56 protein-coding genes (1 of these 56 running past the window's edge) are annotated in these 57,671 nt (G+C 42.3%); 29 read left to right on the forward strand and 27 right to left on the reverse strand.

Translation table 11 applies throughout. The features are described 5' to 3' along the window. The 3 genes from NT178_03870 to NT178_03880 form a co-directional block, all read right to left on the reverse strand. A partial coding sequence (locus tag NT178_03870) for an ATP-binding protein (protein MCX5811665.1) occupies positions 1-1,711 on the reverse strand: 1,711 nt, incomplete at its 3' end. Between the two features lie 188 nt (positions 1,712-1,899). Next, positions 1,900-2,685, reverse strand: a complete 786-nt coding sequence (locus tag NT178_03875; GenBank protein MCX5811666.1) for a hypothetical protein — start codon at positions 2,683-2,685, stop codon at positions 1,900-1,902. 323 nt (positions 2,686-3,008) lie between these two features. Then, positions 3,009-4,379 (reverse strand): sigma-54 dependent transcriptional regulator, encoded by a 1,371-nt coding sequence (locus tag NT178_03880; GenBank protein MCX5811667.1) that lies wholly within the window; start codon positions 4,377-4,379, stop codon positions 3,009-3,011. 381 nt (positions 4,380-4,760) lie between these two features. Between NT178_03880 and NT178_03885 the strand changes: the two genes are divergently transcribed. From NT178_03885 to NT178_03945, 13 genes are all read left to right on the forward strand, one after another. Next, positions 4,761-5,621, forward strand: coding sequence for a ParB/RepB/Spo0J family partition protein (locus NT178_03885; protein ID MCX5811668.1), 861 nt, complete (start codon positions 4,761-4,763; stop codon positions 5,619-5,621). Between the two features lie 165 nt (positions 5,622-5,786). Further along, entirely contained in the window at positions 5,787-5,936 is a 150-nt protein-coding gene (locus NT178_03890) for a hypothetical protein (protein MCX5811669.1), read from the forward strand. Between the two features lie 95 nt (positions 5,937-6,031). Next, the gene (locus NT178_03895) at positions 6,032-7,396 is read left to right on the forward strand and encodes a sensor domain-containing diguanylate cyclase (protein MCX5811670.1); all 1,365 of its coding nucleotides are present in this window, start codon (positions 6,032-6,034) and stop codon (positions 7,394-7,396) included. Positions 7,397-7,640: 244 nt separating this feature from the next. Beyond that, positions 7,641-8,015, forward strand: a complete 375-nt coding sequence (locus tag NT178_03900; GenBank protein ID MCX5811671.1) for a desulfoferrodoxin — start codon at positions 7,641-7,643, stop codon at positions 8,013-8,015. 19 nt (positions 8,016-8,034) lie between these two features. Then, positions 8,035-8,610, forward strand: a complete 576-nt coding sequence (locus NT178_03905; GenBank protein MCX5811672.1) for a rubrerythrin family protein — start codon at positions 8,035-8,037, stop codon at positions 8,608-8,610. 268 nt (positions 8,611-8,878) lie between these two features. Next, positions 8,879-9,349: a hypothetical protein gene (locus NT178_03910; GenBank protein MCX5811673.1), complete on the forward strand. Its 471-nt coding sequence runs from the start codon at positions 8,879-8,881 to the stop codon at positions 9,347-9,349. Positions 9,350-9,651: 302 nt separating this feature from the next. Beyond that, complete coding sequence (locus tag NT178_03915) at positions 9,652-10,467, forward strand: hypothetical protein (protein MCX5811674.1); 816 nt, start codon at positions 9,652-9,654, stop codon at positions 10,465-10,467. Further along, positions 10,464-10,640 (forward strand): hypothetical protein, encoded by a 177-nt coding sequence (locus NT178_03920; GenBank protein ID MCX5811675.1) that lies wholly within the window; start codon positions 10,464-10,466, stop codon positions 10,638-10,640. Before NT178_03915 ends, NT178_03920 begins: the two co-directional genes overlap by 4 nt. After that, positions 10,606-12,315: an arginine--tRNA ligase gene (gene argS / locus NT178_03925; protein MCX5811676.1), complete on the forward strand. Its 1,710-nt coding sequence runs from the start codon at positions 10,606-10,608 to the stop codon at positions 12,313-12,315. The genes NT178_03920 and argS overlap by 35 nt, the downstream gene beginning before the upstream one ends. A 96-nt stretch (positions 12,316-12,411) precedes the next feature. Then, positions 12,412-13,032, forward strand: a complete 621-nt coding sequence (lepB, locus tag NT178_03930; GenBank protein MCX5811677.1) for a signal peptidase I — start codon at positions 12,412-12,414, stop codon at positions 13,030-13,032. A gap of 37 nt (positions 13,033-13,069) precedes the next feature. After that, positions 13,070-14,731: a tetratricopeptide repeat protein gene (locus NT178_03935; protein ID MCX5811678.1), complete on the forward strand. Its 1,662-nt coding sequence runs from the start codon at positions 13,070-13,072 to the stop codon at positions 14,729-14,731. Beyond that, a complete protein-coding gene (locus NT178_03940) occupies positions 14,728-15,246 on the forward strand; it encodes a hypothetical protein (GenBank protein ID MCX5811679.1) in 519 nt (172 codons plus the stop codon). The genes NT178_03935 and NT178_03940 overlap by 4 nt, the downstream gene beginning before the upstream one ends. Before the next feature lie 141 nt (positions 15,247-15,387). Then, complete coding sequence (locus NT178_03945) at positions 15,388-16,455, forward strand: DUF362 domain-containing protein (protein MCX5811680.1); 1,068 nt, start codon at positions 15,388-15,390, stop codon at positions 16,453-16,455. 151 nt (positions 16,456-16,606) lie between these two features. Here NT178_03945 and selD read toward each other — a convergent pair whose 3' ends face one another. The 9 genes from selD to NT178_03990 form a co-directional block, all read right to left on the reverse strand. Then, entirely contained in the window at positions 16,607-17,581 is a 975-nt protein-coding gene (gene selD, locus NT178_03950) for a selenide, water dikinase SelD (GenBank protein ID MCX5811681.1), read from the reverse strand. 76 nt (positions 17,582-17,657) lie between these two features. Beyond that, positions 17,658-17,981 (reverse strand): hypothetical protein, encoded by a 324-nt coding sequence (locus tag NT178_03955; protein ID MCX5811682.1) that lies wholly within the window; start codon positions 17,979-17,981, stop codon positions 17,658-17,660. Between the two features lie 100 nt (positions 17,982-18,081). After that, the gene (locus NT178_03960; GenBank protein ID MCX5811683.1) at positions 18,082-19,983 is read right to left on the reverse strand and encodes a hypothetical protein; all 1,902 of its coding nucleotides are present in this window, start codon (positions 19,981-19,983) and stop codon (positions 18,082-18,084) included. Between the two features lie 31 nt (positions 19,984-20,014). Continuing rightward, positions 20,015-20,302, reverse strand: coding sequence for a hypothetical protein (locus NT178_03965; protein ID MCX5811684.1), 288 nt, complete (start codon positions 20,300-20,302; stop codon positions 20,015-20,017). Between the two features lie 58 nt (positions 20,303-20,360). After that, on the reverse strand, positions 20,361-21,371 hold the full coding sequence (locus tag NT178_03970) for a cytochrome bc complex cytochrome b subunit (GenBank protein MCX5811685.1): 1,011 nt from the start codon (positions 21,369-21,371) through the stop codon (positions 20,361-20,363). Next, positions 21,355-21,822 (reverse strand): ubiquinol-cytochrome c reductase iron-sulfur subunit, encoded by a 468-nt coding sequence (locus NT178_03975; GenBank protein ID MCX5811686.1) that lies wholly within the window; start codon positions 21,820-21,822, stop codon positions 21,355-21,357. Before NT178_03975 ends, NT178_03970 begins: the two co-directional genes overlap by 17 nt. Then, on the reverse strand, positions 21,812-22,561 hold the full coding sequence (gene sdhB, locus NT178_03980; GenBank protein MCX5811687.1) for a succinate dehydrogenase iron-sulfur subunit: 750 nt from the start codon (positions 22,559-22,561) through the stop codon (positions 21,812-21,814). The genes NT178_03975 and sdhB overlap by 11 nt, the downstream gene beginning before the upstream one ends. After that, a complete protein-coding gene (locus tag NT178_03985) occupies positions 22,558-24,261 on the reverse strand; it encodes an FAD-binding protein (protein ID MCX5811688.1) in 1,704 nt (567 codons plus the stop codon). The genes sdhB and NT178_03985 overlap by 4 nt, the downstream gene beginning before the upstream one ends. Positions 24,262-24,263: 2 nt before the next feature. Next, the gene (locus NT178_03990) at positions 24,264-24,569 is read right to left on the reverse strand and encodes a hypothetical protein (GenBank protein MCX5811689.1); all 306 of its coding nucleotides are present in this window, start codon (positions 24,567-24,569) and stop codon (positions 24,264-24,266) included. Positions 24,570-24,736: 167 nt separating this feature from the next. On the opposite strand from NT178_03990, the gene NT178_03995 reads away from it, so the two are divergent. The 6 genes from NT178_03995 (at position 24,737) to NT178_04020 (ending at position 32,363) form a co-directional block, all read left to right on the forward strand. Further along, positions 24,737-26,002, forward strand: a complete 1,266-nt coding sequence (locus NT178_03995; protein MCX5811690.1) for a Wzz/FepE/Etk N-terminal domain-containing protein — start codon at positions 24,737-24,739, stop codon at positions 26,000-26,002. Further along, positions 25,999-28,524, forward strand: a complete 2,526-nt coding sequence (locus NT178_04000) for an SLBB domain-containing protein (protein MCX5811691.1) — start codon at positions 25,999-26,001, stop codon at positions 28,522-28,524. Before NT178_03995 ends, NT178_04000 begins: the two co-directional genes overlap by 4 nt. A gap of 183 nt (positions 28,525-28,707) precedes the next feature. After that, positions 28,708-30,702: a YjbH domain-containing protein gene (locus NT178_04005; GenBank protein ID MCX5811692.1), complete on the forward strand. Its 1,995-nt coding sequence runs from the start codon at positions 28,708-28,710 to the stop codon at positions 30,700-30,702. Between the two features lie 112 nt (positions 30,703-30,814). Continuing rightward, positions 30,815-31,099 carry a hypothetical protein gene (locus NT178_04010; GenBank protein ID MCX5811693.1) on the forward strand — a complete coding sequence of 95 codons (285 nt, stop codon included), beginning with the start codon at positions 30,815-30,817 and terminating at the stop codon, positions 31,097-31,099. Between the two features lie 262 nt (positions 31,100-31,361). Then, complete coding sequence (locus NT178_04015) at positions 31,362-31,670, forward strand: hypothetical protein (GenBank protein MCX5811694.1); 309 nt, start codon at positions 31,362-31,364, stop codon at positions 31,668-31,670. 210 nt (positions 31,671-31,880) lie between these two features. Further along, positions 31,881-32,363 carry a hypothetical protein gene (locus NT178_04020; protein ID MCX5811695.1) on the forward strand — a complete coding sequence of 161 codons (483 nt, stop codon included), beginning with the start codon at positions 31,881-31,883 and terminating at the stop codon, positions 32,361-32,363. Between the two features lie 141 nt (positions 32,364-32,504). Here NT178_04020 and NT178_04025 read toward each other — a convergent pair whose 3' ends face one another. Next, positions 32,505-32,720 (reverse strand): transposase, encoded by a 216-nt coding sequence (locus tag NT178_04025; protein MCX5811696.1) that lies wholly within the window; start codon positions 32,718-32,720, stop codon positions 32,505-32,507. A gap of 431 nt (positions 32,721-33,151) precedes the next feature. Between NT178_04025 and NT178_04030 the strand changes: the two genes are divergently transcribed. Next, a complete protein-coding gene (locus NT178_04030; GenBank protein MCX5811697.1) occupies positions 33,152-33,757 on the forward strand; it encodes a DnaJ domain-containing protein in 606 nt (201 codons plus the stop codon). Positions 33,758-33,984: 227 nt separating this feature from the next. Here the strand turns inward: NT178_04030 and NT178_04035 are convergent, their stop codons facing one another. From NT178_04035 to NT178_04045, 3 genes are read right to left on the reverse strand one after another with little or no spacing between them, the layout of a single operon-like run. Beyond that, positions 33,985-35,319 carry a C4-dicarboxylate ABC transporter substrate-binding protein gene (locus NT178_04035; GenBank protein ID MCX5811698.1) on the reverse strand — a complete coding sequence of 445 codons (1,335 nt, stop codon included), beginning with the start codon at positions 35,317-35,319 and terminating at the stop codon, positions 33,985-33,987. Between the two features lie 13 nt (positions 35,320-35,332). After that, positions 35,333-36,223, reverse strand: coding sequence for a DUF362 domain-containing protein (locus tag NT178_04040; GenBank protein ID MCX5811699.1), 891 nt, complete (start codon positions 36,221-36,223; stop codon positions 35,333-35,335). A 2-nt stretch (positions 36,224-36,225) separates the two neighbouring features. After that, complete coding sequence (locus NT178_04045; GenBank protein ID MCX5811700.1) at positions 36,226-37,128, reverse strand: hypothetical protein; 903 nt, start codon at positions 37,126-37,128, stop codon at positions 36,226-36,228. Positions 37,129-37,398: 270 nt separating this feature from the next. Here NT178_04045 and NT178_04050 point away from each other — a divergent pair, with 270 nt between their 5' ends. After that, positions 37,399-38,220, forward strand: coding sequence for an EFR1 family ferrodoxin (locus NT178_04050; protein ID MCX5811701.1), 822 nt, complete (start codon positions 37,399-37,401; stop codon positions 38,218-38,220). A gap of 165 nt (positions 38,221-38,385) precedes the next feature. After that, positions 38,386-39,480, forward strand: a complete 1,095-nt coding sequence (locus NT178_04055) for a hydroxyacid dehydrogenase (protein MCX5811702.1) — start codon at positions 38,386-38,388, stop codon at positions 39,478-39,480. Between the two features lie 93 nt (positions 39,481-39,573). Here the strand turns inward: NT178_04055 and NT178_04060 are convergent, their stop codons facing one another. From NT178_04060 to NT178_04075, 4 genes are all read right to left on the reverse strand, one after another. Continuing rightward, on the reverse strand, positions 39,574-39,786 hold the full coding sequence (locus NT178_04060; protein MCX5811703.1) for a hypothetical protein: 213 nt from the start codon (positions 39,784-39,786) through the stop codon (positions 39,574-39,576). A 59-nt stretch (positions 39,787-39,845) separates the two neighbouring features. Next, on the reverse strand, positions 39,846-40,028 hold the full coding sequence (locus NT178_04065; protein ID MCX5811704.1) for a hypothetical protein: 183 nt from the start codon (positions 40,026-40,028) through the stop codon (positions 39,846-39,848). A gap of 144 nt (positions 40,029-40,172) precedes the next feature. After that, positions 40,173-41,114: a WYL domain-containing protein gene (locus tag NT178_04070; protein ID MCX5811705.1), complete on the reverse strand. Its 942-nt coding sequence runs from the start codon at positions 41,112-41,114 to the stop codon at positions 40,173-40,175. Between the two features lie 123 nt (positions 41,115-41,237). Next, complete coding sequence (locus NT178_04075; GenBank protein ID MCX5811706.1) at positions 41,238-41,735, reverse strand: isoprenylcysteine carboxylmethyltransferase family protein; 498 nt, start codon at positions 41,733-41,735, stop codon at positions 41,238-41,240. Between the two features lie 204 nt (positions 41,736-41,939). Between NT178_04075 and NT178_04080 the strand changes: the two genes are divergently transcribed. The 7 genes from NT178_04080 to NT178_04110 all read left to right on the forward strand — a co-directional run bounded on the left by NT178_04080 (position 41,940) and on the right by NT178_04110 (position 49,975). After that, entirely contained in the window at positions 41,940-42,983 is a 1,044-nt protein-coding gene (locus tag NT178_04080; protein ID MCX5811707.1) for a deoxyguanosinetriphosphate triphosphohydrolase, read from the forward strand. Positions 42,984-43,057: 74 nt separating this feature from the next. Further along, complete coding sequence (locus tag NT178_04085; GenBank protein MCX5811708.1) at positions 43,058-45,739, forward strand: valine--tRNA ligase; 2,682 nt, start codon at positions 43,058-43,060, stop codon at positions 45,737-45,739. After that, the gene (locus NT178_04090; GenBank protein ID MCX5811709.1) at positions 45,740-46,978 is read left to right on the forward strand and encodes a DUF294 nucleotidyltransferase-like domain-containing protein; all 1,239 of its coding nucleotides are present in this window, start codon (positions 45,740-45,742) and stop codon (positions 46,976-46,978) included. 11 nt (positions 46,979-46,989) lie between these two features. Next, positions 46,990-47,367 carry a CBS domain-containing protein gene (locus tag NT178_04095; protein MCX5811710.1) on the forward strand — a complete coding sequence of 126 codons (378 nt, stop codon included), beginning with the start codon at positions 46,990-46,992 and terminating at the stop codon, positions 47,365-47,367. Positions 47,368-47,452: 85 nt separating this feature from the next. Next, positions 47,453-47,746, forward strand: a complete 294-nt coding sequence (gene gatC / locus NT178_04100) for an Asp-tRNA(Asn)/Glu-tRNA(Gln) amidotransferase subunit GatC (protein ID MCX5811711.1) — start codon at positions 47,453-47,455, stop codon at positions 47,744-47,746. A 109-nt stretch (positions 47,747-47,855) separates the two neighbouring features. Beyond that, the gene (gene gatA, locus NT178_04105) at positions 47,856-49,322 is read left to right on the forward strand and encodes an Asp-tRNA(Asn)/Glu-tRNA(Gln) amidotransferase subunit GatA (GenBank protein MCX5811712.1); all 1,467 of its coding nucleotides are present in this window, start codon (positions 47,856-47,858) and stop codon (positions 49,320-49,322) included. A gap of 23 nt (positions 49,323-49,345) precedes the next feature. After that, positions 49,346-49,975 (forward strand): uracil-DNA glycosylase, encoded by a 630-nt coding sequence (locus tag NT178_04110; GenBank protein ID MCX5811713.1) that lies wholly within the window; start codon positions 49,346-49,348, stop codon positions 49,973-49,975. A gap of 131 nt (positions 49,976-50,106) precedes the next feature. Here the strand turns inward: NT178_04110 and NT178_04115 are convergent, their stop codons facing one another. The 7 genes from NT178_04115 to NT178_04145 all read right to left on the reverse strand — a co-directional run. Continuing rightward, complete coding sequence (locus tag NT178_04115; protein MCX5811714.1) at positions 50,107-50,511, reverse strand: hypothetical protein; 405 nt, start codon at positions 50,509-50,511, stop codon at positions 50,107-50,109. A 225-nt stretch (positions 50,512-50,736) separates the two neighbouring features. Continuing rightward, positions 50,737-52,338 carry a molybdopterin-dependent oxidoreductase gene (locus tag NT178_04120; protein MCX5811715.1) on the reverse strand — a complete coding sequence of 534 codons (1,602 nt, stop codon included), beginning with the start codon at positions 52,336-52,338 and terminating at the stop codon, positions 50,737-50,739. Between the two features lie 8 nt (positions 52,339-52,346). Continuing rightward, positions 52,347-52,898, reverse strand: coding sequence for a molybdopterin-dependent oxidoreductase (locus tag NT178_04125; GenBank protein ID MCX5811716.1), 552 nt, complete (start codon positions 52,896-52,898; stop codon positions 52,347-52,349). Then, the gene (locus NT178_04130) at positions 52,895-53,362 is read right to left on the reverse strand and encodes a (2Fe-2S)-binding protein (GenBank protein MCX5811717.1); all 468 of its coding nucleotides are present in this window, start codon (positions 53,360-53,362) and stop codon (positions 52,895-52,897) included. The genes NT178_04125 and NT178_04130 overlap by 4 nt, the downstream gene beginning before the upstream one ends. A gap of 619 nt (positions 53,363-53,981) precedes the next feature. Continuing rightward, positions 53,982-55,001 (reverse strand): thermonuclease family protein, encoded by a 1,020-nt coding sequence (locus tag NT178_04135; protein MCX5811718.1) that lies wholly within the window; start codon positions 54,999-55,001, stop codon positions 53,982-53,984. A gap of 385 nt (positions 55,002-55,386) precedes the next feature. Further along, entirely contained in the window at positions 55,387-56,982 is a 1,596-nt protein-coding gene (locus NT178_04140) for a hypothetical protein (protein ID MCX5811719.1), read from the reverse strand. Positions 56,983-56,995: 13 nt separating this feature from the next. Then, positions 56,996-57,671, reverse strand: the 3' portion of a protein-coding gene (locus NT178_04145) for a hypothetical protein (GenBank protein MCX5811720.1). It continues 32 nt past the right edge of the window; the window shows 676 of its 708 coding nt (coding positions 33-708); its start codon lies off the right edge, out of view; it ends in the stop codon at positions 56,996-56,998.

The raw sequence follows: 57,671 nt of genomic DNA on the forward strand, positions 1-57,671 counted from the left end.
GTCCTGCGCCGGTTTCCTTTTTTTGTTTCGGAACACGGAAGAATTGTTCGAAGAGTCTGTCAAGATATTCTGCAGGAATGCCCCTGCCGGTATCGGAAACTTTGAAAAAGACCCATCGGTTGTCTGCAGAGGCGGAGACAGTAATTGTTCCACCCGGATTAGTATACCGCAGCGCGTTTCCCAGGAGGTTGGAAAAAACCTGGTTTATCTGCATGGGATCTGCCCAGACTTCAGGCAGGTCACGGGAAAGTTCTGTCCGAAGATCTATCCCTCTGTCATGTGCTGACAGCGTATAGATATCGACAGCATCAAGGACAATTGTATTGGGAGAGATTGTCTGAAAATGCATGGTGACCTTTCCCGATTCCATACGGCTGATATCGAGGAGACTGCTGAGTATGTCATGAAGCCTGTCGCTGTCTTCTCTTGCCACGAGTAAGAGTTCAACCTGTTTATCAGTGAGGTGCCCCAGGCTTTCATTCTCTTCGAGCAGCAAATGGATTGCCATGCGAATGGATGTGAGGGGTGTCTTCAACTGATGCGATACCGTCGATATGATTCCTTTTTTCAGTTCGTCCTGTTGCCTCAACTGCGTAACATCTTTGAGCGCCAGCATAACGCCGGTGGGCTGTCCTTTAACATCTTTGATAGGCATTGCTTCAGGCCGAAAGAAATGTTCTTCCCCTTTTACAAATTGCTGGATTATCGTTTTTCCGTTTTCCGGAACTGTAATATGCCCGCTTTTCAGGGCAGCCTTAAAGATATCCGTAATAAGATGAAACTGTATGTCCTGTATCCTGATATCCGGTTTTAATCCGAATATGTCTCTTGCCGATGCTGTTGCCAATTCTACCCGGCCATCGAAATCTATAACGGCAATGGCATCGGGAAGACTGTTGAATGCCTGCTGTGTGGCCTGTTGTATTCTAAGGAGTCTGGCCTGGTCTGAGCGGCGGAATTCACGGAGGTTTGCCGTCATTGCATTAAAAGACTCGGAAAGATAACCTATTTCATCGTGTGAGCTGCTTTGCACAATAAGATCAAGATTCCCCCGTCCGATCTCATTGGTGGATTTTATAAGACGGTTAATGGGACGGAGAATCCATCGGCCAGTGAAATACACGAATCCTGATGCTGTGATAATGCCTACGAAGAGGAGAATATACATTTGCCTTCGGGCATTTGCCGCATTTTTACGGGCATGGTTGTTGGCATCGCTCATGTTCTGCTGATTCATCTGAAGAATTTCATCGGCTTTATCCTTAATCTGCTGGAACGCGGGGAGAAGATCCCTGAAGTAAACATTACGCCTGAAAGCAGGCGGCGTGCTTTTGTCCTCTATGCTCTCAAGGCCTTTTTTATACTGCTTGAAAATCTCCTGAAGAAGAACTGCCTTTTTATCTTCTCCGGGTATGGTAATATTATTTAATTCAGTCTGAAGCGCCTTCTCAAAGACAATCAGGTTTTTATTGATAAGCTCTTTTCCCTTTTCCGCATCTCCCAGCAACGTAAAAAGAATCCCGCTGTCGATCCGTTCCAGAGCTTCTTTCATTTCCTGACATGCAATGACGCTGCGGTAGTTTTCCCGCAATATTACATCAATAGACTCTCCCAATCGGGAAAGGTGCAGGATGCCCTGAATCCCGATCACCATCATGATGAGCAAGAGACCACCGAACCCGAGAGACAGTTTTTGACGAATTCCCAGCATTGTTATACCTCCACTTGTGTATTATTAAAGCAAGGATCGTGCCGGAGGGTTATAAATTATAACTAATTGACATTGATAGTTATTTTAAAGATGAAGCAAGACCGGGCATTGCATTTCTCAATGAACCAGAGAAAAATCTATTGCAAATTGCAAGGCGCATCATGTCTTAACTGTACTGTCCTTACTACCTACTCTATATTGTTGTGCGTGTCCTCTTTTTTCACGTCCAATTTATTTTCAAGTAAGTTTATGGCTTGCAGTATTATATAAGCCTCATCGTTTGTCTTTATGTCAAAAGCAATGCCGCTGTTCTTCAGCAAATTTCCCATTCTTTCCGAGAGATAGCTAAGGGTGGTGGAAATATAGACTGGGAAATACCAAAAATATCCCAATGCCAACAGTATGCAGAATGACCCTATTATAGCCATAGAGGTGAGAAAGTTGGCAGAATCATGCTTTGCCAACTGGTTTTTGCGCACTACCGCCTGCATGTTTACGTCATAAATATTGTTGATGGATTGCTTTATCTTTTCGCAGGCTGGCAGAAAATCGCTAAAATAAACCGAACTTCCGCCCAATCCGCTCTTTATCTGAAGACGAAGCTTCAAAAACATTTCATAATCATGGTTGAGTCTTTCGACATATTCTTTCTCGTGTATTTCTGTTATGTTGTTGTTTTCCGCTTTTAAATTAGTCTCAAATACATTTCTTCCTGATTCGAAAAGCTTTAGGTAATAATTAGAAATTTTTCCAGCATGCTTTGTATTATACATGACGCTGCTTATCGAAGTTTTCATATCGTCAAGAGCAGAAAGCATATTTCTGGAATAAACAATAGAATTGTAGTTATCTTTTAAGATATTGTTAGAATCCAGACCCAATCTGCCAACATAATAGGAACAAAAACCGGCAAGAGTGAAAACAATCAGAAATAAAAAACCTATGCCTAATGAGAGCTTTGTTTTTAAAATCATACTTCCTCCTGTTTGTAAATATTCAGTCTGCTATGCATGTGATCCCCAATTAAATTAAAGCGCAGGACCTGTGTATATTCTTTCATGGCAACAATTCGTATACGACCATCTATTTTTCCATTTCTTTGGTATTATACTCTCGCCTATCAAAAAAGACAATACAGGGGAAATTATCTAAATTATTTTGGAAAGAAGTGTTGTGTTTATAAGCATGGCTTGCACAAACTCTGTTACAGGAAATTTCGGTGCTGCCGGCAAAAACCGCACAGCATGTACTCAGGCAACAACCACGCAGCCTCAACGTACCCAAAGTATGTGGCGGGTCAGATCCCGTACTTCTTGCGTCGTCGCCAGAGTGTTGTCTGATCGACACCGAGAATTCCGGCTGCTTCCTGAAGAGATTTTGCCGTTGTAAGAACCCGGCGGATATGCTGTTCCTCGATTTTATCTAAGGCAATCGGGTCGCCAATACCGGGAGCCGCATTGCCCTGGATGAGATTCGCAGGAAGGGACTTGATGTCGATGCGGTTATTCCGACAAAGGATGGCTGTTCGCTCAATGACATTGTTCAGCTCTCTCACGTTACCCGGCCAGTGATATTGTTTGAGCAGCCGGAGCGCCTCATCTGTGAAACCGAGAAACGACCGATGGTTTGCTCTGCTGTAGAATGTCAACAGTTTTTCTGCCAGGGTGGCAATATCGTCCGGGCGTTCGCGTAGCGGAGGAATTTCTATCTGAATAACATTGAGCCTGTAAAATAGGTCTTCCCGGAATTTACCGTCATTTACTGCCTGTTCCAGATCCATGTTTGTTGCGGCTATGATCCGTACATTTGCCTTACGGGTTATATAATCACCAACGCGTTCATATTCCCTTTCCTGAAGAAAACGCAAGAGCTTCGGCTGAAGAGAGATGGGAAGATCGCCTATTTCGTCAAGAAAAAGCGTACCCTTCTCGCACGATGCAATACGCCCGGGGTTGTCTCTGACAGCGCCTGTAAATGCCCCCTTCACATGTCCGAAAAGCTCGCTTTCCAGAAGCTCCGAGGAGAAGGATGGACAGGAGACAACGCCGAAGGGTTTATCGGCGCGGTCGCTCCAGGAATGAACAGAACGTGCAAGCACAGTTTTGCCTGTTCCGCTTTCTCCACATAGGAGTATGATAGCATTTGATGAAGCTGCCCTGTGTGCCAGATTTATTGCATTTTGCATAACCGTACTCTTACTTGAAAAATCTATTTCGGGACGTGAACGTTCCAGATCTTCCTGAAGCACAGCAACCCGGTGTTCGAGTGTCTGCATTTCAAAGGCCTTACGAACCGCCATTCTGACCTGAGCTGGGGTGAAGGGCTTCGGAATATAATTTGTAGCTCCCCGTCTCATAGCCTCAACCGCCGTATCAATGGAAGCATAGGCGGTAATGACGATGATCTTAATCCATGGCGTTGCAGCTAGTAAGGGAGAGATGAGATCAAGGCCGTCATTAACGCCAAGCCGGAGGTCTATAAATGCAAGATCAAAAGATGTCCTCGAAGTTTCTTGCAGGGCATCCTCAAAACTGCTTACGGTAACAACCCTGTGTCCCTCTGCCTCAAGACAAATGGACAAGGTTTTCCGGATATTAATCTCATCATCCACGACAAGGATATTTAATGATTGACCTGATATTGTTTCACTGTCCGGATAATCTTTCATTGTTTGACTCTATTCAGAGCATATAGAATAAACATCAGAAAATCAATTAGGTTGTATCCGTTCTCTTCTTTTAAAAATATTCAGAAGTGAATCTAAATGTGGTAATTAATGTTTTTCAAACTTTGTAAGGCTGTTTAGGTGGTTGTACTACCTAATTCCAAATAAAACAAATCCCGTTCTGAAATACTCGACGCAAAGAGTTCAGGGTTGCCAGTATTCCCTGCAAGAAGCTCGTAAATGTCTTGACACATTGTTTCTAAATATCTACAATAAATAGCGACATCAAGGAGGATTAAAGGCAGTGAATAGTAGATAGTGAATGGTTACGAAAGCGGTGAATAGGTTACGACTATTCACTGAAATAATAAAGAGGGGGTAATTATGGCAACGAAGAAGACAACTGTAAATCTTGAGTTCTTGTACATTTCCGTAGACAAGATTGTAGTGCTGGAACAGGTGAGATCAAACATTGATATCGAAACAGACTCGTTCAAATCGCTCACGCAGTCGATTAAAGACAAAGGCATCTTAGAACCGCTTATTGTAACCGGACAGGATGATGTGACATATGTCCTCATTTGCGGGGAGAGACGTCTGATGGCCGCCCGGCAATTAGGGTTTGAATCCGTACCAATACGGGTTATAGAAGCAGGTAAGGAATTGGGTGATACCATAGCCCTTCAACTTACAGAACATCCTGGAAAAGAGTATGATGTGGATGGGGTGATGAATATACTGGTGGAGATTCAGCTTAGACCCGAAAACCTATCAGACGAAATTACATTCACATTGAATGTAATTACTCAAATCTCTGCAAAGTCTTATCCTACCTTATTCCGCACAATTTCACTTTTAAAACTTTCTCCTGAAATTCAGACAGCAATTTCGGCAGGAAATATCCCTGTTTCTCAGGGTTACCTCTTTGCTTCCAATCTTGATTGTCCTGATCTCATGCAAATATTTACCGACATTTTAAAAACACCGGTGACCTATAAAACTCTGGAAAGCAGACTCATAGCATACAAAAAAGCTAAACCTGACCCGAATAATACAAAACCCAAATCCGTTAAAAAGCAGGTTAAAGGCCTGGTATTCATTAGGACGGATTTTGATAAAGGCCTTGGAACCTATATACGGGAAGATGTTGAAAAATATCTCTATGAACTTCAGGTTTTCTGTGATTATGTCCAGCAGCAGATGCCCAAAATCCCATACGGCAAGAAAAGACCGCCACAGGTGTGAGAAAGACAGTGAATGGCGAATAGTGGAAAAGATAAGCGGACTTGGGAAGCGGGAAAAACCGGGAAGTAAGAGAACCCGCGAAGCCCCCGCGAAGCGAGGATAGCCGCAAAGGAAGCTGACGTGAAGCGGGAAAAGACAAGTTGCGGGTTGTAGGGGCAGTAGACAGTGAATAAACTGTTAGAGGTTGCCCCTGAATTTATTTTACTATTCACTAACGACTATTCACTATTCACTGCAATTCATAGAATCCGTGAGGCGCAAACGATATTTCGTAATGCCATTGGCAAGGTAGATGATATGGCCATTAAGGTATAAAAAATGTGTCAATACAAAGAACATACTGTATAAATAGCAATGATTCCAAAAAGGTTGTATAATTCCAAAGATAATTGTTATTTTTAGGGGTCTGTATGGTGGTAGAAGACAATGATAAGAGTAAAGAACAACTATTGAATGAATTTTCTAATTTAAGTCATCGAGTTGCAGAGTTGGAAAAATCAGAGATTGATCTCAAACAAAAAACGGCACTGCTGCGCAAGCTATCTGCTGATTACCAGATGGTCTTTGATTCTGTGCCTGCTATGATCTGGCAAAAGGATACGCAAAACAACTTTATCCGGGCCAACCGGTCTGCCGCTGCCGCCCTGGGTATGTTAACCGGTGAGGTAGAAGGGAGGAGCGCCTATGATCTTTTCCCTGACGAGGCCGAGAAGTATTACCAGGACGATCTGGAAGTCATTAATTCAGGCTTGTCCAAGGTTGGCATTGTGGAAAAGATGCAAATTGCCGGCGGAGAGAAAATATGGGTACAGACCGACAATATTCCCATCCGGGATGGCAAGGGAAACATCAATGGAGTGCTGTTATTTGTCGTGGATATCACCGGGCGCAAACTGGCTGAAGAAAGACTGATGGAATCAGAAGAACGGTACCGAATAGCAATAGAAGCCTCCAACGATGGGGTAACTCTTCTCAGGGATGGCCTCCACATATACGTTAACAGGAAATTCCTGGAAATATATGGCTATGACAAACCTGAGGAGGCCTTAGGAAAGAACCTCTCTCTCACAGTACACCCGGATGATCGGGAGATGGTTACGGAGCGTAATCGAAAGCGGCAAAGAGGCGAGCAAGTCCCCTCAAAATACGAATTCAAAGGAATCCGCAAGGACGGTACTCCAATCTATATTGAAGTCTCTGCAGCCGGAGTCACATTCCATGGGGAACCAGCAACACTCGCATATCATAGAGACATCACCGAGCGTAAACAACTGGAAGAGACACTGAAGGTCTTATCAATAACGGATGAGCTTACAGAATTATATAATAGAAGAGGTTTCTTTGTCCTTTCTCAGCAACAGTTGAAATTAGCTGAGAGGACCAGGAAAAGTGCGCTCCTCTTTTTTGCAGACCTTGACAAATTGAAATGGATCAACGATACATCAGGACATCAGGAAGGTGATGTGGCTCTTCTTGAAACTGCTCACATTCTCAAAGATACATTCAGAGAGACAGACGTTATCGGCCGACTGGGAGGAGACGAGTTTGCAGTCCTTGCCATTGATACGAATGATGAGACTGAAAAGATACTTGCTAATCGTCTACAAACACTTCTAAGTGCTTACAACGAACTTGAAACAACAAAATATAAAATCTCTTTAAGTGTAGGTGTGGCACAATATGACCATGAAAATCCTGTTTCCCTCGATGAGCTTATCACACGCGCAGATACTCTGATGTATGAGGAAAAAACTAAGAAAAAACACAGAAACTAAGTCCAGTGTATCATGGTTTCATTGCGAGCATAGCAAGCAACATGATTGGCCCGACCCGTTTTTTTGTACAGGTGTCCCGATAAGATCACAGCGTCGCGCAAGGGTGATGTAATGGAACAGAGGTAAAATGTTTTGCAAAGAGAAGGCAACCGTTTGCAGGTTGACATCAGCATATCTGTGTATTAGTTTCATAAGATCAGTTATGGTTTTAACAGACTTCATATTAAAAGATAAGGAGGTTTTTATGGCGGAAAGATTAGAGATATACAAATGTGAAATATGTGGGAATATTGTTGAGGTTATTCATGCCGGTAAGGGCGAGCTTGTTTGCTGCAATAAGCCTATGACGCTCATTAAAGAAAATACAGTTGATGCCTCACGCGAGAAACACGTCCCGGTTATTGAAAAGACTCAGGACGGCATTATGGTGAAGGTAGGAAGTGTGGCTCATCCTATGGAGGAAAAACACTATATAGAATGGGTTGAGGTTGTTATAGACGGGAAGGCTTATCGTCAATTCCTGTCCCCCGGAGGCGTGCCCGAAGCTTTTTTTCCCGTAAAAGGCGAAGAGATAACTGCTCGGGAATATTGCAATATGCATGGACTTTGGAAAGCATAGATTAGGGGAGGACAACTACATGAAGAGTTTAAAAGGAACAGAAACAGAGAAAAACCTGCTTAAGGCCTTTTCCGGTGAATCACAGGCAAGAAACAGATACACCTATTTTGCTTCCCAGGCAAAGAAAGAAGGGTATGAACAGATATCCTGGTTTTTTACAGATACTGCCGAAAATGAAAAGGAACATGCAAAGAGATTCTTTAATTTCCTCCAGGGTGGGGATGTGGAGATTACCGCGACATTTCCTGCAGGCGTCATAGCCGATACAAAAGAGAATCTGAGAGAGGCTGCTGCAGGGGAAAACCTTGAATATACAACATTATATCCTGAGTTTGCCGATGTTGCCGAAAAGGAAGGATTCAGCGAAATAGCGACTGTGATCAGGGCTATAACAACTGTTGAGCAGGGGCATGAAAAAAGATACCTTGCCCTTCTAAAAAACATTGAAAACAACGAGGTGTTTAAAAAAGAAAAGGTTGTTAAATGGAGATGCAGAAATTGCGGATATATTCATGAAGGAATGGAAGCGCCGAAAGAGTGTCCTGCCTGTGCTCATCCGATGGCACACTATGAGGTAATGGCTGAAAACTATTAGATGAAATAAGGAATGGATAATTCAGGAGTCAGAATAATTTATTTGAGATTTTATTCCGGATTCTGACTCCTGAATAATGCTGACTTCCTGTTTCCAGGCTATTGCATTTTTTGCCTGATGTTCCATGTTCCTTGCTATAATCAAGCATACCAACCGGAGGTAAATAGTGAAAAAAACGTTATATATATGTCTTTCTTCAGTTCTTATATATTGTTTGTTCTCGATTTCATTCGTCCGCGCACAGGAACTTACTGGAAGAGTGTCCTCAATGAAACTATTTCAGGAACAAGGGGCTGGCTATAACATAGAATATCCCTATGACTGGACATATGCTAAATCCGGTACTACCTTTGTATTCAGTGGGCTATCGGGTACAAAGGCATATTTTTCCACCGTGAGTATCCAAAATCTGCTTTCCACAAAGGCGAAAGTAGGTAAATACCAGAATGTGGATGCCGTAGTAAGTGACTTGTTAAACCAATTAGAAACGGCAAAAGAATTCAAAAGATCCGGCATCGAACCTTTTCCTTATTCAAAAGGCAGTATGCAACTCATTGGGAAGCATTTTATTGTGGAATACATAAGAGATGGAGAGAGATTCAGACAGTGGATTATTGTGCTTCCAAGACCAAAGGGAGAGGCATTCCACGCCTGGTTTTACACCTCTCCAATAACACAATATGACGAATTTTTAGGCATTGCAAAGGCAATGCTGAATTCTTGGATTATCACAGAATAGCATAACCTTACTTTCAACACCGGATTGCTTGAGCTTGAGGATAGAATTTATGCCATATTTTGTCTTTCCTCAATATGAAAGCTGATGAGCGGCATTGAGCATTTCCTTATGTTACATCTGGCGGATTATGGCTTATCGGTATTTTTCCTTGACATGCCTCAATTTCATCTGTTAGTTTTGACGTAATAATGCAAAAAGCGCAAACAATGAAATATAAAGCAGATATTTTTCTGTGTATGATGCGATTTTTGCCCGAAGGTGCATAATCTACATAATAAATAAAATAATACAGGTTAAGGAATATGAAGATAGCCGGCATTCAATTTGCGTGTTCTGAGGATAAGGAAAGTAATATTGAAAAGGCCCTGAAAATCATGGATGTAGCCTCCAAAGAAGGGGCACGGATTATATGTTTTCAGGAAATGTTCAACCAGTATTGGTTCCCAAAGGGCAAAGACGAAAATGCTTTTTTATTAGCAGATGACAAAAGAAACAAGATTGTCAGTATTTTTAAGAAGAAAGCAAAAAAAGCAGATGCGGTAATCCTGCTGCCTATATTCGAAAGGTATAAATCACGCTTCTTTAATAGTTGTGTGGTTATAAATGCTGACGGTAAAATTTCCGGGGTATACAGAAAAATCCATATCCCTGATATACCATTATGGGAAGAGAAGTATTATTTTTCCACAGGTGATAAGGGCTTGCCTGTCTTTGGCACGAAGTATGGAAAGCTCGGGGTTCAGATATCATGGGACAACCTGTACCCTGAGAGCACGCGCGTCCTTGCCCTGAAAGGTGCTGAAATAGTTTTTTCGCCCACAGCATGTGCATTCAAGACCCAGCATATATGGCAGACGGTTATTTCAGGAAATGCTATAACGAACGGGTTGTATATTATGAGGATAAACAGGGTAGGGAGCGAGGATGTCCTTGATTTTTACGGGATGAGCTTTTGTGTGAATCCGGAAGGGGAGTTGATAGGAGGGCCGACAGCGGCAGTTGACAGCATCTTGCTGGCAGATATCGACTTTGAATATTTGAAACATATCAGAAGGGAATGGCCGCTGATGAAAGAAAGGAAGCCGAAATTTTATAAGGAGATTATAAAGGTAGCATGATGGTTAACGAACCTGCGCTTTGCATAATCTGTGCATGGAGAGAGAATTGTCAGAAAAAGTTTTTAAAAGGTAAGGACGTAACATTGAGATGTCCTGATTTTACAAAGGATCTATCTATTAAGCATACGGAGACACCTGATGATAAGAAAACGGGTAGTGGAGATAATAAATGAGGCATGTAATAGCTGTAAATCTGAAGGCATTTTGCCTTACGATGTTAAAACAGAGCCTATCATAGAAATACCCAGAGAAGAAGAGTTTGGCGATTATTCCACAAACATTGCCTTTTTATTAGCCCCTAAAATCAGAAAGAGCCCTCAGGATATTGCAAAAATTCTCATCGGGTATATGCACTTTGATAATGTGTGCGAGAAGGTTGAGCTTGCAGGAAAAGGGTTTATAAATTTTTATGTAAAAGATGAAATATGGCGACAGGCACTCTCGGAGATATATAGCAATGGACTGGAAGCCTTCATACCCGACGTGGGGAAAGGCAAAAAGGTACTTATGGAGTTTGTGAGTTCCAATCCGACGGGACCGCTTCATATAGGGCATGGGAGGGGGGCTGTTGTAGGTGATGTGCTTGCGAACATATTAAAGAAGACCGGCTACAATGTTGTAAAAGAATACTATGTGAACGATGCGGGCAAGCAGATAGAGACCCTCGGCGAATCGACTTATGCACGTTGGAAGGAACTGAAGGGCGAGGATGTTGTTTTTGATGATCGTTTTTATCAGGGGGCATATGTTAAGGATATTGCAGCCAATGCAAACAAACAGGGACTGCTCGTTCCCACAGATAGAAAAGAGGCGATAAATTTCTTTGCAAAACTTGCCGGCGATACGGTATTGGAGGGGATTAAAGGCGACCTTGAGAGTTTCGGTGTCTTCTTTGACAACTATTTCAGCGAGACAACCCTGCACAAGAACGGCATTGTCGAAGCAACTCTGGAATCGCTCAAAACAAAGGGCTATGCATACGAGCAGGATGGGGCGTTCTGGTTCAGGACAAGCCTTTTTGAGAAGGATGAGGACAGGGTGCTTATAAAGTCTGACGGTGAGAAGACATACTTTGCTTCAGATATTGCCTATCACAATGACAAGTTTAACCGTTCCTTCGACATCCTCATAGATATATGGGGTTCCGATCACCACGGGTATATCCCGAGGATGAAGGCAGGGGTAGAGGCTACAGGGTGGCGTAAGGAAAATCTTAAGATTCTTCTTATCCAGTTTGTTACCCTCCTTGAAAATGGAAAGCCGGTGGGCATGTCAACGAGGTCAGGACAATTCACTACTCTCAGAGAGGTTCTTGATGAAGTAGGGAAGGATGTTGCGCGCTTTTTCTTCTTGATGCGTAAAAGCGATGCCCATCTCGAATTTGATCTTGATCTTGCGAAGAAAACATCAAGCGAAAATCCTGTATATTATGTTCAATATGCCTATGCAAGGATTGCAAGTATTTTCAGGAATGCTAAAGAAGACGGCGTAGATATTGATGCTCTGAAGATAAAAGCAGGGCGACAAACGGCAAATGATGATAAGGCACGGAAAGAAGACACCGTCAGGGTTGATCTTTTAACGGTTAGAGAGGAGATTGATTTGATCAAAGCGATACTTCATCTCTATGATATTCTGGAGGGGAGCGCTCGGAGTCTTGAACCACACAGAATAACGTTTTATCTTATAGACCTGGTGAGTAAGTTTCACAGTTATTATAATAAGACAAGAATTTTAAAGAACGAAAAAGACCTTATTGTTGCAAGGTTATTGCTTATCTACATGCTTCAGCAGGTGATTAAGTACGGACTTGATATCCTTGGCGTGTCAGCGCCTGAAAAGATGTAAGAATCTGTGAAAAAGTAAAAGGTGAAAAGAAAAAAGTAAAAAAATAAAAGGTGAAAAGTGAAAAATACAAAAGGTATAAACACGGAAACAACAAAAATGAAAACAAAGAGTAAGACAAGGGAATATGTTGAATCGTTAATTATCGCAGCAATTATAGCATTTTTTGTAAGGAGTTTTTTCCTCCAGGCATTCAGGATACCCTCAAGCTCTATGGAGCCGACCCTCCTTATAGGCGACCATCTTCTTGTCAACAGGTTAAGCTATGTGATGAAGATTCCCTTTACGGATAAGGTGATTTTTAACATCGGAGACCCTAAAAAGGGGGATGTGGTAGTCTTTCGTTATCCTGTCGACCCTGACAAAGATTTTATTAAGAGGGTCATTGCAACCGAAGGGGATACGATAGCGATCAAGGATAAGGTGATTTATATAAATGGAAAGAAGACAGAAGACAAATGGGGGCATTATTCTACCACCGTGATCCTGCCTGAACATATTAATCCGAGGGACAATTTCGGACCATACAAAGTGCCCGGGAATGCCTATTTCGTGATGGGTGACAACAGAGACAGAAGTCTTGACAGCAGGTACTGGGGTGTTGTTACCAAGGATCATCTTGTGGGAAGGGCGCTCATATTGTATTTTTCTTTGAATGGTAAGCCGGACAATGTACTTGGATACATAAGATGGTCGAGGATTGGAAATCTTATACGATAATAGATTTTGCAAGGCTTGTATGTTATTATCAGGTATTATGAAAAAACTCTTTATTTATATATCCGTGTTGTTCATCCCTTTATCCCTGCTTGCAAGTGATTATTCTTCGTCTATCCTCTTTTTTTTAAAAGGATACAGAAGTGAGACACAGGGCAAGTATGAAGATGCCATAGAATATTACAAGTCTGCGCTTCATCTTAATCCTGATTCTTCCGATATCAGATCGGAATTATCTTTTTCATATATCAGAAAAGGCGAACTTGACAATGCAGAGAAGCTGCTTGAGGAAGCAATCGTACTGAACGAAAAGAATCGTAACGCCCTTATTTTACTTGGAGGCATATACTCTGCAAAAGGGGAAGTCAGCAAGGCAAAGACGATGTATGAAAAATGTATCGCCATCAATGCTGAAGATACCGAAGCATATCTGCACCTGGGTTCTCTGTATATAAATGAAAAGAATAACGAAGGGGCTATTAAAATATATGATAAAATCATATCCTATGATAATGACAATATCATAACACTCTATTATATTGGTAGGTTGAAAGCTGAATTAAAGGACTATGAAGAAGCAAAAAAATATTACAACAGGGTTATTGAGTTAAAACCTAATTTTGAGCCTGCATTTTTGGATCTTGGTCTTATTTATGAGATTGAGAACAATCATAATAAAGCTATAGAGTATTATCAAATGGTTATTGCTTTTGACCCCCTTAATAAAAAAGCGAGAACAAAAATTGCAAATATTTTTGTCAGGCAGAAAGAGTATGACAAGGCGATTTATGAATTTGAAAAACTCTCTGATGTGGACAGGGAAGACCTTTCCGTAAGAGGCAAGATCGGCCTGTTGCATCTTGAAAAAGGCAGGTATGATGAAGCAATAAGGGAGTTCAACATATTACTTGCATCATCGCCAAAAAACGATATGCTGAGATTGTATCTTGCCTATGCCCTGAAAGAAAAAGGCGATATGAAGAGGGCTATTGATGAATTGACAAAAATAGATCCCGGCTCGGAGGAATTTAAGAGCGCAATAAAGACCATGACCTTACTGTACATTAAAACGGGTTTGGTCGAAGAGGGAATAAGTAGATTTAAGGACTATCTCGAAAACAAAAAAGACAATATTGACCTGTATGTAATGCTTTCGACGCTTTACGAAGAAAAGGCGGATTATCAAAAAAGCATTGAAGTCCTGGAAGAAGCAAAGAGGCACGATCCCAATAACATTGAGCTTATTTACCAGATTGGTATGTTGTACGAGAAAAGTGGAAATACCGATAAGGCATTGCTATATATGGAAGATACGCTGAAAATTGATCCTGATTACCCGAATGCTCTGAATTTCATAGGCTATACATGGGCAGATAAAGGTACTAATCTTGATAAAGCTGAAGGGATGATAAAAAAGGCTCTTATAAAAAAACCCGACGATGGGTACATCATGGACAGCATTGGCTGGGTGTACTATAAAAAAGGCGATTATAAAAAGGCTCTGGATGAGTTGTTAAAGGCCCATCAGAGGCTGCCTGACGACCCGACCATTGCCGAGCATCTCGGCGATGTCTTTGCAAGTCTGAAAGAGTATGATAAGGCCATGGAGTATTTTGAAAAATCCATGAAACTGGAAAGCAAAGAGGAGAAGAAACAGGTCATAGAGAAGAAGATAAAGGCAATAGAAGAAAAAAGAAAGTGAAAAAGACAGTTATAATTATTTGTATCTTCATTTTCCTTTCATCCTGTGCATTAATCCCCCGTAAAACATTCATAATATGGCCGGACAAAATAGAGTACATAGAGGCGCTCTGCGATATTGATATGTCCTGGAGGGACATGAAATATTCAGGCTCCATGTCTTTAAAAATGAAATACCCCGATAGATTGCAGATGGAGGTTTACGGACCCTTCGGGGAAACAGTTGTCTATCTTGCCAAAGACAGGGACAAATTTTCCTTTATAAGCAGTGATGAAAAATTCAGTGATGAAAAGGTATTTGAGGAAAGATTTGGTATTAAACTCCATGAATTTATAGATGATATATCTGTTATAAATTATCGGAAAAATGGTCAGGAAGGCACTTACTTCAAAAGGGAAAATTATGTGGTTATATATCAGCTCGATAATACTGAAAACAGTATATGCTGGAAGGGTAAAGACGGCAGTATTTGTATGAGATTCCTTGAAGCTGTTTTTGATGAAAAAGGGCAATAGGGGTTTTGGATTTTAGATTTTAAATTGCCGATTTTGGATGTTAATTGTTGAATCACTACTGATACATTCCCTGCGGCTCGCCCCGGGGTAGTTCATTCCAGAAAAACGGTTCAAATTTAGATTTATCATGGAGAATTTGTTGTGGAAAAGGTAGTAGCAGGGAGATGTGATTCCTACGATATTAAAACGCTTAAGAATTTCTTCCATGATGGCTTCAGTGAAGTAGGTATTAAGGCAGCGCACCAGAGAGTTCTGCTCAAGCCGAATCTTTTAAGCGGGAAGTCGCCGGAAAAAGCTGTAACCACCCGCCCGGAGTTTGTAAGGGCGATATCCGAATTATTGCTGGACTCCTCCTGCGATGTTTATATCGGGGATAGCCCGGGATATGAATCCACAGAAAAAGTCCTGATAAAATCAGGCATTATGGAAGTAGCAAAGGATTGTGGTCTAAAAATACTCTCTTTTAATAAAAAGATTACAAAAAAAAATCAGGGTATTTCGCCTTACAGAGAGTTTATCCTGGGCGAAGACCCTGATAATTTTGAAATAATTATAAACCTTCCCAAGTTGAAGACCCATGTAATGATGGGGCTTACCCTGGGAGTGAAAAACACCTTTGGTTTCATACATGCCCTTGATAAGGCAAAGTGGCACCTGAAGGCCGGGACAGACAGAATGATCTTTGCATCAATGCTTATAGATATTCACAATATTGTGAAGCCTTCGATAACGATTATTGACGGAATTATCGGTATGGATGGAGACGGACCGGGCAGCGGCAGGATAAGAAATATGGGTATAGTTGCTTTGAGCAAAAATGCATTTGCCCTGGATCACTATATAGAGCAGCTTGCAGGCATACCGTTTCCTCTTCCCATAACTTCAAAGGCCAAAGAGCATGGTATGGTGCCCGATTACAAGACGATCTGTGCAGGTCTTCCAGTTTCCTTTGCGGATGACTTTCAACTGCCCGGAACAATGGACATTAACTGGAATCTCCCCGATATGGCAAAGAGAGTGTTAAAAAACGTCTTTATCAAAAAACCTAAATTAAAAAAAGGCCTATGCAAAGGATGCGGGATATGTGCGAATGTGTGCCCTGCAGGTGCCCTTTTTGTTGATGAAAAAGCCGTTTTGTTCGATTACAAGAAGTGTATACGTTGTTATTGCTGCCAGGAGATGTGTCCTGAAGGGGCAATCAGGGTTTGATTCCATTTCCAGATCAAAGCGCTATCATCGTTGGCTTCGTCATCGGTTCCTCGACGCACTGTTTAAGTGCGCCTACGCTTGTCCTCCCGCAGGGGAGGGTCGCCTCTTCCTTACCGCCTTGATATCATCTTCGATTTGAAAATGGAATGATTTAGATGAGCAGAATCTTTCCTTTTGACTCGCTGATGAACCGGCCTATGATCCAGTAATCCAATTGAATATTTAAAGCTGTTTCTTCAAATTTAAGGATATCGTCAGGGTGCACTGCCATCAGGAGACCTCCTGATGTTTGGGGATCAAAGAGGATATCATATAGAAAGCCCTCATTTTTACCCGTTACATGCTCTTTGTAATAATCCCTGTTCCTGTACAAGCCTCCGGGAACGAAACCTGACTGCGAAAGTTCTGTGGCCTCCTGAAAATAGGGGATTTTATCGGCGAACAATTCCACGCCTATATATTCCTTGATCATTTCCTTCAAATGGCCGGCAAGACCAAAACCTGTTACGTCGGTTGCCGCATGGGTTCTAACGCAGAGCATTGCTTCGGATGCCTTTTTATTCAAGGCAGCCATTACATTGATGAGGTTTTGTATTGACTCCTCACTCAGTGCGTTGCCTTTAATGCCTGTGTTCAGGATGCCTGTGCCGAGCGGTTTTGTGAGGATAAGACAATCTCCGGGTATTGCGCCTTCATTCTTTATAATCTTATCCGGGTGTATTATGCCTGTAACGGAAAGACCGTATTTTATTTCAACATCGTCAACGCTGTGACCGCCCAGAAGGCTTGCGCCTGACTCCCGTATCTTATCAATTCCGCCCCTCAGTATTTCTTTCAGGACGCTTATATCAAACTGTTTCAGAGAAAAGCAGACCATATTCAACGCCGTCTTCGGTATTGCACCCATGGCATAGATATCGCTCATGGCATTTGCAGCCGCAATCTGGCCAAACCAGTACGGATCATTGACGATAGGTGTAAAGAAGTCTATTGTCTGGACAATAGCAATATCATCAGTGATTTTATAAACCCCTGCGTCTTCGAAACCTTCAATACCCACGAGGACATTATCGTCCACTGGTATCTCGATGCCGCAGAGTATGTTTGCAAGGTCCGCCGGACCTATCTTTGAAGCTCAGCCGGCGCCGCGGACATATTTAGTCAATTCGACAGTCATGTTAAATTATGCTCCTTGCTCCGGATTATCCAATTGCCTTAAAGCTCAAGCCCAGCGTCTGTTCAGGCAATTGTTTATCCAATTTCTCTATCCCTGAATAATAACAACAATTCCCGCTTCTGAGATTATTATCAAAGACCCTTATTTTTCCGTCCTGAAAGTTGATTCTCACGTAGCAAAACCCTCCGGGCACCTCGGATGCCCTCTCCTCTGCAACAATACCCATGCCCCACCTTAAAAATTTTTTATGGTATACCCTATCACCTACTTTTAGATATAGAAAACGCTCCTTTTCCATAATCTTTTTTATAACACATCTTAAAAGCAGTGAAAAGTGAATAGTTCCCACGGGCAAGCCCGTGTAAATCTATTTAGCAAGCAAGGCTCGCGATAGGGGGCAACCCCTTGCGGAGGACAGGCACAAGCCCCAATAAATAGCAGACGGGGAATCAGGGATTTCCCCTGCTTATGACTATGGACCCTGCTTTTGATTCTATATTGTATTTTTTTGATTTTTGTAACTCAACGAGCAGGTCTTTTTCAACGTTTTCCGCACATATAATAAGCTTTCCTTCAGGTTTCAAATATCTCATTCCACTTTTTATATAGGCTTTTGTTATCTCAATAAGAGGGGATTCGTCTTCCCATATATAGTTAAAAGACGGCTGGACGTATATAAAATCGAAAGCGCTTTGAAGCAGGAAAGGGAATTCTATTTCGAAATGAAAAAAACCGTTTTTTTTCGCTATGTCCTTTGACTCGATAAACCAGTTCTTTTTTCTAAAATTATCCCAGGTAGATTCTGAACTATCAAGACCAAAGAGCAGATCCTGGACATTTCTGTTTTCAATTAATCTGCTGAAATATGTGGATGTTATGACGTCAAGCGTATCCCTGATTCTTTCCCTGTATATGTTCAATTTAATTTCAATCTCTTTTTTTACCTCTACATCTTCTTTTATTTTATCCGAAAGGTTAAAATAAAGCTTATATGTATCTCTGAAATCTTGTATGATTTCCCCCGGGTTTCTGTTAAATAAGTTCATCTGATTCTTTAAATCGGAAAAATCGGGCAGGTCTTTGATTGATATCCCGATAAGGGGGTTGCCGGATTTATAATGTCTGGCCGGTGTATCAAAACGGTTTTTTATTAAATTTTGAAATATATCGAGTGATATGTGAGATCTTTCAATACCGTACATTACGTTGTTTAGAATGTAATTTTTTAGTGTATACTCATCTTCCCATTCTGTAACAAAGGTATTTTTCTCTTTGTAAGGGAGTACAAAGGATAAATAAGCCAATTCCTCAAGAACCCTGGTTGTAACTGCACCGAATCCGGGTGTCATGTCGAGTATTTTAAAGGAAAGTACATCTTCCTTGGTATACTTCTGGTTGTTACTCAGGAATATCCCCTCAACATTAAATCCGGCGTGATATTCGTTTTTAACGAAAAGATAAGAGAAAATGTCCGGTGTATCGTATTCATTGATTATATCGGGTTTTTCACTTATTTTGTTTTCTATTGTCGCTGCTTCAATGTGTCTCTCGTCTAAATGTGTTTCTGTTGAGAGGAGAGCCTGGTCAGGGAAAAATGCTTTGGAGAAATGGGCTATTTTGGGATAGATTTCCGTCTTTTTTTTGATCCCCAGCAACGAGTTTCTCGCAAAAGCTTTATTTTCTTTCAGCAATTCTATCTGCTTGTCTCTTTCTTCTTTTATCAAGTCAGGAATGGTATTGTTCAGTCCATTCAAAGAGAACATATGGTAAAAAAGATGCAGGATTTCATCGTTTCCTTCAGAAGAAGGTTTTTCAATATCTATTTCGATGAGTTTTATTTCAAAATTTACGGATTTTTTTATGAGAATCCAGTTTCTACCGTTTGTAAGAATACCCCAGGGGGTTTTTATCTTCTTTAAAAGGTAAATGAGTTGATATATCGGTATCTTGTTTTCGAATTCAAGGTAGAAGCCGCTTATTCCTTTGTTGAGGGTTCTTCCGTATCTTTTTAACAACAGTATACCGAGAGCATTGTCATAATATTCTTTTGTCCCCCAAAGCGGTGATGTTGCAACCCTGTTTTCTTCGGCAGTAAAGAGCGCTACATCAGGACCTTTTATGTTATCCTCATAAAATTTAGGCTTTGATTCATAGGCATAGCCGAAGACCTTGAGAATAGGCTTGATCAGGCGTATCTCTGTATGGATTTCACTGGCGAACTTTTTTATGTTCTCAAATTTTGCCAGTATTTCAGACAGGGACAAATATGTACCGGTTTCTCCCGGCAGGGAAAGTATTTTTTTGATGCTTGCTTCGGATATAAGCGTGTTTCGTAAAATAGAAGGATGCATGTTTCCAAAGATGATAATAGATTAATGCCTTTTAGTCAAGGGTGGGAATGTCTTTTTCTTCCTTGTCTATTCCCATCTTTTGAATTCTTTCGATCTCTCTGAGCTTCATTTTTATTATTATAATAAGTCCGATAATGGCTATCCAGAAAATGGCCAGTGTTTGATATATGGTAAACCTGTCATATGGGGCAGCAGGGAAGACTGCTACCTTGTCCTGAGACCAGAGAAGAGTTGTATACATAAGAATAGTAACGAGCAATACAATAATTTTAATAATTGCGGATGCCTTATTGCAGATTCCGGATTTTATTTTTAGCACCTGTCCTCCTTGAAAAACGCTGTGTTCTGATCCCTGCACAAACAAGATTAGAGAACTTCTAACTCAGAAAACCGATGGCTGTCATGACAATAAAATATAGGGTATATACAATTCCTATCCAGGTAAATACCGTATTTTTTTTGCTCCGCCCCATTTCTCTGTCAAAGAAAGGGATGAGAAATAAGAAGAAGATTCCACAAAAAATAAGGGTAACGGCAATCATCTCGCCGTTTAATCCCATAATTTCTCCGGGGAAGAGTTTTAAAGTCTGAAACAGGAACAGAAAATACCATTCGGGTTTAATGTTTTCCGGCGCAGGCGCAAGGAGGTCTGCCTTCTTGCCTATTTCCGGAGGGAAAAGTGTTGCCAAAGTTACAGTTATCCCTAATACTATAAGGCAGATTATAAGATATTTATAGAATCTGTAAGGAAAGAAGGGCATTTGCTTTGTTCTTTTTTTAAGAGATAGCGGCATGCTTATCACACGATATTGAACGAGAAGGATATGTACACATACTAAAAATATCGTGATGATAGGAAGAATTGACACATGGAATGCATGAAAACGGGTCAGGGTCTCACCTGTTACGTCAATACCTCCTCTTAAAAAGGATTTTATAAAAACGCCTATAACAGGGAGACTGCCCGTTCCGCCCGTTGCTACCCTTACTGCTGCAAAGGCCCTTTCATCCCACACCAAAAGGTAGCCGCTTAAACCGAAAAAGATAGATACGACAAGAAGGGCAAAACCCGAAAACCATAATAAATCTTTTGGTTTTCTGTAAGATTTTGAGAGGAGTATGCTGAATGTGTGTATAAACAGAACTGCCATAATCAGTTGAGCCCCCCAATGATGGAAGGAACGAAAGAGCCAGCCCATATTTAATTTTGTAACAATGTCTGTGATACTTTTGTGTGCCTGCTCAAAATAGGGTATATAATAGAATGATAGTACCATTCCGGTTATAAACTGAATCATAACAAGAAACAATGCGATGCCGCCCGTTTTCTTTTTAGCAAGAGCCTTGATCTCTTTTATGTTATACAACTCTTTAAATTTTTGACTCAACCTTTATCCCCTTTTTAAAAACGATAATCTTTTCACCTTCAGTTTTGATATTAAAAAGCTCAAGTGGTTTTGGCGGAGGCCCTTTGATGTTTTTGCCGTCTTCGTCATACCAGCCTTCATGACATGCGCAATAAAATTTTCTGTCTTCCTGCTTATATGTGATATTACATTCCATATGCGTGCACAAACCTTTCAGGGCTGTTGCAGTTCCGTCTGCCTTTTTAAAAAAAAGTCCGACCTTCCCTCCCCATGCAAAGGGCTTTACCGAGTTCAGCGGTATATCTATAAAGTCACTGGCATTGAGCACCACGAAATCAGGTTCTTTTCCGAGTGTAGGAAAGGCAAACTGCATAAGTGCATAAACACTTCCTGAAAAGAAGGCGGCAAGCCATCCGCCAAAGAGGGTATTGAGAAATGTCCTTCGTGTGACGAGTGAGTAATCAATCTTCATCTTTTGTTATCCCGAAGATCTTTTTTGCCTTGTACTTCAAAAGTGTTTTCCTTAAACCCACAATAGAGTCTATGGGCCTTACATCTTTCGGACATGCATCGATGCACCGAAGCATTGTATCACATCCCCATACCCCCTTTTCGTTGTTTATTCCTTCGAGAAAGTGTAGAGGCCTTTCGTCCCTGGAGTCGAGAACAAAACGTTCGAGCTTTGCAAAGGCTGCAGGACCTATATAATCAGGGGTTCTTGAAAGCACCGGGCATGCGCCGTAACATGATGCACAGAGGATGCAGTTCACATTTTGATCTATGCGTTTCCTCTCATCTTCTCCCTGATGTATTTCTTTTTCCGGTTCAGGACTTTTCCTGATCAGATATGGTTTAACCTTTTCATACATATCCCAAAAGGGGGTCATGTCAACAACCAGATCTTTGATGATCTCAAGATTAGGGAGGGGTTCAAGAACAATCGTGTTATCGCCGAAGGAAGCAACCTGGGATCTGCAGGCAAGATCGATCTTGCCGTTGATTACCATTGCGCAGGAACCGCATACTGCTGATCTGCATGATGATCTGAAGGAGAGTGACCCGTCTATTTCGTCACGAATACGCAAAAGTGTCATAAGAACTGTCAGACCGGATATAACCTTAATGCGGTATGACCTAAAATGAGGCCGGACTTCAGGTTCTTTCATATCATATCGGAAAATCTTGAACGTATATTCGTTGGCAGTAATCAATACTTCCTCTCCATGGGCTGATAGTTTGTAATTACGACATCTTTATATGAAATTACCGGTTCCCCGTCTTTTCCGATCCTTGCAACAGTGTGTTTGAGCCAGTCAGTATCATTTCTTGTGTTGAAGTCTTTCCTGAAGTGGGCGCCTCTGCTTTCTTCCCTTAGATAAGCACCTATGGCGATTGTATGGGCCACTTCGAGCATATATTCAAGCTCTATTGCATTTAGAAGCTCATAATTCATATATAACTTTGGGGAGTTAACATGGACATCCCTGAACCTTTCCTTAATTTTGCTAATATCCATCAGGGCCTGTTCTATTCCTGCCTTCTCTCTGAAAATACCTACACAGTCGCTCATTGTTTTACTTAAATCAACAAGAATCCTGTACGGTTTTTCATTACCTCCATACATCAGTTTATATATCTTCTTTTCCATCTCTTCTTTTTTACTGATGAGGAGCTTTTCGTCAGGTTTTGCACTGTTGTTCCGCAGATGCTCGTCAATTGCAAGGCACGCTAATTTCCCGAAAACGATTGTATCGAGGAGCGAATTGCCGCCAAGCCTGTTTGCGCCATGGACACTTACACAGGCGCATTCTCCGGCAGCGTAAAACCCCGATACATTGGTTTCACATTTCTCGTTCGTATCTATGCCCCCCATGGAGTAGTGCTGGCAGGGCATGATGGGTATCGGTTCGAGGATCGGATCAACGCCTATGAAATCAATGCATATGTTCCGTATGCCGGGCAGCTTTTCCAATATTTTCGGGGCGCCGAGGTGTCTCAAGTCAAGATTGATATATTTACCCAAGGGGTGTTCAAACCCCCTGCCTTCGTCGATTTCTATCTGGATACTCCTCGAAACAATATCACGCGGTGCAAGCTCCATGGCATTTGGTACATAACGTGCCATGAATCTCTCATCGTCTTTATTGATCAGGTAGCCACCCTCGCCCCTGCATGCTTCTGTTATAAGGATGTTGGTGCCGATGAGGGCGGTAGGATGGAACTGAACAAATTCCATATCCTTTATGGGTACACCGGCCTTATAGGCAATACCGATACCGCTTCCTGTATTTATAAGGGCATTAGTGGAATGGAGATAGACCCTGCCGTAACCGCCGGTAGCAAACAGAGTTGTCTTAGCAAGGATGGGCACTATTTCACCGCTTTTAAGATCAAAAGCGATGACACCGTGGCACACATCGTTGTCTGTAACGAGGGCCAGGACAAACCATTCGGAGTAAACCCGCACCCCTTTTGCTACTGCCCTTTCGTTGAGGGTATTGAGCAGGACATGTCCTGTTAAATCTGCCGAATAACATGTTCGAGGGTAATCTGCGCCCCCAAAAGGCCTCTGGGCAATAGAGCCGTCAGGGAACCTGCTGAAGGGGCAGCCCCAGTGCTCCATCTCGTAGACGACCTTTATTGCTTCCCTGCACATGATCTCCACAGCGCTCTGGTCCGCAAGATAATCGCTGCCTTTTATTGTATCAAAGGCATGTTTTTTCCAGGTATCGTCCCTGCCGTCCGGGCTATTTGCAAGGGCAGCGTTAATACCGCCCTGTGCTGCTATAGAATGCGATCTGACAGGGTGTACCTTGGACAGGACGCCCACATCATATTTATCGCAAAGACCCACTGCTGCCCGGAGTCCTGCAAGACCTCCGCCGATAATGAGGACATCATGAGCGAGCATCATTATGAGGTGATACTGTATATATAAATAAGTGCCAGCGAAATGATTGCTGCTGCAATATTGGATAACCGGAACAACTGTTTTTCCTTCTTGTATCCAAAATCCAAAGTGATTGTTCTTAAACCGTATATGCTGTGAAAAGTAAAAAGAATCAATATAAGTACGTCAATTAGAGGCTGGCGGTGGAGGCTGAGCGCCCAATCAGGTTTTTTATCTTTTGTGAAGAGAAAGAAGCTGGTTAGTATTTTTATACCGAAAAGTATTACAAGGGATACGCCGCTGATTCTATGAAAAAGCCATATGAACATGTTCCATTACATATCAATTGGAGTTCTTTTTTGTCAAGGGAATTTAGCGAAATATTTATAGAACTTTTACAAAATATCTTGACTTTTACCAGTGAAGAAACGAATAATAATACGGTAAATCAGTATTAACTGAATAAAATACAAGTATCTACCGAGAGGGGGAATGTTTGGAAGAAAATTCCATTAAAACCGAGTATGTTGAAGATGAAATTAATCTGTTGGATTATTTCATTGTTCTTGTAAAACGGAAAAAACTTATTGTATACATTACTTTGGGCATCATGATTATAACCGCAATCATCAGTCTTATCCTGCCGCCGATATACAGAGCGGAGACAAAGATCATGCCGCCTCAACAGTCAAGCCAGGGCTCGATGTCCCAGCTTTTGGGCCAATTGGGAGGCGCTGCCGGCATAATAGGTTTGCCGTCAGGAGGCTTAAAGAGCTCAAGTGAGCTTTATATTGCCTTCCTAAAAACCAATAATATTTTAGATCGTATGATTGACAGGTTTGATCTTATGAAGTTGTATAAAACCAAATCAAGAGAAAAAACGAGAGCCACCCTTTCAGGCGCTCTTACGGCAAAAGAAGACAAGAAAAGTGGCATGATAACAATTGCTGTTATTGATAAAGACCCGAAAAGGGCTGCACAGTTCGCAAATATATTTGTAGAAGAATTGAGGGCCTTAAATAAAGGACTTGCTGTAGGTGAGGCCAGTCAGAGGAGATTATTCTACGAAGAACAGATCGAGGATGTAAAAAAGGCGTTAGCAACAGCAGAAGAGGATTTAAAAAGTTTTCAGGAAAAAACAGGCGTTTTAAGCATAGAACCTCAGGCACAGGCAGTGATTATGAGTATTGCAAACGTAAAGGCAGGAATTGCCGCAAAAGAAGTGGAATTGAGGGTGTTAAGGACATATTCGACAAGCAATAACCCTGATGTTAAGAAAACCGAAGAAGGGATAAAAGGCCTTAAGGCTGAGTTAAACAACCTGATGAAGAAAAACAAAGTAGAGCATGATCCCTTAATGCCGACAGAAGAAGCGCCCCAGGCTGGATTGGACTATCTCAGGAAGATGAGAGATGTGAAGTTTTATACAACACTTTATGAGTTTCTTATCAAACAGCATGAGGCGGCAAAAATTGATGAAGCCAAGGATGCGACGATAATTCAGGTAATTGATAAGGCCGAGCCGCCCGAGAGGAGATTTAAACCTAAAAGAACACAAATGGTGCTTATTGCCGGCGTTGTTGGTTTTTTTCTGTCTATATTTTCTGCTTTTTTTATGGAATATACAGAAAAGTCCTCTTCCAATCCCGAGAACAAAGAAAGGATTGATGAGATAAAAAAGTATTGTTCATTTGGCTTTTTGCACAGGATGGAAGGCATTATGACAAAACTGAAAGGCATTAAAACTAAAAAAATCGAATGAAACATAATAAGGAGCAAAGCATGGTAAGATTTATACAAACCTCGGCAATACTTTTTTTGGTATTGATATGTTGTGGTAGTGCGTTAGCCCAGCAGTCTTCGCTTCCGGTACCTTCCCAACTATACCAAAACCAACCGAATCTTGCTAATCCATACGGTGCAGGGCAAACGCCTACTATGGGACAGCAGTTTAATTACCAGCAGACCCCACCCACCCCTGCTCAATTATTTCAGCAATTACCGCAGCAGACTAAAATAGTTGAAGAAAAGCAATCGGAATTTGAGCGTTATATAACAGATAAGGTTATTGAAATAAATGAGTTTCAGTTTGAAATCCTCAAGAGATTAGACGGGATTACTTTTCTCTATTCCGATAGGACCATTAACAAAGGAACGGTTGCCTTGCCTGTTAAAATTATAAAAATAACTAAAAAAACGTCAAAAGATACGAATAAAAATGAAGCGAGTGCTCTGGAAGAAAAAAAATATGAAGTGTCACAAATGTATCAGGAACTGGAGATTACCGATAAACCTGTTCTTATTGATGCCGGTTTTATCGTTGGGACTGTTGACGCAATTACCAGGACCTTTAAGATGCTGGGTTTGAGGTTGCCCTTTGTTGTATCAACCGATATCAAGCATTTCGGTTATGATCTTTTCAGGCAGTCCCCTGGTATATTTGCACCGTTCGGCAATATGCCTGTAGGGCCGGATTATGTTTTGGGGCCGGGCGATGAAATAAAGATCATGATATGGGGCAGCATTGACGCAGTCTGGAATGTGTTTGTAGACAATCACGGGAATATTTCGCTTCCCAGGGTGGGCATTATAAGTGTTGCCGGTCTAAGCTACCGGGAATTGAAGGATACGCTGCATAGGTCGTTGTCAAGGAATTTTACCGGATTTGAGATGAACGTAAGCATGGGCCAACTGCGGACCATGAGGGTCTTTATAGTGGGAAATGCAGAGAGGCCGGGAAGTTATACAATTTCTTCATTTTCGTCGGTTATAAATGCCCTTTTCGAAGCAGGCGGTCCGAGCAAGACCGGGACGATGAGGGATATACAGGTGAAGAGGAATGGAAAGACAATAGTTCACTTTGATCTGTATGATTTTTTGCTAAAAGGCGACAATACAAAAGATGTGAGACTTCTTCCTGAAGACGTGGTCTTTATCCCGTCTGTCGGAACGCTCGTTGCGATAATGGGGAATGTGAATAACCCTGCAATATATGAATTGAAAGGAGATGCCACTATACCGCAGCTCATCGAGATTGCCGGCGGGTTGGACACTGTTGCCTTTGCAGGCAGGGCTCAGATAGAAAGGATTGTTGACAACAACAGACAGGTTGTGCATGAAACTGACCTGGCAAACATGAAAGATAAGGATATAAAGCTGTATTCCGGGGATGTTGTTAAGATTTTTCAGATTGTGCAGGAGAAACGGGTTGTGAAGCTTTCCGGCGCTGTACAGAGAGAGGGAAGCTATGGCTTAAAACCGGGAATAACCGTGAAGGACCTGATCTTGCTGGCAGGGGGTTTGAAGTACTATGCATACACAAAAGAAGTGGATCTGGTGAGGTATTCCGTGACGGACGAAGGTCCGAAAACAGAAAAGGTGACTTTAAGCATTGAGAAAGCCATGGCAGCCGATCCGGAAAACAATCTAACGTTAAAAGAGGATGACTACCTTTTTGTAAAGAGTGTCCCGAACTGGCAACCACAGCAGACAGTAACTATTCAGGGCGAATTGCGATTCCCCGGCGTATATCCGATTAGAAGAGGGGAACGTCTTGCTTCGTTAATAGAGAGGGCAGGCGGTTACAGCGAGTATGCATATTTGAGAGGCGCAGTTTTTACAAGAGAAAGACTACGCGAGATACAACAGAAAAATATGGAAGAGATAATCATAAGGCTCGAAAGGGAGCTCATGTCTGCAAGTGCTGCCCAGGCTGCTGTTGCGACATCCTCGGAAGAGGTATCGGCAAGGAAAGCCGAGGCTGAGCAAAAGCAGAAGTTTCTTGAGTCATTAAAAAAGCTTAAGGCAACCGGGAGATTGACGATACGTTTGGGCCATCTTAGATTATTGAAGGGCAGTGATTTTGATATTGAGCTTGAGGGCGGAGACACCCTTTATATACCTGTGTCAAATAACATTGTGAATGTAGCGGGTTCTGTCATGACCCAGGGAAGTTTTATATACTCTAATGCGTTTAGCAGCAAAGATTATGTTGAGCTTGCAGGCGGGGCTTCGAGGTGGGCGGACACAAACAGTACATATATAATGAAAGCGGACGGCAGCGCCATGAAGGTAAGCAGGGGATTGTTCAGTTGGAATTCGGCGCAGACGAGATGGGAGATGGCCACATTCGGAGAGTCTGCAAAAGAAGTCGAGCCCGGAGATACCATCGTTGTCCCGGAAAAGGTGGAACGCATTGCCTGGTTAAGGGAGATCAAGGATATCGCGCAAATTATTGCCAATCTGGCTATCAGCGCAGGTGTGGTAAAGGCTCTCTATCAATAAGCAGGGAAGTAAAAATGAATATTGGCCAGCAAGTATATAAAAATATTTAGAGAGTTTTATTCTTAAATTCCATAACAATGGCTGAAGAGAGTGCTGAAAACAAAGAACGCAAATAAGTCTTGTCTTTTTATAGGTATAGCCTTCCTTTTTTATGCTCTTCTCTTTTGTATTCCAAACTTAAGCATGGCTTCAGTCGAGCCTTTCTCCGGGCCTGCCAACTGGGGCGGGACAGGTCTCATGGAGACCCCTACTGCGAGGGTGTTGGAAGAAAATAAATTCAGGGCCGGGGCAAGCCAGGTAGACCCTTACCGGTATTATTACATTGCTGTGAGTCCTTTTAAAAACCTTGAAATTGTCGGAACGTTTACTGAGGTTATCGGTGTAGCGGGATTTAAGGATCATCCTGAATATGGCAATTATAAAGATAAATCGTTGGATGTGAAATATAAATTTATTGAAGAAGGAAAATACAGCCCCGCTGTTTCTATAGGCATCAATGACCCTACTGGAACAAGGGTTTATCCATCGCAATACATCGTTGCAAGCAAACAGATATATCCTTTTGATTTTACGCTTGGGTTAGGCAACGGGAGGTTTGGCAAAAGCCCGCTTCCAGCTCAAGGGGAAGGTTTTAAGGTTGAAATGTTCCAAGATATAAGGGGGTGGTTTAAGGACTCACAATTCTTCTGGGGCATACAATTTGCCCCATCGGAAAAATTTGCCCTTATGATGGAGTATAGTCCCATCAAGTATGAAGTGCAGACCCGGGACCCTGCTCAGTCAAAATATTTTAATGAACCTGTGAAATCAAATTTCAATTACGGTTTGAGATTGAAACCGTATAAATGGGCAGGCATTGACCTGAGCTATCAAAGGGGTAATCAACTCGGTGTAAACCTCTCTGTAGCTTTTGATATAGGACAGCCCCTGATACCCATTTATGACCATCCATACAGAGAAAAGCAGGGAGACAAGGCAAGCACATTGCATAAACGATTAGCTAAGGCGCTGGATGAGTCCGGGTTCAGCAATATCGGTATCGATGAACAAGGGGATGATCTATGGATAGAGGCTCAAAATGACAGGTATTATTTCAGCACAAGGGCTATCGGGGTAATTCTCAAGATTGTTAATGATATAGTGCCGTTGAATATTCAGAAGGTAAACATAGCGCTGACCGATAATCTGATCCCGATATTCCGATTTGCGACAACGAGGCTTGATATAACAGAATTATATGAAGATAAAATTACCGTTAATGAATTTTATCGTCTATCGAAGATCGATTCGGATGTCCTTATAGTATCTGATGTTAAAAAGGAGAAAAGAAAGTATTTTGAGTATGGTATAAACCCGGCCTTCAGGATGTTCCTGAATGACCCGTCAGGTTTTTTTAAATATAGACTCGGGGGAGCTATATGGGGAAGTTTTAGCCCCTGGAAGGGAGGGTCTTTTGTCCTCGGATTTGAAGGCTATCCTATAAATACCGTATCAACATCGAATATGCCTTCATCAGAGCCTGTTAGGACCGATATTACGCCTTATCAGCAGAAAACATTATCACTCTACAGGATGCTATATAAGCATATTTATAAGACAGAGCATAATATTTACGGGAAACTGGCTGTAGGAATATTAGAGGCGGAATATGCAGGGTTTGATGGTGAGGTTGCCATGCCGCTCGATGGAGGAAGGGTTTTGGTAGGCGTAAGCAGCAGTATTGTAAAAAAAAGGGATGTTGATAATGCATTCCGGTTAAGCAGCCAATATCCAAATACTTATTATACAGCTTTTTTAAATACACGACTGAATATGCCGGAAATTGAAACCTCGATAGATGTTAAGGCAGGCAGATTTCTTGCCGGTGACAAGGGTGCGAGAGTAACTGTTTCGAAATTTATTAAAGGGGTTATACTGTCAGCCTGGTATAGCTGGACAGACACCTCAATATTTAAAGACAACATTAACAAGGGCTATAGCGACAAAGGGTTTATGCTGACGTTTCCATTAAGGTTGTTTAAAGGCTCAGACAGCAAAACTACTTTTAATTATGCAATTTCACCCTGGACAAGAGATGTTGCTCAGGACATTGAACATCATCACGATACGCTGTTTGATTTTTTTGGACGAAACATAAATATTTATCTTGACAAGGATAAATCGATGATTTATAAATAACTATATTATATAGTATAATGTTTATAGAATACGGGGATTGAGGAGGACAAATTGTACTCCCAAATGATACATCATTTATTAAGAACACAAAAAAATAAAGTGAGGTGAGTTTATGAGAATGAGAAAAATGTTTGGTATGGTGTTAGCAATTTTATTAATTATTGGTCTTGTGATCCCTTCTGTAACATTTGCACAGGCTGCCGAGGGTGCAGGAGCAGGAACAGCAGCAGGAGCAGGTGGTGGTGCAGCAGGAGCAGGAGCAGCAGCAGGAGCAGGAGCAGCAGCAGGCATTGGCGCAGGTACAATAGCAGGGGTAGTGGTTGGTGCAGCGGCAATAGCAGCCGGTGTAGCAGCGGCATCCTCAAGCTCCAGCAGTTCAACAGCTGTAACTCATTAATAAATTATTTTAATTTATGAGGAATAAGGCTGGAAAAGCATATGCTTTTCCAGCCTTTTAACTTTTTTACAACATGGAAAAAAGATATATAATAGTACGCCTGTTCATATTCATGCTGCTTTTTCAGACTTTTTCTTATGCAGCGCCATTATTTGACAGCAATATAGAATCTGCTCTTTCTTCTGCGGAATCATTGTTCAAAATGATGAAAAACAGAAATTACCCAAAGATATGGTCGTTGCTTACCCGGAAGTCGAAAGATGTGATTTTAGATGATGTATATAAAGCAGAAACGAGTGCAGGAGTGGTGCACTTAAGGGAAAATATAAATAACGATTTCAATATTGGCGGCACTTTGTCAAAAGAATACTGGAAAAGCTTCCTTGAAAATTTTAACCCCGATACAGTTTTAGAACAGAGTAAATGGGATACAGGTACATTTGAGAAGGATAAGGGAGAAATAATAATCAAGTACAAAAAAGCTGAAAATCCTGCCATCTTATTGATGTTTAAAGAGAACGGTATGTGGAAGGTAGGATTTGTCGAAACTTTCTGGACAAGAAAGAAATAGATTGTAAATTATAAAATCAAGAAAACAGCAGTCGGATTGAAATATCAAATCAATAAAAAATAAAATCAGTGCAGAGTCATCATTTTATGGAGTAGAGGTGACTTTTAGTTGTCATTAATACAATAACAACAATAACCTGAAATATCGCTGCCTGATCAGGTTGAAAGAAGTTGGATATTGTTAATAAAAACTGAAACACAAGGGTGAAATATGAGTGATTATGACGATGAAAAGCCTGACTGGCGGGAGATTGACAGAAGGAAGGATAGCAGCAGGCAATACGGAAGACAGGAAAATACAAATAAAAAAGAAATGCCGAAAGACAGATGGAATGTTGCCAGGAGAAAAGAGGCGCTGGATAGACTTTTCATGGGTGAAAAAGGGACAATAGAGCATGAAAAATTATTTAATAAAATTCACAAATCATACGGGTCAGGCAGTTTTATTGTAAATGTAAAAAAGTATATTGAAAAATATGGCATACCTGATGACGTATCAACTCTTCTGCTCATTCTTGATACAAAAGAACAGGACATTGTTTTTAAAACATTCGATAAAATAACAACTATTTATAACGGATTATCTCCAAGGCAAAAAGAGGATGTCAGAAGAAAGCTGTCTATCCTGAAACTGACCGATAGGTCGTCTGAAGTCAGGGGGAAAGCAGAAGACACATTGCAAACGATACAATAAAATATCCAGGCATTCAGATATTATGACCCTTACATGTTTGCAGAGTAAGACTTACCCGTGCAGATCTGTCGGTTACTTTATTGCCCCGCGGGTCAATACCCCGAAGTTTTGCTTCGAAATGTTTTTTGGCTCCTTTTCATATCAAGTGGGTAGCCCGACTTTACTGTAGTCCGGCTTCCCTGTAATCATATAGATTATGGTCTTGAGGCTCTTGAAGGTTCTGTAACCACGAGCTTTTGCCCTGGCCACTTGGATCAGACTGTTGAGCCCTTCCAGAATACCGTTATTGATTTTGCTGTAGTACCAGCGGAGCACACCTGACCAGTGACGCTTTATAGTCCTGGCTGCGTCTCTGATGGGATCATACGGCTATACTGCCCAGAAATATCATTTTTGAGTGCCCTCGTGAAACCTTCCCCGGTCTCTTCTTTGTAGATATCCTGGAAGTTTTCACGGATATGATAGGCTCTCACCGTTTTCAGATTGAGCCGGGGTATAGACTCTATGGTCTTCAGCGTCTTGAGTTGAGTTTTAGTAAGGTTTTCGAGGTTCTTTAGATATTGGGGAGTACAAAAATAGATTTTTTCCTACCCATCTGTTCCTTATTATGCTATTTTTCCTTATTATTAGTAACAATTGAGCAGCATAATGACTAAAATCGAAAGACAGGAAATAATTTTGCATCTCGATAATCCCTCAGTCTTATTCATGCCCGCTTACGAGTCGGCAGCCCCAGCAAGGTTGCCTGGAATTACAATAATAAAACAGGATAGACGACGGGCTTGCCCATGGGAGTGTATGATCGTGATTATGAGAGATTTTATCTGATGATTTTAAAAGACTATTACTACATACTCAAGTTGACAAGGGATGCCTCAGCTTCTGAAATAAAAGATGCATACAGGAGATTAGCCCTTGAGTGTCACCCAGACCATCACCAGGAAGATCCTGAAGCTGAAGAGAAATTCAAACAGCTAAGCGAAGCATATTCTGTTTTAGGAGATACACAGAAGCGGAGCGACTACGATCTTCTGCATCATCCTAACTCCACGACTTCAGATATCCACGAGCACTTTGATAATAACATGGGTAGTAGATACCAGCATGCAAGGAGAGAAAATGAATGTGGTCGAAAACCGGATTATCTTGCACAAAAAACAATTTTGAACATCGTAAAACCGGGCCAACTCTATGAATTCCTCCTCACTCCTGAAGAGGCTCAGTTTGGAACTGAGAGGTTGGTTTTGATTATCATGGGTAAAAGACAGCAAAGATATCGTATTCGAATTCCGGGAGGGATGACCCAGGGAACACAATTCAAAGCGATCCTGGGAAGGAACGAAAGCCGGTATATCCTTGTTAGGATAACGATATTAAGGTCAGCGTATCAATAATTACAAGGTTTGAAAAATGTCTTGTGAAAAGCTTATATGCCCGTCCGGTTTGTTTAGTATTCTTCCAGGAAATATAAGACATAATTTTATTGAAAGGAGAACAGTTTGTCCCGGGGGAAAAGAATCATTATTATTGGTAAATCAGCGGTTGGTCTCAAGGCCGACAACAACCTGACCTCATAAAAAGTTATTGAGTAGGCTCTCTCGACTTCATAGTGATTTTCATTTCAGGCCATAAATCTGTTGCGCACAAATGTGATATGCAAGCGTAAGTCGTAGAATTGGTCTGCGAAGGATGCCGGCATTTTCATCTTGCTCACCGCTTCTTCGATATTGTCGAGCCTTTCCATTAAAGCTTTGCGCCTATCCGGTGCCAGTTGTGGCCCGATATCACGCTCCATAACCATCAGTGCGCGGTACCATCTAAAAATGCGCGACCTGAAACGCCACTTGTATATGACCGGTATGAGGCGCAGTCCGGGCAGAAGAAGTATGAGCATGGGCACGAGCACTACAACGAGGCGATTCACATGGCTGGCAAACCCAAAGGGCAGATAACGGTAGAAGAAACTCTTTCCCGATTTATAGAAGCGAACCGCGTCGTCGCTTATGTGGATATCCTGTTTGATCGGTGCGGGGAATTCGTCCTTGCGCTTGATAAGCCCGGAGCCGGAGTGCACTTCGTGCGCAGCCTCGATTAATAAATCGGAGAGTGCCGGGTGGAGGTACTCCCGAGCAATCAGTTCAACCGTCGGCGCGAGCAGATAGAAATCCTGGGCAGGTATGTCCTTTCCGAAATCTATTGACCCCCTTGGAAGGGTAATCTTATTCAGGTAAGAGATGCGTCGCGTATAAGCGTCAGCCTGGGTAAAATCGAAGAGCTTGATGCCGGGTGTATGCAGAAGTTGGCGTATAAGCTTTGTTGATACAGAATCACCCATCAGAAACACTGCATCAACCTTGCTATTCAGGATCGCTTCCACCGCTTTGTCGGAGTCCATCTCAAGCAGTTTTGTAGGACCTCCCGTTTCTATGCCGTTGCCTGCGAGTAATGCGAGTGAAAGGATGTGTGTTCCGCTGCCGATTTCGCCTATTGCTACCCGCTTACCGGTTAACTGCGACAGGAGTTTGATGTTAGGTCCGCCCCTGTAAAAGACAAAAAGTGGTTCGTATGAGATGCTGCCCAGAGAAACAAGCTTGTCGGTTTTTATCCCCGTGTTCACTCCGCCTTGCACAAATCCTATGTCAACCTTTGACAAAGGGTCAGCCAGTCTCTTGATATTTTCGACAGATCCCTCAGACGGAAGTATCCTGAGCGTTATGTTATTTCGCCCGAGTATCCGGGCATATTTTTCCGCTGTCCTGTGGAACATGCTGCCATCAGGCCCGCTGGTTATGGTGATGGTTTTGGGCGGCGCAAGGTAAAAAAACAGGAATATGCTGAGCACGAGAACTACAAGAACCAGAATGATCGCGCTTAATGCAGCAGCGCGTCCGAGCCCGAAGACCTCTGTGAACATGAACCGGAGTTTGATGAAGCCTGATTTTCGATTTATTCTCATCGCCTGCACCTCTTCAGATGAGTACTTCTTCCGACCATCCGAGCTTTACAACCCGGATCTTCGAGAGATCACTTATCCCCAGATGGTATTTCTTATCCGCTGTAGTGATATGAACAGGCAATACGTCGAGGGACTTTTCTTCCCCGAAAAAAGCCGCCCGTTTCAATCTGAGCAATTCAGCTCCAACAGCATCGACTGCTACCGGATCGGTCCCGACGATAAGCCCTTTGTATGGCCAGACATAACGCCTGTCAAAATAATTCGCACCCCTTCCATAGAACTGTGGCGTAAGTGCGCAAAGGATGTTCAATCTGGTTTTGCCCTTCACCATTGGCAGAGTCCATATCTTTCCAAGGTCGGAACAGGCGTCTCCGTGATAGGAAGAAGGAGATTTTACGAACATGATGTAATTCTTGAGACAGGTGCCCACGCCTGACCAGTGGTGCGTCCTCACGGGGCGGACATTGACCAGTGCCGTCGCATTCATGAACACCGGATTTTCAAGCACGCCTCGATCATCGACTGACAGGTTCTTCTCGTTGACACCAATGTCAAGGAGTCTCTGTTTTATCCCGTCTTCCAACTCCTTTGGAGTCGACAAATAACGCCAGACATTCGTCTTGATGCCGACTGTGTCCGCTTTGTTGAAAAGGGATTGCCAGCCGGCCAACGTTCCTTTCCGGTTGGTAAGAGCTTGTATCGCTTCGTCAAGCATGGACTGGAGTACCCCTGCATTGATCTCCCCTTTGGAATCCAATACTTCAGACCTGCGAATAATAATGACTTGCGCCGTGGATTGGGCCTGCGCTCCCCGTGGAAAGGCAGATGCCAGTGCACCTGCCAGGAAAAGTCCCGTGGTGCCTTTAAGAAAATCCCGACGTGTTATTATCTTTTTCTCCTTCATGTTTACCTCCAACTACCCATCTCTTTAATTAGCCCTTCAGCAAGCGGTTCATCGAGTGCATCAAATACGATCATGATAAATTCCTTCTGCAATCCTGCTTTTGTCCATTTGCCGTTTTCTGTTTTCACAGAGTGCCGTCCTTCAGAATCCGGCATGTATGCCTTTTTAAAGTTCGTCAGTGCTTCAATGGCCTTCCCCGGAAAAGGGTATCGTATGAGAAGTAGATAAAACTTGTCTTTGCCCGTGTCATACAGTGCCAGCGCTGCTTCCACGTCGGGGGACAGGTTCAGGATGTTCTGATGGGAAACAAAAAAGCGTTGGTTAAGAAGAATATGGCTTCTGACAAACCATACCTTTTTTATGGTGAAGATAGATCCTTTGCCCGGTAAGCAGGTAAGGAGCTCAGGAGGACTACCGGTCTCTTTTATTGCCGGGATCAGTTTGTGCCCGAGAGCGAGGATGGCTTTGTCCATATCTGGGCCGGGTTCTTCACCGTAAACGGTGACAAAGAACCGCCCCTTCCAGAACCTGAGCATGCCGCCGCCGAATTCCGACCCCTGGCCAATCCCTGCATCAGGGTCCTGCTGCTCAAAAGAGAATACACCGTAGGCATCTGCCGAAGAACCCATCTCAAAGAATTCTGCAGAGATAGCCGGTCTGCCGGGTTTTTCGTAGCGAAGTACGGAAAGATGCTTGAGATTATAGGCAAGATAGAGTTCGGCTGCACCGTTCATGTATTTAAAAGCGGTCCTGGAGTCGTAGTCTCCAGGGATACCGATCAATTTCCAGCCTTCCACGTCCGGAGGCCATATGGCGGCATTGTTCATATCTGTCCTTTCATTGCAGAGCGCAATAGACGGTAGAAATAAAATTGAAATAATAATAAAAATAAAAATCCGTGCCACTTTTCTTATTTTACCACATTTGATGAAAAATTGAATACAGTTTGTTGTAAAACGAGACCTTTGCAAAAGTGCCCTGATCGCTATTTTCTGTCATGTCCCGTCTGCACGGGATCACTGCCCGTTTCACTCTACCGGGGCAGGCTTAATGCCGGTATTTTATGGGTTTTGGAAAGGTCTTGATATTTCCGATATACTCATTCTATTTTATTCTCAAACAGGCAATATAGAGAAACCGGCCGAAACCGTTGCCTTTAATAAGGAGGTATTTTAATGAATATCCAGACTATTTCTTGTGTTTATTTTTCACCTACAGGAACAACCAGGGCAATAGTGGAGAACATTGCAAGGGGAATGCAGGCCGGAAAGATCGAAATGGTGGACTGCACGAAACGGTCTCAGCGGGATAAGCACGCTTTCGGCAGTGAAATTGTCATTCTTGGAGTACCGGTATATTATGGTAGAGTACCGGAAGAAGTGGCAGGCTTGCTCGCAACAATCACTGCAAAACAAAGGCCTGCAGTGCTTGTTGCGGTCTATGGAAATCGTGCTTATGACGATGCGCTGAAAGAGCTTTATGATATTGCGTCGACACAAGGGTTCATTCCTGTTGCCGCAGGCGCCTTTATAGGAGAGCATTCTTATTCTTCTTCGGCTTACCCGATAGCCCAGGGAAGACCCGATGAAAGCGACCTGCAAAAAGCCCGACTATTTGGAGCCAACATAAGGGAAAAACTGCTTAATCTTGAATCTCCTGAAAAAGCAAATACCATCACCGTACCCGGACATTTTCCGTATGTTGAACCAAAAACATTACTTCTTATTAAAGAAGCACGAAAAACAACATCTTATGCACCGGAGACAGATGTCACTGTTTGTACTCATTGTGGAAAATGTGCTGAGGTCTGTCCCACAGGTGCTGTACCACCGGGTGAACCCACCATGACAGACAGATGGCAATGCATAATATGCCATGCATGTATCAAAAACTGCCCATCCGGGGCAAGACAGATGAAAAATGAAAACTTTGACGCTAAAATCAAGTGGCTCTATGATATTTGTCAGCCAAGAAAGGAACCGAAATGGTATCTATAGCCTGTGGGGGCAAAGGGCCCGCAGTTTGCTGCGAAAGCTTTTTCTGGTTTTATCTATGACACCCCCGTCCACTTGCGACAGGGCAAATCATCATATTTCAGTTGAAAAAACTACATGTTTGCGGCAAACTAATAAGCAACAATTACATAACACACAGGAGCAACAATGAAAGACACAAAGCATTCATCATCGGCAGGGGCTAAATATGAAATTATGCATTTTGAGGCATTAGGCCCGGAAGCGGTATATCTCGAGGAGGAAACGTTAAAGGCAAAAGAGCTGGGTGAAATTCCGGTAGATCACACCTTTTTTATTACTCCAGACAACCTTCAAGATTTTCTCAAGGAAAACCCCGGAACTGTTCTGCCTGATATAATAACGACAAAAACGCACTCGGTTCTTCCGAAAAGCTATCTGGAGGAGCGTAAAAAAAACATTATAACGAGAAGTGCAGGGTACGACCACTTTGAACATCTGGCAGAAAAAGCAAATATAGCCTCTCTTCGCGAATATTGCGTGAATGCCGTGGCGCAGACAGCAATGAAATTCCTCTACGCGGCGGCAGGTGAAATGAACCATTATGAAAAAAACATTGAGACCTTTGAAAGGAAGAATTCAAATGCCTTCATGGAACTTGACATAGAGCGGCTTCTCACTGTTTTTGGCGTCGGTAAGATAGGGAGAAGGACTTATGAGCTTGCTGAAGCAAACGGGCTGACCGTGCAAGGGGTGGATATAAGGCAGGAGGAATTACGTGGTATTTACGGCAAGACAGTAAAATTTGTCTCAAAGGAAGAAGCAATCGAATCAAGCGATATAATCGTCAATGCCATGAATCTTACAAAAAATAAAGAAAGCCGGTTTTATAATGTCGGATATTTTTCCGGGGTATATCTTTCAAGAGCAAAAAACAAGTTGATATTTATCAATGTAACACGGGGAGAGATAGCCCCGGAAGCAGTTTTGCTGAAATTGTACAAGTCCGGGAAAATTACAGGTCTGGGACTGGATGTATTCACAAACGAATCTGAGTTTGCAAGATTGCTTACTGGTGAAGCTGTAACCGGTACAGACCTTATGGCGGCTAAAACCCTTGTTAGTATGTCTTTAGAGCGAAAGGCAAACATATATGTTCAACCCCACCAGGGTTTCAATTCCGACATTGCGGCAAAAACCAAGGCAGTTGAAGCGATAAAACATGTCATATCATGGTATAAAAATAAGGGGAACGGCTTCGACGACCAATTACCGTATTATTGAGAATCTTCGCCGGCATTGTATTGTTTGTCTCCTCTGGAATATGAGAAGAAACATATGGCAGCTTAACTATGTGTCCGTGAAAGCAGGGGAAAATCAATACTTAATATTCCACTGTGCATCATAGACGGTGTTTCCGCAAATCCACCCCCTGATAGCGCCATCTTTATCCAGGATAGAACCATCCTCGGCAACCCAGTAGGCGTCAAATCCAAGGATATCGCGAGATGTAATCTCAGGGGCCTGCAAGTCAGTTACCGTCATGAGGAAAAACAGGATAAATAACACGTAAAAAATGGTCTTATACATATGTCCTCCCGATTGCTACAATTTGTCCCCTCTGTACTGCATAGAGCCTTTTATGTTCCCTATGAGCCAAAGAGCATGTTACCGGTGCCGCCCGACAAAAAACACATGTACTCAAGGTCTTCCTCCCCGATGATTTCATATTCATCACCTTTTTTAATACATGCTTCCTGCAACGCATCTTTCAGGTTAAATGCGTCAACAATTCTGCATGCGTCGTGTACCATGAATGCATATAGCGGCATAACGTTCACCTCTTTTATATTGCCAATCTTGAAACATATGTAATTGTATCAAATGGGGGTGACAACAGTATGTCAGTGTAAAAAAATATTTTAAATTTTGGATTTTGAATTTTGAGTTAAAATAGAGATACGCTCGGAAGGGCTTTAAGAATGGTTTCGGGCTGATTCGGAGAGTTCTTTTTGAATCTGTTTTCTGAACCATTCCGGCTTGACAACCTCCACATTCGGAAGCCAGGAGTATATCCACCGCTTTATTTCATCGGTGCCGGCAACAATGAATGAGAGTTCAACGTCACCGTTGGGAAGGATATTCCTCTTTTCCGATGAGTGCCACTTCTCTTTCCTGAGAATATAGTCGGCAACATTGGTGTTAAACTTTACCTTTATTTTTACTTCCTTACCGTCAATGATCCCCCATGTATGGGATAGATAGGTATTGAGATCAAAATCCTTCCGGGGTTCAAAATAAAGATAGCGCTCCTTAATGTCAAGAACCCGGTCAACGGCAAAGCTTCGGATATCTTTCCTTTTGTGACAGAAGCCGATCATAATCCAGATGCCTTCATAATAGACGAGTCCATAGGGATCGACAATCCTCGCGCCGGTTGTTTTTGATTGTTTAGATTTGTAAGTTATCTCTACTGATCTCTTTTCGTTTATAGACAAGGAGATGGTTTTCAGTATTGTATCCATCTTATCTGTAAATACCGGAGCAGGTGTTTTTATAATGATCCCTGTCTCTTCCGGCAACGCCTTTCCGGAAACAAGAAGCATCCGATTGATAAGGGTCTGAAAGTTTTCCTTGAAAGATGCCCCCAGTGCAGAAACAGCCTGCCCGGCAGAAAAAAGGGTAATAAGTTCGCCCTGTGAGAGGACAAGCTTTTTTATTCTGTCTCCATGTGTAAATTTATACCCCTCTTTCTCATGGTCGTACTCAATGGCATCGACGATGTTTATCAATTCAAGGTACCTGTAAAGGGTTCTTTCTGAAACATGAAAACGTCCTCTCAACGATTTCACAGAAGGATATTCTTTCCGGGCAATAATGGTATAAATCTCAAGGAGTCTGATAATCTTTTCAGACATACCAACAGGTTTTGAAGTTTTTTTGGTTTCAGGCAGTTTCATGCTATTTTGATTATACCATGTCCGGGTTGCCCTCAGGGTGCTATCTTTGAATCAGAATTGATATGAGAAGCAATATTCTATTTAAATCCAACGCCTTACTGAGGCCTTATAATCTAAATACTCCTTGCCGAATTTATCTTCCAGGTATTTTTCTTCAGGTCTGACTGCAAGATATTCAAAGAGGATAAAAAGAATTGGTATGGCTAATACAAGCCATACGGAGCATATCAAAACCGCAATTCCGCTTAGTAAAAGCAGCAGGGCAAGGTACAAAGGATTACGGGAAAATCTGAAGGAACCTTCTCGAACTATTTTCACGGTAGATTTTGTAGGGTCAAATGGGGTTTTATTGTCTGTAAGGGCTTTAAAGGCGCTCAAGGATATTAAACCTGAAGCAAAAATTAGAATGCAACCGATAGTCATTCTAATTGTCCATGCGCCGCTGATAAGACGAAATGGAAATAAATACTCCAGGAAGACGCCGACGCCTAAACATGCGAAAAATATAAGTGGTGGAGGTATGTTGACCGCTGCCCTATCCTTTGAATTGTTTTTCATACCCGCCCTTTTTCTCTCCATTATCCTTTTACATCAGCATGTTGTCAAGGAATATGTCAAGAGTTTATGAAGATAGCCCCGATCAAACTTCTCAATCGTTTTATTGCTTTAGTCATTTTCTTGTGATAAATTAGGAATCTGAAAAGATAAATCAAATCCCTGTTTTAGAATTCGATTGAAGATAGTTCCTGTAGGCTTGATTTGGTCTTGCGGGTTTTAAAAGAAATGAACATCAGAAATAAATTAGAGCAAAAAGAAGAGATAATCCTGTCGCCCTTTGCCCAGAAAAGCAGCAAAACAAAGGGAAGACTGAAGGAAGAAGCTGAATGCGATATAAGACCGGCATTCCAGCACGACAGAGATCGAATTATACACAGTAAATCATTCAGGAGGCTCAAGCACAAGACGCAGGTTTTTCTGTCGCCTGCAGGAGACCATTACAGGACAAGGCTTACTCATACGCTTGAGGTCTCGCAGATTGCCAGAACAATTGCAAAAGCCCTTTTTCTCAATGAAGATCTGGTTGAAGCCATTGCCCTTGGTCATGATCTTGGGCATACGCCTTTCGGTCACGCAGGAGAAGCTGTTTTGAATGAGATACATACGGGCGGTTTCAGGCATTATGAGCAAAGTCTCAGGGTAGTTGATCTCCTTGAAAGGGAAGGCGAAGGACTGAATCTTACCTTTGAGGTAAGGGACGGCATACTGAAGCATTCAAAAGGCAAGGGAGAGATTGTCTCAAGGGGTGAAGCGGATAAACCTGCTACCAGAGAGGCCGAGGTTGTAAGGGCTTCAGATATAATCGCCTATATTAACCATGATATTGACGATGCCATAAGGGGTAACATCATTACAGAAGAAGATTTGCCCGGGGACAGCAGGAAATTTTTAGGCAATACAACCTCGGACAGAATTGACAGCATGGTTCGGGGGGTAATCAACGAAACACTAAAATATGATGATTTAAATGTAAGCCTCGGTAAAGAGCTTGAGCACCATATGATAAAGCTCAGGAGTTTTCTGTACGAAATGGTGTATGATAATCACATTGTACATGATGATTTTATAAAATGTTCAAGGATAATAAAGGAACTCTATTTTTATTTTTTGGGCAACCCCGATGCATTACTTGCAGAAACAAACAGAGATCATTATTACGATGAACCGGCTGTGTGTGTGTGCGACTTTGTCGCAGGCATGTCAGACAGGTATGCCTTTAATCTTTTTGGAAGGATTTTTCTTCCATTGCCCTGGAACATACCGGGATGAAACCAGGGAAGTGTAATGTTTAAGCCAGCCAAAGGCTGGTAAATTAAATTCCGACATTAAAAGGGAGTTGATATATGATGGATAAGGTCTATGACCCGCACAGGATAGAAGAGACGTGGTATGCATTCTGGGTTAAAGAAGGTTTTTTCACAGCAGACAGCCATGATTTCAGGCCGCCATTTTCAATAGTGATACCGCCGCCGAACGTGACCGGCTCATTGCATATGGGTCATGCATTGAACAATACCTTGCAGGATATTATCGTGAGGTTTAAAAGGATGGCAGGTTTTAACACACTCTGGTTACCGGGTACGGACCATGCAGGTATTGCAACCCAGAACGTTGTGGAGAGAGAACTTGTAAAAGAAGGGCTGAACCGTGAGGTGCTCGGCAGGGAAAAATTTGTTGAAAGGGTCTGGGATTGGAAGGAACATTCCGGAGGGGTGATTATCGGTCAATTAAAGAGGCTCGGCTCATCATGTGACTGGTCCAGAGAACGCTTTACCATGGACGAAAGGCTGTCCAGGGCAGTGCGTGAGGTCTTTGTAAGGCTTTTTAACGAAGGACTCATCTATCAGGGCGATTACATTATAAACTGGTGTCCGAGATGTAAAACCGCACTTTCCGACCTTGAAGCAGAGCATGAGGAGACAAAAGGTTACCTGTACCACATCAAGTATCCGCTGGCGGAAGGAAAAGGTTATTTAACCGTTGCTACTACCAGACCGGAAACAATGTTCGGAGATACTGCCGTTGCCGTAAACCCAGAAGATGAAAGGTACAGGCAGTATATCGGAAAGTTTGTAGTGCTCCCCATAGCAAACAAAAAGATTCCCGTTATCGGCGATAGCTATGTTGATGCTTCATTCGGTACAGGCGTTTTGAAAGTTACCCCTGCCCACGACATAAACGACTTTGAGATAGGGAAGAGACATAATCTTGCATTGGTGAAGGTGATGGACGATGACGGAAGGATGAATGAGAACGCCGTCCATTACACCGGCATGGACAGGTTTGAGTGCCGGGAAAAGGTTGTTGAAGAACTGGAGAACAAAGGTCTCTTTGAAAGAATTGAGCCTTATGCGCTGGGCGTTGGAAAGTGCTACCGGTGTAAAACGGTTGTTGAGCCTACATTGTCGAGACAGTGGTTCCTGAAAATGAAGCCCCTTGCAGAACCGGCAATTGAGGCGGTAAGGGCGCACAATGTCAGGATTGTCCCTGAAATGTGGGAAAAGGTCTATTTTGAATGGATGGAAAACATACGCGACTGGTGCATATCCCGGCAGATATGGTGGGGACACAGGATACCCGTCTGGTACTGTGACAACTGCGGTAAAATGTATGTTACTGTGGATGACCCGCATATATGCAGCGAGTGTAAAAGCGAACTGAGACAGGAATCCGATGTGCTCGATACATGGTTTTCTTCAGGGTTATGGCCCTTTACCACGCTTGGCTGGCCTGAAAAAACAGACGATCTCAAGACATTTTACCCGACATCACTCCTTATAACAGGGTTTGATATCCTCTTCTTCTGGGTAGCGCGCATGATTATGATGGGAATCAAATTTATGGGGGATGTACCTTTCAGGGAGGTATATATCCATGCCCTTGTGAGGGATGCCGAAGGCAAAAAGATGAGCAAATCAAAGGGCAATGTCATTGACCCTCTGATTATAATTGATCAATACGGGACAGATGCATTCAGGTTTTCACTTACCATGCTCGCTGCCCAGGGCAGGGATATACTCCTTTCCGAGGAGCGGATTGAAGGGGTGAGAAACTTTGCAAATAAGGTATGGAATGCCTCCAGACTTGCCCTGACGTTTCTTGAAGATATGCCCGCAGCATCTGAAAAGCCTGCCTCATCTCCGTCATTCATGCCCGATAAGTGGATACGTTCAAGGACACAGAAGGTTATACGTGAAGTGACGGAAAACCTCGATACCTATAAGTTTAATGAAATTGCAAACACTTTGTATAACTTTGTCTGGCATGAGTTCTGCGATTGGTATCTTGAGCTTATTAAGCCGAACCTTTATGGAAAGGTGACCCGGTACGACAATGATGCCACAAAGAATGCCCTCAATAATACACTGACGGATATATTGAAACTCCTGCACCCTATTATGCCCTTTATTACCGAGGAGATATATCAGAAACTGCCGCATAGTCCCCCTGCAGATTCCCATTCAAAAACGGACAAAGAAGGCTTACATGAGAGCATTATGGTCTCGCCATTCCCCATATACAATGAAGCGCAGGTGAATGAAGAAAGTGAATCCGGTATGGATATTATTATGGGGGTTATTGATGTAATCAGAAACATCAGGGGTGAAACAGGGATTGCGCCGAATGTAAAAGTTGAAGCCATGATCCGCGCAAACGGCAACCGCAACCTCCTTGAAGAATATGGATATTACATCAAGGAGTTGGCAAAGGTCGGGGAACTTGTTTTTATAACCGGTGAAGCGCCGGAAAAGTCTGCTGTCGGCATATATAAAGGAGTAGAGATATTTGTCCCAATAAAAGACCTCATAGATGCACCCAGGGAGATTGCAAGGATAGAGAAGGAACTGGTAAAGATAGAGGAAGAGATGGGAAGGGTTTTTAACAAGATAAACAATGCCTCTTTCAGGGAAAAGGCACCGCCCGATGTAATAAGAAAAAACGAGATGAATTATAATATGTTGATGGAAAAAAAAGAGAAACTGACAGGAAGCAGGAAGGTATTGAAAGGGCTTACGGAGAAGTAAATGCCGCTTGATTTTTCAGTTATAGAAAAATTTATATCCGATTATCAGGAGACCTTGAGAGATAAGCTTTTACTCAGGCATGAGCGGTATAATATTCTTGCCGTGCTCAGGGATAAACTTCAGGCTCTATTGGAAAATTACGATACTTTTGAAAAAAATATTTCATCACGTCTGTTCAATAAAATTGAAAAGGCAGAAACTTTTGAAGAGCTTAAGAAATACCATATAAAGGCAGTAGATGGAATCAAAGAATTTTTTCTGGATAATCAAACCGTTCCTGATGTTCACGACCTCTTCCGCATAATCAGGGATGCAATAACGGTCAAGGTATTACAATTAGTGGAAGAAGAAATGAAAGGCGACGGATTTGAATCGCCCCCGACAGAATACGTCTGGATCGGACTCGGCAGCGAAGGCCGTGATGAGCAGACGCTGCTTACCGATCAGGACAATATGATTGTCTACGACACAGACAACGGCCAATACGGATCGGACATTGTGGAACAGTATTATGAAGCATTTTCAAAAAAGGCTGCGGACAGGCTTAGCGATGTAGGTTTTGAAAAATGCAAAGGCGGGGTTATGCCGTCCAATGAGAAATGGAGGGGGTCAATTAAGACTTGGAAGAAGCGGCTGGAAGACAGACTCATCTATGAAAACGGCGCCTTCGAAGATCTTGATATTATTATCCTCACAGATGCCCGTCCCATGAAGGGCAACAGTAAACTTCTTGACGAGGTTATGACATTCTTTTTTAACTCTCTCAGTGATAATAAGCGCATTATGCAGGATTTCATCCGGTCGGCAGTTCTCATGCCCACTGCAATTACCTTTTTCGGCAACTTCAAAGTTGAAAAAAGTGGTGAATATAAAGATTCTCTTAACATAAAACTTCTCGGTTGGGCGCCCCTGATATTATCCGTAAGGATGCTTGCCCTGTCAAACGGCATATACGAAACAAACACATTGAAAAGAATAAGGTTAATGAAAGAAAAGGGTGTGATAAAAAAGGAGATGGAAAAGAATTTGACGGATGCATACCTTACATTTGTGAACTTCAGAATCATGAATCAGATCGATAAAAGCAAGGATAACAACAATAATATTTCCGATGCGAATCATATAAAACCGGATATGCTTGGCCAGAAAGCGCATGAGGAGTTGCGCAGGTCCATGAAATCGGTAGAGGCTTTACAGAAATATATTGAAGAAGTTCTATTATTTGGGCAGCCAATATAAAGGAGGAAGCTATGAAGGTTGTAGAACTTATGAACAGTAATGTGGTTACCTGCCGTCCTTCAGAATCGCTTACCGTTATTGTAAACAAATTTGAGCTTTTTAAAATTGCAGGCATGCCTGTTGTAGAAAAAGGGAAATTGGCCGGCATGATCTGCCAAAGCGATATTTTGAAGAACTTGAGAGAAGAAGGCGTAAATCTTAAAGATCTCACAGTTAAGGATGTCATGGTAGAAGAGGTTGTTACGGTTTCTCCAACCGAGTCGGTTGTGGAGGTTGCAAAAATAATGATCGAGAAACAAATAAACAGGATACCGGTTGTAGAGAATAGCATCGTTATCGGCATTGTAACGAGAACCGATATTGTACGTGCTGTAGCAGAGTGCGGATAAAAGAACAGTTTTGAATTTTGAGTTATGAATTTTGAGTTAAACTTGAACTGTAAACCATAAGTACCATTAAAGAGGTGAGAGATATATGAAAATTACGAAAGAAGCTGTCGGACACATAGCCCATCTGGCCAGGCTTGAACTTGACCCGGAAGAAATAGAGGCTTATACGGTACAGGTAGACAATATTCTCCGGTATATGGATAAACTCAATGTGCTCGACACGGAAGGGATTGAGCCGACAAGCCATGCCATGCCGGTTGTCTGTGTACTCAGAGAAGACCGGGCGGGAAACTCTTTCAGCGCTGATGAGTCAACTCTAAACGCACCGGAAAAGAAAGGCGGTTTTTTCAAAGTCCCGCCGATTATTGAAGTAGATTAAAGGCAGTGAATAGTCGTTAGTGAATAGTATATAGCACATAGCTTTTTTACTGTTCACTGAATACTATTCACTATTCACTAACGACTATTCACTTTTTTAAGGAGTTAGTATGGAACATTTACTTGATTTGGATATAAAAGCATTGGGGGAAATGCTCAGAAAGAAAGAGATTTCTTCTGTTGAGCTTACCGGTTTTTATCTGGACAGGATTAAAAGGTATGATGGAGAACTGCTCTCCTATATAAAAGTTACGGAAGATACAGCTATGGATATGGCAAGACAAGCCGATGCAAAGATAGCAAAGGGTGAGGAGGGAAGGCTTCTCGGCATCCCGCTGGGTATGAAAGATATCCTGTGTACACAGGGCATAGAAACTACCTGTGCATCTCAGATATTAAAAGGCTATATTCCTCCATACGATGCAACCATAATAAAGAAATTGAAAGAAGAAGGATTTGTCCTTCTTGGAAAATTGAATATGGACGAATTTGCAATGGGCTCATCCACAGAAAACTCGTCTGTTCAGATTACAAAAAACCCCTGGGATCTTACGTGTATTCCCGGCGGATCAAGCGGGGGTTCGACTTCCGCAACTTCCTCTGGGCTTTGTGCCGCATCTCTTGGAACAGATACAGGGGGTTCTATAAGACAGCCTGCGGGGCTGTGCGGTGTTGTCGGCTTAAAACCTACATACGGAAGGGTATCAAGATACGGGCTTATTGCCTTTGCTTCTTCTCTTGACCAGATAGGGCCTGTCACGCGAAACGTGACCGACTGTGCTGCTATGATGAATATCATTGCAGGATATGATCCAATGGATTCCACCTCTATCCCGGAACCAGTACCTGACTATACGGAATATCTGGGCAGGGATGTTAAAGGGATGAAGATAGGCATACCGAAAGAGTATTTTATGGAAGGCATAGAGCAGGACGTAAGGTCTGCTGTTGAAAACGCTGTCTCGTTTTTTGTAAGAAACGGCGCCTCTGTTGTAGATATAACACTTCCCCATACCGAATATGCCGTTGCCGTATATTATATCGTTTGTACTGCCGAGGCCTCTTCAAACCTTGCACGGTATGACGGGGTTAAGTACGGATTAAGGGTTGACGGTAAGGATATTATCGATATGTATAAGAAGACAAGGCTCAAAGGATTTGGCAAAGAAGTTGTAAGAAGAATTATCCTCGGTACATATGTGCTGTCTTCAGGGTATTACGATGCATATTATCGTAAGGCAGGGCAGGTAAGGACGCTCATAAGAAGGGATTTCGATGAAGCCTTCAATGCCTGTGATATCATTGTAACCCCGGTTTCACCGACTACAGCCTTTAAAATAGGCGAAAAAACGGAAGACCCTTTGACGATGTATCTTTCCGATATCTTTACTATCCCGGTAAATCTTGCAGGCTTGCCGGCCATGTCGGTGCCTTGCGGTTTTGATAATGCCGGTCTGCCCATAGGTCTCCAGATTATCGGAAAGCCCCTTGATGAAACCGGAATAATGCAGGCGGCTTATATGCTTGAAACAGAGCTGAAATTAAAGAAGATACCGGACAGGTTCAGGAATGTATAGCATAGAGACTATTATTATTTAACATGACTGAAATTAATGTACGAAGATTCCTGACTGCCCTTAAAAACATGGGCATTGATTCATATGTCTCCAGCAAAGAGGATATGCCTACGCTCCAACTTCTTCAGAAAACAGTAAAGCAATGCGGAAAATGCTCCCTTGCCGATACCCGGAAAAAGGTAGTCTTCGGAGAGGGCAGCAATAAAGCACGGCTTGTGTTCATCGGGGAAGCGCCCGGCGAAGAAGAAGACATCCAGGGAAGACCCTTCGTAGGGAGAGCCGGAAAACTCCTTGACAAGATGATTGAAGGGATAGGATTGAGGCGCGAAGAGGTATACATATGTAATGTATTGAAATGCAGACCACCCGACAATAGAGACCCTAAACCTAATGAGGCCGAGGTCTGTAAGCATTACCTTATTTCCCAACTCGAGATCATAAGCCCTAAAATTATATGCACACTCGGCAAACATGCCTATAATACACTACTTGGCGTTGACGAAAGTATAATAAGAATAAGAGGAACGCTTACCAGGTACAAAGGTATAAAGCTGCTTCCCACCTACCACCCTTCATTTCTGCTGCGTAATGCAGGCAGGATGAAAGAAGCCTTGGAGGACATGGATACACTGAAGCAACTCCTCAGGGAATAATACCATGTATCGTGTTTCTCGTATCTTAACTACAGTAAATAGTCTTTAGTCAAAAATCTATTCACCATTCACTGCTTTTTTCACATTTTCTGCCCTTTTAACTATTCACTATCGACTATTCACTGTTTCTCTCACACTTGTGGCGGTCTTTTCTTACCGTATGGGATGTTAGGCACCTGTTGTTGGACATAATCACAGAAAACCTGTAGATCATAGAGGAGCTTTTCAACGTCTTCTCTTACATAAGTTCCAAGACCTTTTTCAAAAGCTGTTTTTATTGATGCAAGACCTTTAGCCTGTTTCTTCACGGATACGGGCTTTGTATTATTCGGGTCAGGTTTGGGTTTTTTATATGCGGTGAGTCTGCTCTCTAATGATATATAGGTTACAGGCGTTTTTAAAATGTCGGTAAATATTTGCATGAGGTCGGGGCAATCAAGGTTTGCGGCAAAAAGATAACCCTGAGAAACAGGGAGATTTCCTGACCTGATTGCCCGCGTGTTCATGCCTCGAAGCTTGCTTCGAAATGGTTTCATCGTTGATGTCTTTTCTCAAGTACTAAGTAGTTTCCCGCGGGTAGTTCGTTTCAGCCTGAATTTCAGGAGAAAGTTTTAAAAGTGAAATTGTGCGGAACAAGGTAGGATAAGACTTTGCAGAGATTTTAACAATTTCATTCAATGTGAATGAAATTTCTTCCGGCAGGAACATTACCTTGGCCTTACAAAAGCATTCCTGCCGGAAGCGTATGATATACTGCTTTGCTATGCTCTTTTTTTAATCGCTTCCCGGACTGTCTCAGGATCAAGGGGCAAACGACGTATCCGAACGCCCGTGGCGTTGAAAAACGCATTTGCAACAGCCGGAGCGGCAGGGGGTATGCCGGGTTCGCCTATACCTCCTATTGTTTCCGTGCTCTTCACAATGTAGACCTCAATTTCAGGAACCTCACTCATTTTGATAAGCTTATAGTCATCGAAATTGGCTGACTGTGGACCGCCGTTCGCAAACTTGACCTGCTCCTTCAACGCGGTGCTCACACCCATGATCACGGCCCCTTCGATCTGAGCCGCTATGGTGTTCGGATTTATCACTTGACCGCAGTCCACGGCAACAACAACCCTGTCAACTTTTACAGCGCCATTCGCTTCATTCACGGATATCTCCGCGACTTGGGCTACAGAGGTTCCAAAACAAGTATGCTGGGCAATGCCGCGCCCCTTTCCCTTTGGCAGAGGCTTACCCCACCCTGCTTTCTCAGCCACCGTTTCGAGCACCCTCCTGGGACGCATGGTATTCTTCAAAAGCTGCAAACGGAATTCCAGGGGGTCCTTACCTGCTGCATTGGCCAGTTCGTCCACGAAGCACTCGGTAACAAAGGCGTTCGGGCCGTTCTGAACTGAACGCCATGGAGCAACGGGAATGGGTAGATCGGACATCAGGTATTCAATGTAGAGGTTCGGTATCTCATACATTATTCTGTTGTTGTCCGGAGAACCAGGAAAATCTGCGAGGCCCCATAAGCTCATGAAATCGACCCCGTTGATGATGCCTTTAGGGTTGATGGCTTTTAGAAGCGATGGAGTGACGACCTTGTGCGACCAGGCGGTCAGCTTGCCCTGACTGTCGAAGCCGGCTTCGATTTTCTGGCACGTTGCGGCACGATAAAAGTCATTCTTAATATCTTCTTCCCGTGTCCACACCATCTTCACGGGTTTTCCTGACACCTTAGAGGCGATGACTGCCTCCACCACAAAATCGGGGGCAGCCCGCCTGCCAAGACCGCACCCCATCAGCGTGGTGTGTATGTGGACCTTCTCAGGCGGTAACCCGGATACCTGCGAAGCAACGCCCTGCGCATCGGTCTGACCTTGCGTGGGAACCCAGACGTCGCAGCGGTCTTTTTGCACGTAAGCTGTACAGTTCATGGGTTCCATGGTGGCATGAGCAACATAGGGTACAAAATACGTAGCCTCGAACTTCTTTGAAGCATTCCCCAGGGCCTTCTTGACATCCCCTGAATTCGCGGCAACAGCCCCCTGTTTGGCAAGGTCCTCCGTGAATTGCTTTTCTACGGAAGCATTATTCAGGTCGGGATGGGATCCTTTGTCCCACTTCACCTTGAGGGCATCGCGGCCTTTCCATCCCGCATACAGCGATTCCGCGCAGACGGCGATGCCGAAAGGCGTAGGAAAGACGGCCTTTACCCCTTTGACTCCCTCTGCCGCCTTCTGATCATAGGAGGCTGGTTTCGCACCATAAGCCGGCGGACGAGCGATAACACCATAGAGCATACCGGGAACATTCACATCGAGTCCATAAACCCCCGTGCCGGCAACTGCATCTGGTATGTCCAGACGGGGCATGCTCTTCCCTATGTACTTGAACTGACTCTCCTGTTTAAGAGTAGGCTCCTTGGGCAGAGGAACCTGAGACGCTGCCTTGCAAAGCTTTCCATAAGCGAGTTTGCGACCGCTCTTTTTATGCAGACCTTCCATGTCCGGGCAGCAGCCATTATGAGCATCATCCTTCCCGCTGCCCCCGCTTTGCGCATAGGCTCATAAAATCCTCTGACGCTCGCACTCCCCACAGTGAGCTGAGACTTGTAGATGAAGGGATTTTTGAACGCGTCGGCAGCAGGCGCCTGCCGTACACGAATCTTACTCCATTCCGCCTCCAATTCATCTGCCACCATCATGGCCAGGGCAGTTCTGATTCCCTGCCCCATTTCTGAATTAGGTATAGTGATAGTTACCAGGTTGTCTGGCGTGATTTCAAGCCATACATTTGGTGTAAATGCTCCTTTCTTGGCTTCTGCAGCATTCAGGAGTGTATATCCGAAGGGTGTAATGGAAGCCACTATGGTCAATCCTGCTGTAGCCAGAGTGCCTTTCAGAAAATCACGACGTGAAATGGATGATTTCATGATATCTTGCCCTCCTTTCTAACGATTTCCACAGCTTTCTTTATGCCTTTCTTCATCCGCGGATACGATCCACACCTGCAGAGCACATCGTCCATGGCGCGCACGATCTTTTCCGGATTGGGGTTCGGACTCTCCGCAATAAGTGCGGCGACCTGCATCATCACTCCGGGCTGGCAGTAACCGCATTGAGGAACCTGCTCTTGTATCCATGCCCTTATTACTGGATGATTTTTCGAGAGCCCTTCGATGGTAGTAATGTTCTTCCCCTGCACGTCTCCAACCGGGATAGAACAGGATCTCTGCGACTTACCGTCGATATGCACGGTACATGAACCACATTCCCCGATACCACAACCGAACTTGGTCCCCATAAGTTTGAGGTTGTCCCTGATGACCCAAAGGAGTGGTGTGTCTGGAGGTACATCTACAGTGCACTTCTTTCCGTTGACTAAAAAAGAAATCATATTAACCCCCTTTTATTGTTTTTTGTGAAACGCTGCGTTTCGCAATTTTTGTATAGCCCCTAATTTGCCAACTAACTCCAAGTGCCTAAAACATCATTCTGGTTTCACCCAAGTCAAACTGCATATGATCTCTGTAAAGATTTTCTATGGATGTACTAGGTATTTGCGATCCTTGAGACGACGGCATGTCACACATTTTTGATTTTACTGATAACTTTTCCATCACTAAAGGTTTAGGTATGATTACAAAATTGCAACATAAACAAACTGGTCTGGATATCCCACATATGAGCTTTTGATTCCTCCGACTTTACTTTTAATTATACTCTAACTCCACAAATCTGCAACAAGAAATTAAATAAAATCGCTTTATTTCCATATGTAACATATAACACTGCAAACATTAACGAAGAGGAAAAACAACATCATGGATGGGGACTTATGGGGATTGGATAAAGGGGATAAAGGGACGGCTCTTAAAAAAATAAGAAACTTTGACGCTATTTCTCTACGTTATAAATTTTATTTACTTTTTAAAGAATGTCTCGTCCCCCTCTCCCTGCAAAAAACAAGACCTGACCCCCAGTCTTTCAATTTATTTGGATTCCACGCTTCGAATCTATTTTTTGTTTTTTTTAATTTCAAGAACCTGATCAACTTTGTCGATAAATATCTGGTCAAATAGTTTTTTATCTTTACTCCATTTATGAACCTCGCAAAACATTTCATCATCGAGCAGATACTTGAGCATATTCTCATATAACTGCCAATATTCTTTTGCAAATTTATCATCAAGTTTGAAGTGACGTGAGTATAAGGTCACGTATGTCCTACATAAGTGGCCGTAGTATAATTCAAAAAAAATATATTGTTTGAGCATATCATCTGAAGCATTCTGAAGATAGGGATCATCCATTTTATAGTAATTTCTTAATGCACTATCTTTCAGCATAAGCTTGTCAAGTTCATAAAACTCCTTTTCCGACTCTAAGAAAAGAGAGTGCATTTGTATCTGCTTAGTAAGTCGTAATTGTTTCCCAGCAAAATATATTGTATATAAACCAAACATAACAAGAAGTATATTGAATATGCTAAGGATAAAAGTCCATTTATCGAGCGTCAACTTATAAAAATCAAAAAAGGTGTGGTTATATTCTAACCTCCACAATCCTATCGCCCTCTCCTTGGCTTCTCGCTCAAGGTTCTTGAATTTCTCTAAATATTTGGAAGGATACTTTGCTTGTACAAAACCATACCCATATCTAACGACCTCCTCATTTACAGATGTCTTGCTATCCATAGATGATCTGGCGTCTTCTAAATAAACATAGGCAAGCAAATGACCAGAATCGTCCTTTTTCACAGAATCATATTCAAGTCTTACCCTCTTCCCTAAAACCATCTTTTCCAAGAAGCTCAAAGATTCTTTTCCAATGTAATCCAGTGGTTTGATAGGATAACTGGTTTCAGGTGTACCAATACCGATCAGTTTCACCATGATTTGTTTGCCGCTCATTTCGACGATGATTGTATGTCCATCCACAACGCCGATACATTCAAAATAATCAGAAGCAGATACGGTAGCGCTTAGTAATAAAAATACAAAAAAATAAAGACTTGTTCTATGACTCAATTTCATATAATAACACCTGTGTTATTTCTGATCTTAGCATTACAATTCATTTCAACATACCGATATAATTACTCTAAAACAGATGCAACATGAGTTTGCCATGCATATAACGGCGATATATGCACAATTTGCATATGCACTTTAACTAAGTTGACACTTATCTTCATGAAGTTGTTTATTTTTTATCCTTATAATTAAATTTTATCAAATAAATGTCAATATGAATTTGCAAAAGCTCCATTACCAATTGAAAACTACACAAGTTCGGCATATGGTCTTTTGATTTTGATCGTGAATTACGAAACTAAATGTTGGTTTTGTAAAGAGCTCCATGGGTGCAAATAGCAAGACCTGCCCCCAGCTTCTTTCCGAGTGCAGCGCCTTGTTCGCATCATCCTGATAGATATTCGAAAACGACAGACGTCGCTTCATTTTTGATGTATCTGGATCTTACTTTACCCACGTAATAAGCTCTTTGTATGGTTTCCTCGGAGGCGGTCAACACGTCACGAATTTTTGTTAGAGATAGACCGATTAACGATTCAATCAACCAGTGGGGTAAATCAAGAAACTCAACAGATTTATCTAATTGTTCCTGGATTGCTTCGTTAATTACCAAGTCGTTGAAATCATCAAAATTATCAGTCATCGAATTATAAGAATCATGATTTGCTCCATATTCCGTCATTCTCTTTATTGTTGTATTTTTTACAATGTCGCTACCAGTTGCAGAAGGCCTATTTTCAAGAGCTAACAAACAACCTAAATTAACACTATATCTGGCGCCAAGCTCACTTCTTGTCGCTTTCATCGCATCAGAGTGCAAAGTTATAATACCTGTATAACAAAGCAGACCTAATGCTCTCTTTATGCGCTCTGGTGCATCTCTATGAATCCAAAAGAAACATGACGTTTTTTTATCGCCTTTAAGATATGAATCATTTTTTTCTTTAATTTCTGGAAGGGCTATATTTTCAATAAAATTCCTTCCCCAATCAATGAAACCTCTAAACCCAGAGTATTTAACTGCCAATAAAGAGTGTTCCTCCCAAATATCGTTTTTATAGAATTCTTTGATTACTGAATCGACATCCCTAGATGATACCGATAATGCTCTCCCCAATGTTTTTAGTAACAACCTAGGATTTCCATTCGCAGCATAAGCAAGAATTGCAAAATTCTCTCCGTTTTTAGCAATATTGGCCATCTGTGTGCTGTCAGATTGTTTTTCAACGATATTTCTCATTATCTCGACATATCCTGCCGATCTTGGGTTTCTCTCGAGATTGATAAATACAGCATCATGGATCGGCTGGAAGTAATTTCCGAATGAGGTAACACCAGGATAAACCGCAGCATTACAGTTTATATATGGACTATTCAAATCTCGATAGATGCTAAAAAACTGCCTTTGTTGCGCTGGACGAAGGATATGTGCAGCCTCATCAATATAGACATTGATGTTTTCTATTCCAGTTTCCTCGCAAATGTCCTCAATAAAATCCTTAAACTCATCAATTGTAGGTAATTTTGATACATCGATATCATTATTAACACGTGATTCCCAAGAATTTTCGAATTCAACAATAAGCTTGCTTAAATATTTCTCGTCATCCGCCGAGTCCTTAGCTTCAAGTGTCACATTTGGCACGACAATACCTGCTTTTTTTAGACTTCGAACAATAGCTGAACAGAGTCTAGCCAACATCCAATGATAAAACTGAATTTCAGACCCAAGCTGAAGTACGGCCCCTTGTGTAAGTGATATGTAAACGGGAAGAACTCTATTTTGTTCAAACTGATTCTTTAACTCTGCTTCAGCGACACGCATCAGAAATGACTTGCCTACACCTCGACTGCCAACCAAAATCATCGGAGTTTCACTCTTCAAACGATCTACAATTTTTCGATCCTCATTTGTTTCAACAAAATAGTCTAATATTTTAGCCGGCTTTATGTTTTCAGTTCGAATCTTAAAATCAGCCATACATACCCCCTAATTACAGAAAAAGAAGGTTGAACCCTTCTATTCCACAAAGTTCATCTCGCGCCATATCCTCTAACTTATGAATATTCACCCCATCAATATCCTTAGCGAAACGCATAAAAAGCAAAAATAGGGCTACAAATTTACTTGTCTCCATAAACTCTAGCCATTTAGATAACATTTCTAGGTTAAACTCGATTTGACTGGGAATTATTCTTATTTTATCGAAGTTTCCGTGAACAAACTCTGATGACTCTCTATATAATTTAGAAACAATAGCTAAAACATGAGCACCTTCATCATCTATTTCTGGATAAAATGCCCTAATAAAATTTTTTGAAAAAATGCCGTTTTCTTTATCAGTAATTACACCCCAAGAGACATCTCTCAATCCTAATTTCCAATGACGAAGATAAAGTTCATTAGTAGACAGATAAATGAATCTGCACATCTGCTCAATAAAGTATCTATGCGCGGTAAACGCATAACGATATTGACCACAAACTGCAGCTTGAAAACCCAACTGATACTCTTTAATTGCGCTTACCAAGATTGTCGTATCTGTTCGAAATTCAAGCATTGATTGCCAAAGAGTTAAATCTTCAACAAACTGAAATAAGCTTGACAGTAATGATTCATGTTTTGAATCAAAAGAAAGCGCAACTACTTCACTAAATATTGTATTTAGG

The organism is Pseudomonadota bacterium, from assembly GCA_026388255.1.
Classification (GTDB): Bacteria; Desulfobacterota; Syntrophorhabdia; order Syntrophorhabdales; family Syntrophorhabdaceae; genus JAPLKB01.

Excerpts from the sequence above, each read along its gene's own strand:
- NT178_04055 (MCX5811702.1), top strand. The coding sequence starts at position 38,386 with ATGAAAGACACAAAGCATTCATCATCGGCAGGGGCTAAATATGAAATT.
- NT178_03920 (MCX5811675.1), top strand. The coding sequence starts at position 10,464 with ATGATGGTTAACGAACCTGCGCTTTGCATAATCTGTGCATGGAGAGAG.
- NT178_03985 (MCX5811688.1), bottom strand. The coding sequence starts at position 24,261 with ATGCTCGCTCATGATGTCCTCATTATCGGCGGAGGTCTTGCAGGACTC.
- NT178_04125 (MCX5811716.1), bottom strand. The coding sequence starts at position 52,898 with ATGAAATCATCCATTTCACGTCGTGATTTTCTGAAAGGCACTCTGGCT.
- NT178_04040 (MCX5811699.1), bottom strand. The coding sequence starts at position 36,223 with ATGAAGGAGAAAAAGATAATAACACGTCGGGATTTTCTTAAAGGCACC.
- NT178_04065 (MCX5811704.1), bottom strand. The coding sequence starts at position 40,028 with ATGCCGCTATATGCATTCATGGTACACGACGCATGCAGAATTGTTGAC.
- NT178_04085 (MCX5811708.1), top strand. The coding sequence starts at position 43,058 with ATGATGGATAAGGTCTATGACCCGCACAGGATAGAAGAGACGTGGTAT.
- argS (MCX5811676.1), top strand. The coding sequence starts at position 10,606 with ATGATAAGAAAACGGGTAGTGGAGATAATAAATGAGGCATGTAATAGC.
- NT178_03990 (MCX5811689.1), bottom strand. The coding sequence starts at position 24,569 with ATGTTCATATGGCTTTTTCATAGAATCAGCGGCGTATCCCTTGTAATA.
- NT178_04110 (MCX5811713.1), top strand. The coding sequence starts at position 49,346 with ATGACTGAAATTAATGTACGAAGATTCCTGACTGCCCTTAAAAACATG.
- NT178_03960 (MCX5811683.1), bottom strand. The coding sequence starts at position 19,983 with ATGCATCCTTCTATTTTACGAAACACGCTTATATCCGAAGCAAGCATC.
- NT178_03905 (MCX5811672.1), top strand. The coding sequence starts at position 8,035 with ATGAAGAGTTTAAAAGGAACAGAAACAGAGAAAAACCTGCTTAAGGCC.
- NT178_03975 (MCX5811686.1), bottom strand. The coding sequence starts at position 21,822 with ATGAAGATTGATTACTCACTCGTCACACGAAGGACATTTCTCAATACC.
- NT178_03910 (MCX5811673.1), top strand. The coding sequence starts at position 8,879 with ATGAAACTATTTCAGGAACAAGGGGCTGGCTATAACATAGAATATCCC.
- NT178_04095 (MCX5811710.1), top strand. The coding sequence starts at position 46,990 with ATGAAGGTTGTAGAACTTATGAACAGTAATGTGGTTACCTGCCGTCCT.
- NT178_04050 (MCX5811701.1), top strand. The coding sequence starts at position 37,399 with ATGAATATCCAGACTATTTCTTGTGTTTATTTTTCACCTACAGGAACA.
- NT178_04005 (MCX5811692.1), top strand. The coding sequence starts at position 28,708 with ATGGCTTCAGTCGAGCCTTTCTCCGGGCCTGCCAACTGGGGCGGGACA.
- NT178_04090 (MCX5811709.1), top strand. The coding sequence starts at position 45,740 with ATGCCGCTTGATTTTTCAGTTATAGAAAAATTTATATCCGATTATCAG.
- NT178_04070 (MCX5811705.1), bottom strand. The coding sequence starts at position 41,114 with ATGTCTGAAAAGATTATCAGACTCCTTGAGATTTATACCATTATTGCC.
- NT178_03895 (MCX5811670.1), top strand. The coding sequence starts at position 6,032 with ATGGTGGTAGAAGACAATGATAAGAGTAAAGAACAACTATTGAATGAA.
- NT178_04010 (MCX5811693.1), top strand. The coding sequence starts at position 30,815 with ATGAGAATGAGAAAAATGTTTGGTATGGTGTTAGCAATTTTATTAATT.
- NT178_04130 (MCX5811717.1), bottom strand. The coding sequence starts at position 53,362 with ATGATTTCTTTTTTAGTCAACGGAAAGAAGTGCACTGTAGATGTACCT.
- lepB (MCX5811677.1), top strand. The coding sequence starts at position 12,412 with ATGAAAACAAAGAGTAAGACAAGGGAATATGTTGAATCGTTAATTATC.
- gatA (MCX5811712.1), top strand. The coding sequence starts at position 47,856 with ATGGAACATTTACTTGATTTGGATATAAAAGCATTGGGGGAAATGCTC.
- NT178_04140 (MCX5811719.1), bottom strand. The coding sequence starts at position 56,982 with ATGGCTGATTTTAAGATTCGAACTGAAAACATAAAGCCGGCTAAAATA.
- NT178_04000 (MCX5811691.1), top strand. The coding sequence starts at position 25,999 with ATGAAACATAATAAGGAGCAAAGCATGGTAAGATTTATACAAACCTCG.
- NT178_04120 (MCX5811715.1), bottom strand. The coding sequence starts at position 52,338 with ATGCCCCGTCTGGACATACCAGATGCAGTTGCCGGCACGGGGGTTTAT.
- NT178_04080 (MCX5811707.1), top strand. The coding sequence starts at position 41,940 with ATGAACATCAGAAATAAATTAGAGCAAAAAGAAGAGATAATCCTGTCG.
- NT178_04115 (MCX5811714.1), bottom strand. The coding sequence starts at position 50,511 with ATGAAACCATTTCGAAGCAAGCTTCGAGGCATGAACACGCGGGCAATC.
- NT178_04020 (MCX5811695.1), top strand. The coding sequence starts at position 31,881 with ATGAGTGATTATGACGATGAAAAGCCTGACTGGCGGGAGATTGACAGA.
- NT178_04030 (MCX5811697.1), top strand. The coding sequence starts at position 33,152 with ATGGGAGTGTATGATCGTGATTATGAGAGATTTTATCTGATGATTTTA.
- NT178_04035 (MCX5811698.1), bottom strand. The coding sequence starts at position 35,319 with ATGAGAATAAATCGAAAATCAGGCTTCATCAAACTCCGGTTCATGTTC.
- NT178_03935 (MCX5811678.1), top strand. The coding sequence starts at position 13,070 with ATGAAAAAACTCTTTATTTATATATCCGTGTTGTTCATCCCTTTATCC.
- NT178_04075 (MCX5811706.1), bottom strand. The coding sequence starts at position 41,735 with ATGGAGAGAAAAAGGGCGGGTATGAAAAACAATTCAAAGGATAGGGCA.
- NT178_04060 (MCX5811703.1), bottom strand. The coding sequence starts at position 39,786 with ATGTATAAGACCATTTTTTACGTGTTATTTATCCTGTTTTTCCTCATG.
- NT178_03915 (MCX5811674.1), top strand. The coding sequence starts at position 9,652 with ATGAAGATAGCCGGCATTCAATTTGCGTGTTCTGAGGATAAGGAAAGT.
- NT178_03880 (MCX5811667.1), bottom strand. The coding sequence starts at position 4,379 with ATGAAAGATTATCCGGACAGTGAAACAATATCAGGTCAATCATTAAAT.
- NT178_03900 (MCX5811671.1), top strand. The coding sequence starts at position 7,641 with ATGGCGGAAAGATTAGAGATATACAAATGTGAAATATGTGGGAATATT.
- NT178_03875 (MCX5811666.1), bottom strand. The coding sequence starts at position 2,685 with ATGATTTTAAAAACAAAGCTCTCATTAGGCATAGGTTTTTTATTTCTG.
- NT178_04135 (MCX5811718.1), bottom strand. The coding sequence starts at position 55,001 with ATGAAATTGAGTCATAGAACAAGTCTTTATTTTTTTGTATTTTTATTA.
- NT178_03885 (MCX5811668.1), top strand. The coding sequence starts at position 4,761 with ATGGCAACGAAGAAGACAACTGTAAATCTTGAGTTCTTGTACATTTCC.
- gatC (MCX5811711.1), top strand. The coding sequence starts at position 47,453 with ATGAAAATTACGAAAGAAGCTGTCGGACACATAGCCCATCTGGCCAGG.